Annotated in this window: 54 protein-coding genes, 1 tRNA gene and 1 pseudogene (2 of these 56 cut by a window edge); 27 read left to right on the plus strand and 29 right to left on the minus strand. The window is 63.1% G+C overall.

Going from position 1 to position 55,142, the window contains the following annotated elements; genetic code table 11:
- Nucleotides 1-295, minus strand: the 5' portion of a protein-coding gene (locus tag AFIDRAFT_RS19750; RefSeq protein ID WP_156786857.1) for a hypothetical protein. 113 nt of this gene lie to the left of the window's left edge; 295 of the gene's 408 nt are visible here — the first part of the coding sequence; its start codon is at nt 293-295; the stop codon falls past the left edge of the window.
- A 97-nt stretch (nt 296-392) separates the two neighbouring features.
- On the opposite strand from AFIDRAFT_RS19750, the gene AFIDRAFT_RS07850 reads away from it, so the two are divergent.
- From AFIDRAFT_RS07850 to AFIDRAFT_RS07860, 3 genes are all read left to right on the plus strand, one after another.
- Nucleotides 393-929: a hypothetical protein gene (locus tag AFIDRAFT_RS07850; protein WP_009338658.1), complete on the plus strand. Its 537-nt coding sequence runs from the start codon at nt 393-395 to the stop codon at nt 927-929.
- 335 nt (nt 930-1,264) lie between these two features.
- Complete coding sequence (locus AFIDRAFT_RS07855; RefSeq protein ID WP_009338659.1) at nt 1,265-1,564, plus strand: hypothetical protein; 300 nt, start codon at nt 1,265-1,267, stop codon at nt 1,562-1,564.
- A gap of 14 nt (nt 1,565-1,578) precedes the next feature.
- Nucleotides 1,579-2,007, plus strand: coding sequence for a hypothetical protein (locus tag AFIDRAFT_RS07860; RefSeq protein WP_009338660.1), 429 nt, complete (start codon nt 1,579-1,581; stop codon nt 2,005-2,007).
- Between the two features lie 83 nt (nt 2,008-2,090).
- On the opposite strand, the gene AFIDRAFT_RS19995 is transcribed toward AFIDRAFT_RS07860, so the two are convergent.
- The 6 genes and pseudogenes from AFIDRAFT_RS19995 to rsmI form a co-directional block, all read right to left on the minus strand.
- Nucleotides 2,091-2,582, minus strand: a complete 492-nt coding sequence (locus AFIDRAFT_RS19995; RefSeq protein WP_040297906.1) for a hypothetical protein — start codon at nt 2,580-2,582, stop codon at nt 2,091-2,093.
- Nucleotides 2,583-2,810: 228 nt separating this feature from the next.
- Nucleotides 2,811-3,455 (minus strand): annotated as a pseudogene (locus AFIDRAFT_RS07870) (magnesium chelatase domain-containing protein); the annotation flags it as partial.
- Nucleotides 3,456-3,558: 103 nt separating this feature from the next.
- Nucleotides 3,559-4,377 (minus strand): hypothetical protein, encoded by an 819-nt coding sequence (locus tag AFIDRAFT_RS07875; protein WP_009338662.1) that lies wholly within the window; start codon nt 4,375-4,377, stop codon nt 3,559-3,561.
- A 118-nt stretch (nt 4,378-4,495) separates the two neighbouring features.
- Complete coding sequence (gshB, locus tag AFIDRAFT_RS07880; protein WP_009338663.1) at nt 4,496-5,437, minus strand: glutathione synthase; 942 nt, start codon at nt 5,435-5,437, stop codon at nt 4,496-4,498.
- Between the two features lie 30 nt (nt 5,438-5,467).
- Entirely contained in the window at nt 5,468-5,857 is a 390-nt protein-coding gene (locus AFIDRAFT_RS07885) for a YraN family protein (RefSeq protein ID WP_009338664.1), read from the minus strand.
- A complete protein-coding gene (gene rsmI / locus AFIDRAFT_RS07890; RefSeq protein ID WP_040297908.1) occupies nt 5,854-6,786 on the minus strand; it encodes a 16S rRNA (cytidine(1402)-2'-O)-methyltransferase in 933 nt (310 codons plus the stop codon). The genes AFIDRAFT_RS07885 and rsmI overlap by 4 nt, the downstream gene beginning before the upstream one ends.
- A gap of 243 nt (nt 6,787-7,029) precedes the next feature.
- Here rsmI and AFIDRAFT_RS07895 point away from each other — a divergent pair, with 243 nt between their 5' ends.
- Nucleotides 7,030-8,241, plus strand: coding sequence for a penicillin-binding protein activator (locus AFIDRAFT_RS07895; RefSeq protein WP_009338666.1), 1,212 nt, complete (start codon nt 7,030-7,032; stop codon nt 8,239-8,241).
- 9 nt (nt 8,242-8,250) lie between these two features.
- On the opposite strand, the gene hemW is transcribed toward AFIDRAFT_RS07895, so the two are convergent.
- From hemW to rph, 3 genes are read right to left on the minus strand one after another with little or no spacing between them, the layout of a single operon-like run.
- Nucleotides 8,251-9,408, minus strand: coding sequence for a radical SAM family heme chaperone HemW (hemW, locus tag AFIDRAFT_RS07900; protein WP_009338667.1), 1,158 nt, complete (start codon nt 9,406-9,408; stop codon nt 8,251-8,253).
- Nucleotides 9,398-10,036, minus strand: a complete 639-nt coding sequence (gene rdgB / locus AFIDRAFT_RS07905; protein ID WP_009338668.1) for an RdgB/HAM1 family non-canonical purine NTP pyrophosphatase — start codon at nt 10,034-10,036, stop codon at nt 9,398-9,400. Before rdgB ends, hemW begins: the two co-directional genes overlap by 11 nt.
- Nucleotides 10,036-10,752, minus strand: coding sequence for a ribonuclease PH (rph, locus tag AFIDRAFT_RS07910; RefSeq protein WP_009338669.1), 717 nt, complete (start codon nt 10,750-10,752; stop codon nt 10,036-10,038). The genes rdgB and rph overlap by 1 nt, the downstream gene beginning before the upstream one ends.
- A gap of 202 nt (nt 10,753-10,954) precedes the next feature.
- On the opposite strand from rph, the gene hrcA reads away from it, so the two are divergent.
- Nucleotides 10,955-12,046, plus strand: a complete 1,092-nt coding sequence (gene hrcA, locus AFIDRAFT_RS07915; protein ID WP_009338670.1) for a heat-inducible transcriptional repressor HrcA — start codon at nt 10,955-10,957, stop codon at nt 12,044-12,046.
- Nucleotides 12,047-12,134: 88 nt separating this feature from the next.
- Nucleotides 12,135-12,734 (plus strand): nucleotide exchange factor GrpE, encoded by a 600-nt coding sequence (gene grpE, locus AFIDRAFT_RS07920; RefSeq protein ID WP_009338671.1) that lies wholly within the window; start codon nt 12,135-12,137, stop codon nt 12,732-12,734.
- A gap of 17 nt (nt 12,735-12,751) precedes the next feature.
- Here grpE and AFIDRAFT_RS07925 read toward each other — a convergent pair whose 3' ends face one another.
- Nucleotides 12,752-13,705 carry a hypothetical protein gene (locus tag AFIDRAFT_RS07925; RefSeq protein ID WP_009338672.1) on the minus strand — a complete coding sequence of 318 codons (954 nt, stop codon included), beginning with the start codon at nt 13,703-13,705 and terminating at the stop codon, nt 12,752-12,754.
- Nucleotides 13,706-14,004: 299 nt separating this feature from the next.
- Between AFIDRAFT_RS07925 and dnaK the strand changes: the two genes are divergently transcribed.
- From dnaK to AFIDRAFT_RS07960, 7 genes are all read left to right on the plus strand, one after another.
- On the plus strand, nt 14,005-15,918 hold the full coding sequence (gene dnaK / locus AFIDRAFT_RS07930; RefSeq protein WP_040297911.1) for a molecular chaperone DnaK: 1,914 nt from the start codon (nt 14,005-14,007) through the stop codon (nt 15,916-15,918).
- A 99-nt stretch (nt 15,919-16,017) separates the two neighbouring features.
- Nucleotides 16,018-17,148 carry a molecular chaperone DnaJ gene (gene dnaJ / locus AFIDRAFT_RS07935; protein ID WP_009338674.1) on the plus strand — a complete coding sequence of 377 codons (1,131 nt, stop codon included), beginning with the start codon at nt 16,018-16,020 and terminating at the stop codon, nt 17,146-17,148.
- A gap of 97 nt (nt 17,149-17,245) precedes the next feature.
- On the plus strand, nt 17,246-17,842 hold the full coding sequence (locus tag AFIDRAFT_RS07940) for a class I SAM-dependent methyltransferase (RefSeq protein ID WP_009338675.1): 597 nt from the start codon (nt 17,246-17,248) through the stop codon (nt 17,840-17,842).
- Nucleotides 17,843-17,902: 60 nt separating this feature from the next.
- A complete protein-coding gene (locus AFIDRAFT_RS07945; protein WP_009338676.1) occupies nt 17,903-18,475 on the plus strand; it encodes an NADPH-dependent FMN reductase in 573 nt (190 codons plus the stop codon).
- A 9-nt stretch (nt 18,476-18,484) separates the two neighbouring features.
- Complete coding sequence (gene pyrF, locus AFIDRAFT_RS07950) at nt 18,485-19,192, plus strand: orotidine-5'-phosphate decarboxylase (protein WP_009338677.1); 708 nt, start codon at nt 18,485-18,487, stop codon at nt 19,190-19,192.
- Between the two features lie 88 nt (nt 19,193-19,280).
- Nucleotides 19,281-20,093: a 4-hydroxy-tetrahydrodipicolinate reductase gene (gene dapB / locus AFIDRAFT_RS07955; RefSeq protein ID WP_009338678.1), complete on the plus strand. Its 813-nt coding sequence runs from the start codon at nt 19,281-19,283 to the stop codon at nt 20,091-20,093.
- Nucleotides 20,094-20,121: 28 nt separating this feature from the next.
- Nucleotides 20,122-20,745 (plus strand): 2,3-bisphosphoglycerate-dependent phosphoglycerate mutase, encoded by a 624-nt coding sequence (locus AFIDRAFT_RS07960; protein ID WP_009338679.1) that lies wholly within the window; start codon nt 20,122-20,124, stop codon nt 20,743-20,745.
- Here AFIDRAFT_RS07960 and AFIDRAFT_RS07965 read toward each other — a convergent pair.
- Together AFIDRAFT_RS07965 and AFIDRAFT_RS07970 are read right to left on the minus strand one after the other, a co-directional pair.
- Nucleotides 20,742-21,656: a methylated-DNA--[protein]-cysteine S-methyltransferase gene (locus AFIDRAFT_RS07965; RefSeq protein ID WP_009338680.1), complete on the minus strand. Its 915-nt coding sequence runs from the start codon at nt 21,654-21,656 to the stop codon at nt 20,742-20,744. The two genes, AFIDRAFT_RS07960 and AFIDRAFT_RS07965, sit on opposite strands and share 4 nt — an antisense overlap.
- A gap of 71 nt (nt 21,657-21,727) precedes the next feature.
- Nucleotides 21,728-22,246 (minus strand): DUF2244 domain-containing protein, encoded by a 519-nt coding sequence (locus tag AFIDRAFT_RS07970; RefSeq protein WP_009338681.1) that lies wholly within the window; start codon nt 22,244-22,246, stop codon nt 21,728-21,730.
- A 23-nt stretch (nt 22,247-22,269) separates the two neighbouring features.
- On the opposite strand from AFIDRAFT_RS07970, the gene nth reads away from it, so the two are divergent.
- Nucleotides 22,270-23,094, plus strand: coding sequence for an endonuclease III (gene nth, locus AFIDRAFT_RS07975; protein WP_009338682.1), 825 nt, complete (start codon nt 22,270-22,272; stop codon nt 23,092-23,094).
- A gap of 2 nt (nt 23,095-23,096) precedes the next feature.
- Here the strand turns inward: nth and AFIDRAFT_RS07980 are convergent, their stop codons facing one another.
- Together AFIDRAFT_RS07980 and AFIDRAFT_RS07985 are read right to left on the minus strand one after the other, a co-directional pair.
- Nucleotides 23,097-23,855 carry a sulfate transporter family protein gene (locus tag AFIDRAFT_RS07980; RefSeq protein ID WP_009338683.1) on the minus strand — a complete coding sequence of 253 codons (759 nt, stop codon included), beginning with the start codon at nt 23,853-23,855 and terminating at the stop codon, nt 23,097-23,099.
- Between the two features lie 129 nt (nt 23,856-23,984).
- Nucleotides 23,985-24,893, minus strand: a complete 909-nt coding sequence (locus AFIDRAFT_RS07985) for a C40 family peptidase (RefSeq protein ID WP_009338684.1) — start codon at nt 24,891-24,893, stop codon at nt 23,985-23,987.
- A 197-nt stretch (nt 24,894-25,090) separates the two neighbouring features.
- Here AFIDRAFT_RS07985 and AFIDRAFT_RS07990 point away from each other — a divergent pair, with 197 nt between their 5' ends.
- The gene (locus tag AFIDRAFT_RS07990) at nt 25,091-26,533 is read left to right on the plus strand and encodes a flavin monoamine oxidase family protein (RefSeq protein WP_009338685.1); all 1,443 of its coding nucleotides are present in this window, start codon (nt 25,091-25,093) and stop codon (nt 26,531-26,533) included.
- Here the strand turns inward: AFIDRAFT_RS07990 and AFIDRAFT_RS07995 are convergent.
- Genes AFIDRAFT_RS07995 through AFIDRAFT_RS08015 form a run of 5 tightly spaced genes read right to left on the minus strand, consistent with a single transcriptional unit; the run spans nt 26,530 to nt 32,706 of the window.
- Entirely contained in the window at nt 26,530-27,366 is an 837-nt protein-coding gene (locus AFIDRAFT_RS07995; RefSeq protein WP_009338686.1) for an alpha/beta fold hydrolase, read from the minus strand. The genes AFIDRAFT_RS07990 and AFIDRAFT_RS07995 overlap by 4 nt on opposite strands.
- A 14-nt stretch (nt 27,367-27,380) precedes the next feature.
- Entirely contained in the window at nt 27,381-29,255 is a 1,875-nt protein-coding gene (locus AFIDRAFT_RS08000) for a dipeptide ABC transporter ATP-binding protein (protein WP_009338687.1), read from the minus strand.
- 4 nt (nt 29,256-29,259) lie between these two features.
- Nucleotides 29,260-30,186: an ABC transporter permease gene (locus tag AFIDRAFT_RS08005; protein WP_009338688.1), complete on the minus strand. Its 927-nt coding sequence runs from the start codon at nt 30,184-30,186 to the stop codon at nt 29,260-29,262.
- Between the two features lie 7 nt (nt 30,187-30,193).
- Nucleotides 30,194-31,111, minus strand: coding sequence for an ABC transporter permease (locus AFIDRAFT_RS08010; protein WP_009338689.1), 918 nt, complete (start codon nt 31,109-31,111; stop codon nt 30,194-30,196).
- Between the two features lie 11 nt (nt 31,112-31,122).
- On the minus strand, nt 31,123-32,706 hold the full coding sequence (locus AFIDRAFT_RS08015) for an ABC transporter substrate-binding protein (RefSeq protein ID WP_009338690.1): 1,584 nt from the start codon (nt 32,704-32,706) through the stop codon (nt 31,123-31,125).
- 145 nt (nt 32,707-32,851) lie between these two features.
- On the opposite strand from AFIDRAFT_RS08015, the gene AFIDRAFT_RS08020 reads away from it, so the two are divergent.
- From AFIDRAFT_RS08020 to AFIDRAFT_RS08030, 3 genes are all read left to right on the plus strand, one after another.
- Nucleotides 32,852-33,787 carry a LysR family transcriptional regulator gene (locus AFIDRAFT_RS08020; RefSeq protein ID WP_009338691.1) on the plus strand — a complete coding sequence of 312 codons (936 nt, stop codon included), beginning with the start codon at nt 32,852-32,854 and terminating at the stop codon, nt 33,785-33,787.
- A 245-nt stretch (nt 33,788-34,032) separates the two neighbouring features.
- Nucleotides 34,033-36,468, plus strand: a complete 2,436-nt coding sequence (locus AFIDRAFT_RS08025) for a porin (RefSeq protein ID WP_009338692.1) — start codon at nt 34,033-34,035, stop codon at nt 36,466-36,468.
- A 45-nt stretch (nt 36,469-36,513) separates the two neighbouring features.
- On the plus strand, nt 36,514-37,452 hold the full coding sequence (locus AFIDRAFT_RS08030; protein WP_009338693.1) for a hypothetical protein: 939 nt from the start codon (nt 36,514-36,516) through the stop codon (nt 37,450-37,452).
- A gap of 20 nt (nt 37,453-37,472) precedes the next feature.
- On the opposite strand, the gene pheT is transcribed toward AFIDRAFT_RS08030, so the two are convergent.
- The 4 genes from pheT to rpmI all read right to left on the minus strand — a co-directional run bounded on the left by pheT (nt 37,473) and on the right by rpmI (nt 41,758).
- Nucleotides 37,473-39,893, minus strand: a complete 2,421-nt coding sequence (pheT, locus tag AFIDRAFT_RS08035; RefSeq protein ID WP_009338694.1) for a phenylalanine--tRNA ligase subunit beta — start codon at nt 39,891-39,893, stop codon at nt 37,473-37,475.
- Nucleotides 39,890-40,972 carry a phenylalanine--tRNA ligase subunit alpha gene (gene pheS, locus AFIDRAFT_RS08040; protein WP_009338695.1) on the minus strand — a complete coding sequence of 361 codons (1,083 nt, stop codon included), beginning with the start codon at nt 40,970-40,972 and terminating at the stop codon, nt 39,890-39,892. Before pheS ends, pheT begins: the two co-directional genes overlap by 4 nt.
- Before the next feature lie 159 nt (nt 40,973-41,131).
- Nucleotides 41,132-41,491 (minus strand): 50S ribosomal protein L20, encoded by a 360-nt coding sequence (rplT, locus tag AFIDRAFT_RS08045; RefSeq protein ID WP_009338696.1) that lies wholly within the window; start codon nt 41,489-41,491, stop codon nt 41,132-41,134.
- A 66-nt stretch (nt 41,492-41,557) separates the two neighbouring features.
- Nucleotides 41,558-41,758 carry a 50S ribosomal protein L35 gene (gene rpmI, locus AFIDRAFT_RS08050; RefSeq protein ID WP_002717744.1) on the minus strand — a complete coding sequence of 67 codons (201 nt, stop codon included), beginning with the start codon at nt 41,756-41,758 and terminating at the stop codon, nt 41,558-41,560.
- Nucleotides 41,759-42,164: 406 nt separating this feature from the next.
- Between rpmI and AFIDRAFT_RS20340 the strand changes: the two genes are divergently transcribed.
- The gene (locus tag AFIDRAFT_RS20340; RefSeq protein ID WP_283804987.1) at nt 42,165-42,290 is read left to right on the plus strand and encodes a hypothetical protein; all 126 of its coding nucleotides are present in this window, start codon (nt 42,165-42,167) and stop codon (nt 42,288-42,290) included.
- Nucleotides 42,291-42,371: 81 nt separating this feature from the next.
- Here AFIDRAFT_RS20340 and infC read toward each other — a convergent pair whose 3' ends face one another.
- The 3 genes from infC to AFIDRAFT_RS19760 form a co-directional block, all read right to left on the minus strand.
- Entirely contained in the window at nt 42,372-42,911 is a 540-nt protein-coding gene (gene infC, locus AFIDRAFT_RS08055) for a translation initiation factor IF-3 (protein ID WP_156186952.1), read from the minus strand.
- Between the two features lie 111 nt (nt 42,912-43,022).
- Nucleotides 43,023-44,225 carry a glycosyltransferase gene (locus AFIDRAFT_RS08060; RefSeq protein WP_050789582.1) on the minus strand — a complete coding sequence of 401 codons (1,203 nt, stop codon included), beginning with the start codon at nt 44,223-44,225 and terminating at the stop codon, nt 43,023-43,025.
- 88 nt (nt 44,226-44,313) lie between these two features.
- Nucleotides 44,314-44,463: a hypothetical protein gene (locus AFIDRAFT_RS19760; RefSeq protein WP_156786858.1), complete on the minus strand. Its 150-nt coding sequence runs from the start codon at nt 44,461-44,463 to the stop codon at nt 44,314-44,316.
- Between the two features lie 23 nt (nt 44,464-44,486).
- Here AFIDRAFT_RS19760 and AFIDRAFT_RS08065 point away from each other — a divergent pair, with 23 nt between their 5' ends.
- Nucleotides 44,487-45,278 (plus strand): alpha/beta hydrolase, encoded by a 792-nt coding sequence (locus tag AFIDRAFT_RS08065; protein ID WP_009338700.1) that lies wholly within the window; start codon nt 44,487-44,489, stop codon nt 45,276-45,278.
- 115 nt (nt 45,279-45,393) lie between these two features.
- On the opposite strand, the gene AFIDRAFT_RS08070 is transcribed toward AFIDRAFT_RS08065, so the two are convergent.
- On the minus strand, nt 45,394-46,086 hold the full coding sequence (locus AFIDRAFT_RS08070) for a glutathione S-transferase family protein (protein WP_009338701.1): 693 nt from the start codon (nt 46,084-46,086) through the stop codon (nt 45,394-45,396).
- Between the two features lie 203 nt (nt 46,087-46,289).
- Between AFIDRAFT_RS08070 and AFIDRAFT_RS08075 the strand changes: the two genes are divergently transcribed.
- Nucleotides 46,290-47,096: an undecaprenyl-diphosphate phosphatase gene (locus tag AFIDRAFT_RS08075; RefSeq protein ID WP_009338702.1), complete on the plus strand. Its 807-nt coding sequence runs from the start codon at nt 46,290-46,292 to the stop codon at nt 47,094-47,096.
- Nucleotides 47,097-47,100: 4 nt separating this feature from the next.
- Here the strand turns inward: AFIDRAFT_RS08075 and AFIDRAFT_RS08080 are convergent, their stop codons facing one another.
- Complete coding sequence (locus AFIDRAFT_RS08080; RefSeq protein WP_009338703.1) at nt 47,101-48,066, minus strand: complex I NDUFA9 subunit family protein; 966 nt, start codon at nt 48,064-48,066, stop codon at nt 47,101-47,103.
- 160 nt (nt 48,067-48,226) lie between these two features.
- Between AFIDRAFT_RS08080 and AFIDRAFT_RS08085 the strand changes: the two genes are divergently transcribed.
- The 6 genes from AFIDRAFT_RS08085 to AFIDRAFT_RS08110 all read left to right on the plus strand — a co-directional run.
- Nucleotides 48,227-48,311: transfer RNA gene (locus tag AFIDRAFT_RS08085), tRNA-Leu, on the plus strand.
- 358 nt (nt 48,312-48,669) lie between these two features.
- Nucleotides 48,670-51,669: a xanthine dehydrogenase family protein molybdopterin-binding subunit gene (locus AFIDRAFT_RS08090; RefSeq protein WP_009338704.1), complete on the plus strand. Its 3,000-nt coding sequence runs from the start codon at nt 48,670-48,672 to the stop codon at nt 51,667-51,669.
- The gene (locus AFIDRAFT_RS08095) at nt 51,666-52,493 is read left to right on the plus strand and encodes an FAD binding domain-containing protein (protein WP_009338705.1); all 828 of its coding nucleotides are present in this window, start codon (nt 51,666-51,668) and stop codon (nt 52,491-52,493) included. The genes AFIDRAFT_RS08090 and AFIDRAFT_RS08095 overlap by 4 nt, the downstream gene beginning before the upstream one ends.
- Nucleotides 52,481-53,032, plus strand: a complete 552-nt coding sequence (locus tag AFIDRAFT_RS08100) for a (2Fe-2S)-binding protein (protein WP_009338707.1) — start codon at nt 52,481-52,483, stop codon at nt 53,030-53,032. Before AFIDRAFT_RS08095 ends, AFIDRAFT_RS08100 begins: the two co-directional genes overlap by 13 nt.
- Nucleotides 53,025-54,551, plus strand: coding sequence for an AMP-binding protein (locus AFIDRAFT_RS08105; protein ID WP_009338709.1), 1,527 nt, complete (start codon nt 53,025-53,027; stop codon nt 54,549-54,551). The genes AFIDRAFT_RS08100 and AFIDRAFT_RS08105 overlap by 8 nt, the downstream gene beginning before the upstream one ends.
- 18 nt (nt 54,552-54,569) lie before the next feature.
- Nucleotides 54,570-55,142 carry the 5' portion of an enoyl-CoA hydratase/isomerase family protein gene (locus tag AFIDRAFT_RS08110; RefSeq protein WP_009338711.1) on the plus strand. 213 nt of this gene lie beyond the right edge of the window, so 573 of the gene's 786 nt are visible here — the first part of the coding sequence; the start codon lies at nt 54,570-54,572; its stop codon lies beyond the right edge, outside the window.

Below are 55,142 nucleotides of genomic sequence, written 5' to 3' on the forward strand. Positions count from 1 at the left end.
CGGCAATTTCCATTATGGAGTCATGGATACGCAAAGCTTGAGCGTTTAATTCTCTCACGCCTTGGGCAGTCAGTGTGGACCGGTTGCCTACGGTTTCGAGCGGATAGCCACCATAGCGCAGCTCAAAGAACAACCTGCCGCAGCGTCCCATCCATAACTGATTGGACGAGATCAACCGTCCAGGTCTTGGCACGCTTTTAGGAGAGATTGGCGTAATAACCAACCCGAACTCACGCTCCTTGGCCGTCAATCGTCGCCCTCGGAATGTCGGCCATTCATCGTGTATTTGGGACATTCTACCCTCCCCATGGGACGGCCATCCCCGAAATTAAATTCATGGACAACGACTAATCGGACACGATGATCCTAAATATGGGATGGTAAAAAAGCCGATGGCCAAGAAGCCCCCAAGACCTCCCGTTCCACCTCCGACTGCTCGGCAACTGGCAGATGCTTTCCTGACCTCATCGATCATGGATGTCTCGGGATGGCATTCGATCGTGGCCGTCTCGCTCAACTTCAAGCTTCAGCTCCGATCAGACCACGGATCGATGACGGTATTGACGGAAGACATCTGCCGCCAACAATTACTCGGCTTCGGCGTGGCTCTGGACCGACTCGTATACGGGAATGCCGCTCGGCGTTATGGGAAGCGGGTTCGCCGTGTCGTTGTTCTTGAGAACGGAGAAGACCGTGTCTGGCACGCGCATCTCGCGATGGAGAAACCGCCGACTATGGCGGATGTGAAATTCCGCAAATTGGTCATGGAGGCATGGGATAAATGCCCTTGGTCTGGACGACAGGAAGACATCCAGCTCGACGCTGATGAGGGCTGGATGGATTATTTAGGGAAAATCCGATCCAAACGCGAATTTATTTCTTGGTCTGACTGTGTGGTGGTCGAGGCCTGCTTCAACGACGCTAAATAAGCGACATAGACCCGTCGTTCATTCTGTTGAAGATTTTTCCGTATATGAATCCTGGTTGACCGATCCAATCGAAGCTCCATGAAAACATGTTCCGAGCTTTATCCTGAGTATTGTCAAAATTATAAAATCAAAGATCAAGCCACGTTTAAACCACTTCCAACGACATCAACACCATCCAATAAAATCTGATCACCACGTATCGATCACCAACGCAGAGTCATTTCTGCCTGTGTGATGGATACGATTCATGGCAGCGATATCATCAGACCGTTCCAGCCGCAGCTAAGTAATAGACCAGCATCAATGGCGGTGTTGGGGTTATGAAAGGTGATCGTATGAGCGAGTTGGATACTTTGGTTTTAAATGATGTGGTTGAAGAACGTATGAGTTCATTCAGTAGGTGGTTGGATGAACTCAAGCCGACTAGCAAGAAAGAGATCGATACGTTGATTGCTTTGCTTTTGGCGTGTCATAAAATCGATGGTTATAATCTTATTGGCGGTCGATATCAGATCGTGAGTATCAATGGCGATTGGATTGTCGGAGAATTTGGTCGAGCGAGTTTATATATTGAGGGTGATTCGTTTCGCTTGCGTGTGATCGAGATGCTGAAGTGCATACGGAAAGACTTGTAGGGGGAGACAAGTCGATGTCTGCATCAAAGCAACCCAAGGAAACGGTAATACGTCATCGGAATGTATTTACAGGTGAGATCGTCGAAGAGGTTATCGTCAAGAAGCCGAAGCCAAGACGGGTTCAACCACAACGATATTACTCACAGCGACAGCGATACGTTTATGGTGATAACGATATCGTTGAATGGTTTAAGTCGAATGCTCCGGAGACGCTAGCGGAAGTCGAAGATTTACGACGTGCTCTGAAAACACGGAAGAGAGCCGGAAAATACGACATCACGATCATCTTCACGCAGCACACGGGAAGACGGTTGATCAAAGTATGGGGTCCGAAGAGCCAAGTCGTGATCGTCAGCCAGAGTTCGCGAAAGCTATTCAATAAGAAACTACGCAACCGAGAGATTTATCTGGAAGAGCTTCGCGATCAGTTCGGTCAGTGGTAAAAAATACACAACGCCCGACCGAAGGTCCTCGCGAAGCGAGCAATCAAGAATAAAAAAGGGAGCTCGAAAGCTCCCTTTAGTTTTTAGAACCGAATCAGGCCGAGCCTGCCGAGCAAATGCCTAACCTCAGTGGGAGAGCAGGTTTCAAGGCAGCAAAGAGCTACGTTGTGTTCCGGCTGTAACGTCGAGATAGCCGCAAGAAGCCGATCATCAGTAACCCAATCGGGGATCCGCCAGATGATCGAAACGAACCAGCCGCCTTCTTCAGACCCCTCAATGACAGCCGCAAAATCTACAAGCCAACCTGGATTGCCTGCGCAGGTCGATACTGTCCTGCAGAGGTCCTCCAGATATTTCTCACAGTATTCTGCGGGTGCGGATACTCCGATTTCTACGGCACCACCGATAGAAAAGAGCCCACGCACCGAGTGATGGTCGTATGTAGGATCATCCTCATCTAAGCGAAGATAGAACTTCGTGCCGTTCTCCGCCTGACGTGCTTTTGGAAAGGTCGCAACAGGGCGGGGAGGTCGAGGAGTTCGGAAGGCCGTGAAGTCAATAATATTGGATTGCATTTAAATCCCTGTAGTGAAGGCGAGCAGGCAAGCGTGTTCGGTGACACGGGAGGTGCCTTTTCGCGGGTTGAACTTTCTTCACCACTTGGGGGAGTTGCAGCTCTCGGCTGCGCCCGGCTACCTGACAAACGTCGGGTCAAGGGAACATGAAGCATATATACTCTAGTCGAGCAAATCTGTCAATTAACGATGAGATAACAATACTTTACTTAATTTAATTGGACTTCATATAAGGAGATGATGCCCGCCCGCGGCGGCGATTTCGAGTGCACGCTTCGCGCTTTCCTGGCCCTTGATGTCGCGCAGGTCGAGCGTCTCGCTCGCCTGTTCGGCGATTCTGGGTTGGGGCCGCGACAGCACCTGCGTGCCCTTGAAGTGGTTGGCGATCTGGATCAGCGAGCCTGCGGCGATGATCTCAAGCTCGGGGCTCGCCCACGCGGCTTCCGCGCCGCAGGCCGCAGGGCAGATCAGGCCATGGTCGCGCGCATTGGCACCGATCGCGGCGGGCAGCACGCCCGCCACCGGCGCGATCGAGCCGTCGAGGCCGAGTTCGCCGAGCACGGTGAAATCCGCCAGCGCGTCGGGCGGGATCGCGCCAATGGCCGCCATCAGGCCGAGCGCGATGGGGAGGTCGTAATGGCTGCCTTCCTTCGGCAGGTCGGCGGGGGCGAGATTGACGGTGATGCGGCGCGCGGGCAGCGCAAGCCCCGAGGCGATCAGCGCCGCGCGGACCCGCTCGCGGGCTTCGGAGACGGCCTTGTCCGGCAGCCCGACGATGGAGAAAGCGGGCAGCCCCGGCGCGACCTGAACCTGCACATCGACGGCGCGCGCCTCGATGCCCTCAAACGCCATGGTGGAGACGTGCTGAACCATCAGGAGCCCACCTCGCCGGAAGTAGCTGGTGGAACTCTACCCTTTTGGCAGATCAGTGCAAGAACATTAAAAGAACAAATGTGGATTGTGTGACCTGAAAGGCTCAGGTCAGGGCAGGCGCCAGAGTCACATTCCCTGCCGCGAGGTTCGGCAGCTTGGGCCGCAGTTTCAGCCCAAAGACGTGCGGAAAGCGCATCAGCTCGATATCGAAATCGGCGGCGGGAATCGGGATCGCCTCACTGGCAGCTTTGGGGCCATAGAGCCGGCCCCAGACGTCGATCCTGGCGAATTGCGGCACCTGGGAGAGGCGCAGATTGCCGATGCTGCCGGTGAAGTTCAGCATCTCGCGAGCGCGATCATTCATCATGATGACCCAGCCATCCTTGGTGTGGCCGACATCGTTGGCAATCGGGCAGGCCACCACCATGGCGTCCGGCGCGGTCTTGAACAACTGGTCGTAGACTTCCCGGTGATGATCGATCAGTTCCGAATAGACCACGATGCAGACGGCGGCATCGCCGACCGGCACGGGTAGCACCAGGCGCTGCCAGATCTTACCGTTCTGCGAGGTCGGCAGCGTGTAGCGCAGGCAGGCGGGGATCAGGCTGTCGGCGACCTTGCGATAGACCTGTGCATATTCGCGGCTCATCGGATTGCCGCTGGCCGACAACAAGACCCCGGCGCGGTCGCGGCCGATCGCCTTTTGCACGGCTTCGCCGACATAGGTGTAGACGAAGTCGTCGCCCGCGGTCATCAGGTAAACGAGGTTCTCACGCAGCGGATAACTCGATTCCTCGGTGAGACGCTGCAATGTCAGGTCGCCGGTGGCTTGCAGGGTTTTCCATTTGGCCCACAGGAATTCCATCGCGGCCGTCGTGAGCTCGCGCGGAATCGATGTGCCGCTGAAAACCTCGAGGGACATAAATCAACAATCTGCAATTGAAGACGACGCCGCTTACCAGCAATAAACCCAAGGTAAAGGCGGGCAACAATCTGGCAGATGATTATCAGTAATTCCTTAAAGGGGGGATCGAAAAAACCTATCGTCGCCGGGCCTCGATGGCGTTCCAGATATGGGCGGCGACGTCCGGCCCGCCGAGATTGGCGATGGCGCGGATACCGGTGGGCGAGGTGACGTTGATCTCGGTGAGATGGCCGTCGATCACGTCAAGGCCCACAAACAGAAGGCCTTTTTCCTTCAGGCTGGGGCCAACCCGTTCGCAGATCTCCCGCTCGCGGGGGGTGAGATCCGTCGCCTTGGCGGCACCGCCGCGCACCATGTTCGAGCGTAGGTCATCCGGCGCGGGGACGCGGTTGACCGCGCCCGCGAATTCGCCGTCCACGAGGATGATGCGCTTGTCGCCCGCCTTCACGCCGGGCAGGAATTTCTGCACCACCCACGGCTCGCGGAAGGTCACCGAGAACAGGTCGTAGAGCGAACCGAAATTCATGTCCTGCGCGGCGATCCTGAACACGGCCGCACCGCCGTGGCCGTAGAGCGGCTTGAACACCACGTCGCCATGCTCCTTGCGGAACAGCTCGATCTCCTCCTTGTCGCGCGAAATCAGCGTCGGCGTCATCAGGTCGGAAAATTCCATCACGAAGATTTTTTCCGGCGCATCGCGCACGCTCGTGGGATCGTTCACCACCAACGTCTTGGGGTGGATGCGCTCGAGCAGATGCGTGGTGGTGACGTAGGCGAGATCGAACGGCGGATCCTGTCGCAACAGCACCACGTCGAAGGATTGCATGTTGGTGTGTTTGGCTTCGCCGAGCGTGAAATGATTGCCGGGTTCGTCGCGCACCTGAAGCGGTTGCACGAAGGCCACCACATCCTTGCCTGACAGCGAGAGACGCTCGGGCGTGTAATAGAATAATTCGTGCCCGCGCTTCTGCGCTTCCAGCAACATCGCGAAGGTCGAATCGCCGCGCACGTTGATGCGCGCGATCGGGTCCATCTGAACGGCAACTTTCAAGGTCATGGTCGGTCCGGCTGTGGGATGAATCGATAATCAGAAAGTGGAAGTCTCGAACGCTGCTTCCAGATGGCGCGGAAGCCGCCTCGGTGCAATCAATATCACGTCGAAACGGCAGTCCAGATTTGCATGGTCGGGATGCGCGGCGAGCCAGAGCGAGGCTGCGGCGGCGATGCGCTGCTGCTGGCGCGGCGTGACGCTATAGGCGGCATCGTCGAGCGTGTTGCGCGCCTTCACCTCGACGAACGCCAGCGTTGCGCGCCGCTTTGCCACCACGTCGATCTCGCCATGCGGCGTGCGGTAGCGCCGCGCCAGGACGCGGTAGCCTTTTGCACTGAGATAGAGACAAGCGCGCCGCTCGGCGGACAGGCCGGTCTGAAATGCGGTGACGCGCTCGGCTGTAGGATTGTCGGGCGGCGCGCTCATTCGGGCTCATCCTTGTGAGCCAGGGCCAGCGCGCGCGCATAAACCTCGCGGCGCGGATGGCCCGACAGTTCGACCGCGGCGGCAACCGCATCCTTGACGCTGCCATGTGCAAGCTGCTCGCGCAAAAGCGCGTCGAGCTGATCCTCGCTCATGCGTCCGGTGTCTTCCGAGGGCGGGCCGATCACCAGCACGAATTCGCCGCGCGTTTCCAGTTGGGCAGCCTGCGCGTCGACATCTGCAAGCGAGAAGCGACGGATATCCTCGTGCAGCTTGGTCATCTCGCGGCAGATCGCGATATCGCGGGCCCCAAGAATGTCGGCGAGATCGCGCAAAGAGTCCTGCACCCGCGCGCCGGATTCGAACAGCACCAGCGTGACGCCGATCCGCGCCAACTCGGTGATGCGGTTGCGGCGCGCGCCTTCCTTGGCGGGCAGGAAGCCCTCGAAGAAGAAACGGTCGGTCGGCAATGCCGCGACCGACAGCGCTGCGAGAATCGAGGAAGGGCCCGGCAGCGCGCGAACCGCGAAGCCCACGGCGCAGGCCTCACGCACCAGCTTGAAGCCGGGATCGGAAATCAGCGGCGTGCCAGCATCCGACACCAGCGTGACCGACCCCCCTTGCGCGAGGCGCGCGAGAATCTTCGGCCGCATCGCAGCCGCGTTGTGTTCGTGATAGGGCGACAGCGGCACGGTGATGCCGTAGCGGTCCAGGAGCTTGCGGGTGACGCGGGTATCCTCGCAGCAGATCACGTCGCTGCCCGCCAGTGTCTCCAGCGCGCGCAGCGTGATGTCGCCGAGATTGCCGATCGGCGTGGCGGCGAGATACAGTCCCGGTGGCGCTTTCGGAACGATGATGGCGTGCCCCGCCACCAGAATCTGTCGCGAAACTGCGGTGGTGTCGGTATCCGGGCGGGGGGACGGGCGAGACATGAGGTCAGTGTAGCCTGTCCGCGCGGAATCGTCTTGCTGCACGCGCAAGGAATGAACGATCCAGACTTCAGAATTTCAAAAGCTTCAGAATCCAAAGCTTAGAATTCCAAAGGCTTGGAAATTCGCAGGGGTCACAAATTCTTCGTTTTCCCGTATGGTGGTCGCCAAGAAGTCTGAATTTGGCTCCAGATCGGTCCGTCATGGTGTCCGGGCCGATCAAGGAGCCGGTCTGAAAGAGAATTGATGACGGTCCCGACCCATCCTTCAAAATCCAGCCTCCTGACCACCCGCCGCAGCGCTGTCGGGCTGATCCTCGGTGCGCCGCTGCTCGCCGGATGCGCGGGCATGTCCGGGCTGACAGGCACCGATCAGCCGCCGCCGGGCCCTTCGGGCCCGCAGCAGGAAGCGATTGCCGTCGGCAAGGGGCAGGTCAAGGTCGGGCTGATTCTGCCTTTGTCGGGCGCGGGCAATGCCGGCATCGCCGGCAATTCGATGAAGAATGCCGCCGAGATGGCACTGGCGGAATTCCAGAATCCCGACATCCAGCTTCTCATCAAGGACGATGCCGGTACCCCGCAAGGCGCGCAAACCGCCGCGCAACAGGCGCTGGGCGAAGGCGCGGAGATCATTCTCGGGCCGCTGTTCGGGCTTTCGGTCGCGGGCGTGGCGCAGCAGGCGCGGTCGCGCAACATTCCGGTGATCGCGTTTTCCACCGACGCCAGCGTTGCCGGGCAGGGCGTCTATCTGTTGAGCTTCCTGCCGGAATCCGACGTCAACCGCATCACCGATTATTCCACCAGCACCGGCAAGCGCTCCTTCGCGGCGCTGTTGCCGGAGAATGCCTACGGCAACGTCGTCGAGGCCGCGTTCAAGCAGGCGGTGGCGCGCAAGGGCGCGCGCATGATCGCTTTTGAAAAGTACACGAGCGATCCGAACCAGGTGCAGACCGCCGTACGCAACGTCGCGCAGGCGCTGGGCGGCGCCGACGCGCTGCTGCTCGCCGATGACGGCGACGTGCTGGTGCAACTGTCATCGCAACTTGCCGGTGCGGGTGCGGATCTCAAGCGCGTGCAACTGCTCGGCACCGGGCTGTGGGACAACCCGAAAGTATTCGCCGATCAGCATCTGCAGGGCGGCTATTACGCGGCTCCCGATCCGTCCGGCTATCGCGCCTTCGCCAAGCGCTATCGCGGCAAATACGGGCAGGACCCGGTGCGCACCGCGACGCTGGCCTATGATGCGGTGGCGCTGGTGGCGGCGCTGTCGCGCGTGAATTCCGGCGGCGGGCCGCGCTTCTCGGCCGAAGTGCTCACGAATGTGTCGGGATTCACCGGCATCGACGGGCTGTTTCGCTTTCGTCCCAATGGCACCAACGAGCGCGGTCTCGCCGTGCTGCGCGTGGCGGCGAGCGGTGGACAGATTGCGTCGGCCTCGCCGAAGAGTTTCGGGGCGTAATTTTTCGGATTACGCCGCGAGGTCGGCGACCACGGCATCGAGCAGAGGAAAGCCGTCCTGCGTCACGCGCAGTCGCCCGCTCTCGTCCATCACGATGGCGCCGTCTTCCTTGAGCGCGGCGATGCGGTGTGGATCGAGCGGGCGTCCGGCGAGTGCCGCATAGCGCTTCGGATCGATGCCTTCCGCAAGGCGCAGGCCCATCAGCAGAAATTCATCGGCGCGCTGTTCGCTGTCGAGCAAATCTTCGGTCGCGATGCCGTGGCCGTCTTCCTCCACGCGCGTGAGCCATGCTTCCGGCCGCTTGTCGGTTGCGGTCGCGTGACGGATGCCGCCGATATCGAGCCGCCCATGCGCGCCGGGGCCGATACCGGCATATTCCTGGCCCCGCCAGTAGACGAGGTTGTGGCGGCACTCCGCGCCGGGCCGCGCGTGATTGGAAATCTCGTAAGAAGGCAGGCCATGCGCGGCGCAGACCTCCTGCGTCACGTCGTAGAGTTGGCGCGCGAGGTCCTCGTCAGGTGTTTTCAATTTGCCCGCGCGGTGCAGGCCGAAGAACGGCGTGCCTTCCTCGATGGTCAATTGATACAGCGACAGATGTTCGGCGGCTTCCGAGATCGCCACTTTAAGTTCGCGCGTCCATGCGTCCGCGCTCTGGTCCGGGCGCGCGTAGATCAGGTCGAACGAATAGCGGTCGAACGAACGGCGCGCGATGGCGACCGCATCGAGCGCCTCGCGGGCACTGTGCATGCGGCCCAGCGCTTTCAGCGAAGCGTCGTCGAGCGCCTGCACGCCAAGCGAAACGCGGTTGACGCCCGCTGCGCGATAACCCGCAAAGCGCGTCGCCTCGACGCTGGTGGGGTTGGCTTCAAGCGTGACCTCGACGCCCTTATCGACATTCCAGTGCTGTCCGATGGCATCGAGCACCGCGCCGACCGTCTGCGGCTTCATCAGCGACGGCGTACCGCCGCCGAGGAAAATCGACGTTACCGTGCGGCCGGGCGTGCGCGCCGCCGTGGTCGCGATCTCGCGCGCAAAAGCGCGCGCAAAACGCTCCTCATCGATCGCGGTGTGGCGGACGTGGCTGTTGAAATCGCAATACGGACATTTCGACAGGCAGAACGGCCAGTGCACATAAACGCCAAAGGCATTTTGCGCGTCAGCGGGCAAGGCAGATCTCCGCAAGCTTCACGAAGGCCTTCGCGCGATGCGACAGGCCCAAGCCGAGCGGCGGCAGGCCGTGCTTCTCGATGCTCGTCATCTCGCCGAACGTACGCCCATGGCCGTCCGGGAGGAAGGCTGGATCGTAGCCGAAACCGGCGTCGCCGCGCGGCGGCCAGACCATCGCGCCGTTGACGCGCTCCTCGACTTCTTCGAGATGCCCGTCAGGCCACGCCACGCACAGCGCGGAGACGAAATGCGCCTTGCGCTGCGCCGGTGCAGTCGCGCCGCGCTCCTGCAACAGCCGCTCGATCTGCGCCATCGCTGCCATGAAATCCTTCGACGGTCCCGCCCAGCGCGCCGAATAGATTCCCGGCTGGCTGTCGAGCGCATCGACGCACAGGCCGGAATCGTCGGCAAAGGCTGGCAGGCCGGTTGCGTTCGCCGCAGCTTCCGCCTTGATGCGCGCATTGGCGGCAAACGTGGTGCCGGTTTCTTCCGGCTCCGGCAGATTCAATTCGCCTGCCGATACGGCCTCGATGCCGTAAGGCGCGAGCAGTTCGCGCATCTCGGCGAGCTTGCCGGAATTGTGGGTGGCGATGACGAGGCGGCCGGTGATGTGGCGGTGACTGGGCATTACGCCATCGCGATCTTCTGCAATTCCACGAGACGGCCGACGCCGCTTTGCGCCAGCGCCATCAGTTTGAGGAATTCATCCTGCGAGAACGGCGTGCGCTCCGCAGTGCCCTGTACCTCGACGAGGCGGCCGTCACCGGTCATGACGAAATTCGCGTCCGTCTCGGCTTCCGAATCCTCGGCATAGTCAAGGTCGAGCACCGGGGTGCCGTTGTGGATGCCGCACGAGATCGCGGCGACATTGTCGCGCAGCACGTTGTCGTTCTTGAGCATGTTGCGCGCCTTCATCCATTGCAGGCAGTCGGCGAGCGCGACCCATGCGCCGGTGATGGACGCGGTGCGGGTGCCGCCATCGGCCTGGATCACGTCGCAGTCGACGGTGATCTGGCGTTCGCCAAGGGCGACGAGATCGACGGTGGTCCGCAGCGAGCGGCCGATCAGGCGCTGGATTTCCACGGTGCGCCCGCTCTGCTTGCCGGCCGAAGCCTCGCGGCGGACCCGGTCATGGGTGGCGCGCGGCAGCATGCCGTATTCGGCGGTGACCCAGCCTCGGCCCTGGCCCTTGAGCCATGGCGGCAGCCGCTCCTCCAGCGTCGCGGTGACGAGCACATGGGTGTCGCCGAATTTCACCATGCAGGAACCTTCGGCGTATTTTACCACGCCGCGCTCGAGTGAGACGGGGCGCAGTTCGTCGGGCGCGCGGCCGCTGGGACGCATGTTTTTCTCCAAAAGCAGGAAATGATCTTGTGAATGATCTTAAGAACGATCTTGGGCTGCTTTTAGGGGCGCCCGCCGCGCGCGGCAAGGCCGAACAGGCGGTGCAAGGGGGGTGCAAGGTGCTTGTCAGCCGCGCGCGGCGGGAACACATTAAGCCTTGAACTGATAAGTTCTTGGATTGATGTCTCCACAGGAGCAAAGGTTGTCTCACCACGACCCGAAAGACTCGCTGATTACCCCGAGCGCGGCGCTGTCCCAGCTCAACGAGCGTTCCCGCGATATTTTTCGGCAAATTGTCGAGAATTATCTCGCCACCGGCGAGCCGGTCGGTTCGCGCAACATCTCGCGAATGATCTCGGTCCCGCTGTCGCCTGCTTCCGTGCGCAACGTGATGGCGGACCTCGAACATCTCGGCCTGATTTACGCGCCGCATACGTCCGCAGGACGGCTGCCGACCGAGCTTGGGTTACGCTTTTTCGTCGATGCGCTGATGCAGGTCGGAGACCTCACGGAGGACGAGCGGCAATCGATCCAGGCGCAGTTGGCCGCCATCGGCAAGCAGCAATCGATCGAAGCCACGCTGAGCGATGCGATGACGCGCCTGTCGGGCCTCACGCGCGCCGCCGCCGTGGTGCTGACGGGCAAATCGAACACGCGGCTCAAACATATCGAGTTCGTGCGGCTGGAGCCCGAGCAGGCGCTCGTCGTGCTGGTCGCCGAAGACGGCCAGATCGAAAACCGTATTCTCGCGTTGCCGCCGGGCGTGCCGTCCTCGGCGCTGGTGGAAGCCTCGAACTTCCTCAACGCCCGCATCCGTGGCCGCACATTGAGCGAGGCGCGCGCCGATCTGGAAGCGGCATTGGCACAGAGCCGCAACGAGCTAGATCAGCTCACGCAGAAGATCATTTCCGCCGGCGTCGCATCATGGTCGGGCGGCTCAAACGACGAGCGCCGTTTGATCGTTCGCGGCCATGCCAATCTGCTCGAAGACCTTCACGCCATGGAGGATCTGGAGCGGGTACGGCTGTTGTTCGACGACCTGGAGACCAAGAAGGGCGTCGCCGACCTGCTCGGCCTTGCGGAACGCGGCGACGGCGTGCGGATTTTCATCGGCTCGGAAAACAAGCTGTTTTCGCTGTCGGGCTCCTCGACCATCACCGCGCCCTATCGCGACAGTTCCGGCCGCATCGTCGGCGTGCTCGGCGTGATCGGCCCGACGCGGCTGAACTACGCGCGCGTCATCCCGATGGTGGATTATGCGGCGCGCATCGTCAGCCAGATGCTCGGCAAATAGGTATTTTGGGCGGGCGTCCGCGCTTGATTTTTGGCGGCCAAACGACGATATGCCAGCCGTACACCCTTAATCAGACAGTGGAAGCGTGATGACCGATAACGACGGCCGGAAGGAATTTTCTGAAGCGGCGGAGAACGCGGGCAGCAAGCCCGGCGAACCGCGCGTCTCCAAGCCGTACATCATGCCCGACGACCCGGAGGAGACGCCCTCCGAGGCGCTCGTCAAGGAAGCCGCTGAAGCCAAGGACAAGATGCTCCGCACGCTGGCGGAGATGGAGAATCTGCGCAAGCGCACCCAGCGCGAGGTCGCGGACGCGCGCGCATACGGCATCGCCGGTTTCGCGCGCGATATTCTGGAAATCGCCGACAATCTGCAGCGCGCGCTCGACGCGGTGCCTGCGGAAGCGCGTGCCACGGCGGATGCAGGCCTTACAGCGCTGATCGAAGGCGTCGAGTTGACCGAGCGCTCGCTGCATCGTTCGCTCGAGAAGAACGGCGTCAAGAAGTTCGATCCGATGGGCGAGAAGTTCGATCCGAACGTGCATCAGGCGATGTACGAGGTTCCGGATAATTCGGTTGCGCCCGGCACCGTCGTGCAGGTGATCCAGACCGGCTACATGATCGGCGACCGGATGCTTCGTCCGGCACTGGTCGGGGTCTCGAAGGCCGAGCCCAAACCCGCCAACTGATCGAAGCGTTCCGACTCTTACTTTGCGCTGATGCCGTCGCGGACGGTGCGGAAGCGCGTGAACGCCTCCGACCACTCGGACTGCGGGGCGCTGGCGACAATGCGCAGAGTCGCGGAGCCTGAGCCGAAGCGCAGCCACTGCACCACCCGCACCGGCGTGTTATCCTTGCCGGTGACGCCTTCGATGCGAGTCTCGAAGCCGGGGCTGCCGTCGATCCGCAGCGGCTCGTTGTTGGTCATCTTGACGTCGCGCAGGCCCGCGATGTTGGCGGCGAGATCGCGCGCAAAGCGGCCGCGATCTTCCACCTGAGTGGGTCCACCCTGCATGATGCCGACCATAATGTAGGCGGAGCTGTCGAGCTTGGCATCGTCGCCGCCATCGCTGAGCAGCACCGCCGAGCGCGGTGCGATGGTGCGCACATGCTTGAAGCCCGCGAGATCGCCGAGCTTGAAGTTGAGCTGGGACAGTTGCTCCTCGACCGGAATTTCGGCGCGCGTCACCGTGCTCGCGAGCATCTTGCGGATATTGGCCTCGGAATAGGCGTCGCCTGCGTCGCCGCGCACCTGCACGATGACGTAGCCGGTGAATTTGTTGCCCGGCAGCAGCAGCGTGTAGTTCGACACCTCGGTGTCGCCGTCCTTGCCGGTTTCGGTCAGCAGATAACCCTGCCGCGCGGTGGTGGAGAAGGCTTGCGGCTTTGGTGAGCCCGCCGGCGTGGAGTTGTTCTTCAGCGCGGTCTCGACGGCCGTGAACGCGGCCTCCGGGATTTCCGACAGGCCGACCCGCACCTTCTGGTCGGAGCTGATGAAGCCGGAAAACTGGGTCGAGGCCGCAAGTCCCTCCAGCGGCACGAGGCCGACGCGGACTCCCGCCGGGAAAACGGCTTCGGCGGCGCGCGCGGGGAGGGCCAGAACGAGGAGAGCGGGGAGCGCCAGCACCGCCCGGCGGAGGGTCATGGAAAGGGTCATCATCGCTAAGCTCCCTGACGCGCGATTGAGGCGGATCGATGGATGGGGGGTTCGATAGCAGCTTCCAGGATGCGCCGACAGGCCCGGCGCGCCGTTCCCGGAATGGCCTCTCCGGGATGTTAACCGGTGAAAACAAATGCCGCCGAATAACGGCTTTCACCCCCTTCGGTCCTTGCGGCCCCTACCGCCCCTCCTATATGAGGCGGAGCGTCGCAGAGCGGCGCGCTTGGATTCTCAGGGGGTTGGGTGCGGTGCGCCGTCAGGGCCCGGCCAATCCGCCGCAAAAGAAGGATAGAGGGACAATGGGAAAGGTCATTGGGATCGATCTCGGCACCACCAATTCGTGCGTTGCCGTCATGGATGGCAAATCGCCGAAAGTTATCGAGAACGCGGAAGGCATGCGGACGACCCCGTCCATCGTCGCCTTCACCAATGACGGCGAGCGCCTCGTCGGTCAGCCGGCCAAGCGCCAGGCCGTCACCAATCCGGAAAATACGATTTTCGCCGTGAAGCGCCTGATCGGCCGCCGCTACGACGATCCGACCGTCGAGAAGGACAAGAAGCTCGTCCCCTACAAGATCATGAAGGCATCGAACGGCGACGCCTGGGTCGAGGCTTCGGGCCAGACCTACTCGCCTTCGCAGGTTTCCGCTTTCATCCTTCAGAAGATGAAAGAGACCGCTGAAGCCCATCTCGGCCAAAAGGTCGATCAGGCGGTCATCACTGTTCCCGCATATTTCAACGACGCCCAGCGTCAGGCCACCAAGGACGCCGGCAAGATCGCCGGCCTCGAAGTGCTGCGCATCATCAACGAGCCGACCGCTGCAGCGCTCGCCTACGGCCTCGACAAGTCGAAGCAGGGCACCATCGCGGTGTACGACCTCGGCGGCGGCACGTTCGACGTGTCGATCCTTGAGATCGGCGACGGCGTGTTCGAGGTGAAGTCGACCAACGGCGACACCTTCCTCGGCGGCGAAGATTTCGACATGCGCCTCGTCGGCTATCTCGCCGACGAATTCCAGAAGGAGCAGGGCATCAACCTGCGCAACGACAAGCTCGCTCTGCAGCGCCTGAAGGAAGCTGCGGAAAAAGCCAAGATTGAGCTGTCCTCGACGACGCAGACCGAAGTTAACCTGCCGTTCATCACGGCGGATGCGACCGGCCCGAAGCATCTGACCATGAAGCTCACCCGCGCCAAGTTCGAGGCGCTGGTCGACGATCTCGTGCAGAAGACGATCGAGCCCTGTCGCAAGGCGCTGAAGGATGCCGGTCTTTCGGCTGGCGAAGTCGGCGAGGTGGTTCTGGTCGGCGGCATGACCCGCATGCCGAAGATCCAGGAGATCGTGAAGCAGTTCTTCGGCAAGGAGCCGCACAAGGGCGTCAACCCGGATGAAGTCGTCGCCATCGGCGCGGCCATTCAGGCAGGCGTGCTGCAGGGCGACGTCAAGGACGTGCTGCTGCTCGACGTGACCCCGCTCTCGCTCGGCATCGAAACGCTGGGCGGCGTGTTCACGCGCATCATCGAGCGCAACACCACGATCCCGACCAAGAAGAGCCAGGTGTTCTCGACAGCCGAGGACAATCAGGGCGCCGTGACGATCCGCGTCTTCCAGGGCGAGCGCGAAATGGCGGCCGACAACAAGGCGCTCGGCCAGTTCGACCTGATGGGTATTCCGCCGGCGCCCCGCGGCATGCCGCAGATCGAGGTCACCTTCGACATCGACGCCAACGGCATCGTCAACGTCTCGGCCAAGGACAAGGCGACCGGCAAGGAACAGCAGATTCGCATCCAGGCGTCGGGCGGGTTGTCGGAATCCGAGATCGAGAAGATGGTCAAGGATGCCGAGGCGAACGCCGCCGAGGACAAGAAGCGCCGCGAGGCGGTCGACGCCAAGAACCATGCCGACGCGCTGGTGCATTCCACCGAGAAGGCGCTGGCCGAGCACGGCGGCAAGGTGTCCGAAGGCGACCGCAAGGCGATCGAGGATGCGCTGGCCGATCTGAAGGAAGCCCTGAAGGGCGACGATTCGGAAGCCATCAAGGCGAAGTCCAACACGCTGGCGCAGGCTTCGATGAAGCTCGGCGAGGCGATGTATCAGCAGCAGGCCGAAGCCGATGCCAAGGCCGACGCGGCGAAGGACGCTGCCCACGATGATGTTGTCGATGCGGAGTTCACCGAAGTCGACGACGACAAGACCAACAAGAAGTCAGCGTAAGCGCTTCACGGAAAACCTCCCCCTTGCGGGGAGGTTTTTGCAGGGAGAGTTCCTGTTCTCAGGTTTCTCAGACTCAGATACCCATGCATTTGATCGCTCATGGCTAAGACTTGCTACTACGAGACCCTGGAAGTCGATCGCACGGTCGATGAGGCTGGTCTCAAGACCGCATTCCGCAAGCTCGCGATGAAATGGCACCCGGACAAGAATCCGGGCGATCCTGCGTGTGAGCACAAGTTCAAGGAAATCTCCGAAGCCTACGAGATTCTCAAGGACGGCCAGAAGCGCGCCGCCTACGACCGCTACGGCCATGCCGCGTTCGAGCAGGGCATGGGCGGCGGTGGCCACGGCTTCGGCGCGGGCTTTGCCTCATCCTTCTCCGATATTTTTGAAGACCTGTTCGGCATGGCCGGGCGCGGCAGGGGTGGTGGCCGCGAGCGCGGCGCCGACCTGCGCTACAATATGGAAATCACGCTCGAGGAGGCCTTCCTCGGCAAGACCGCGCAGATCAACATTCCGGTCGCGGTGGCCTGCGAGGCCTGTTCGGGTTCGGGCGCCAAGCCCGGCACCAAGCCGAAAGTCTGCGCGACCTGCGGCGGTGCCGGCCGCGTGCGGCAGGCGCAGGGCTTCTTCACGCTGGAGCGGACCTGCCCAAGTTGCCATGGCCGAGGCCAGAGCATCGACACGCCGTGCCCGTCCTGTTCGGGTCAGGGCCGCGTCCAGAAAGACCGCTCGCTGTCGGTAAATATTCCCGCCGGCGTCGAGGACGGCACCCGCATCCGCCTCTCCGGCGAGGGCGAGGCGGGTGTGCAGGGCGGCCCGGCGGGCGACCTCTATATTTTCCTGTCCGTCGGCTCGCATCAGCTTTTCCAGCGGGACGGCGCCGATCTGCATTGCCGGGTGCCGATTTCGATGGTGACCGCGGCCATCGGCGGCGAGTTCGAGGTTCCTGCGATCGACAGCACCAAGGCCCGGGTCAAGGTTCCCTCCGGCACCCAGTCCGGCCGCCGGTTCCGCATCGCTGGCAAGGGGATGCCGGTGCTTCGCTCGCGCCAGACGGGCGACATGTACGTCCAGGTTGTGGTCGAAACGCCACAGAATCTGACCAAAAAGCAGAAGGAATTGCTGGCGGAGTTCGAAAAACTGTCGTCCGGTGAAACCCAACCCGAGGCTGCGGGTTTCTTCAAAATGGTCAAGGACTTCTTCGGCAACAGGGCGGGTACGGCCTGAGCCGGAACTTGACCGTTCTGGCCTGTCTCCTGTACGTCTTTATGAAGAAAATTTGAAAAAGCCCGGGCTCGTCGGGCTCCCCGCTGGTACCCCCGCCATGGCTGCAGAGTCCGCGCGCGTTCTCAAAAAACCTCTCCGTCTCGACGATGAGGTTCGTTTCCTTCGCTCCTGGATTGAAAAGCCGCTGCACATGGGCGCGGTGATGCCATCGGGCAGGATGCTCGCGCGCACGATGGCGAGCTATGTCGACAAACATTCCGAGGCGCCTGTCATCGAACTTGGTCCGGGCACCGGCGCGATCACCGACGCGCTGGTGGCGCACGGGGTCGAGCAGAAACGTCTCGTCCTCGTCGAGTTCAATCCTGGTTTCTGCGCGCTGTTGCGCGAACGCTATCCGCAGGCGACCGTGGTGCAGGGCGATGCCTATCAGCTCGACAAGACGCTCGCGGCGATCGCGCAACCGGCGAGCGCGGTGGTGTCGGGCCTGCCGCTCGTCACCAAGCCGATGCTGACGCGACTGCGGCTGATGCGCGAAGCCTTCATGAAGCTGATCCCCGGCGCGCCCTTCGTGCAGTTTACTTATTCCGTCGCGCCGCCGATTCCGAAATCGTTGCCGGGCGTGCTGACGCAGGCCTCCGAGCGGATCTGGATGAATGTGCCGCCGGCCCGCGTCTGGGTCTATCGCAAGGCATGAGGCCGCGCCCGCGCTCCGCTCGGCTTTTCCTCTCTGTCAAAACACTTTAGGGCTGCGCATATGGCAGCCGTCAAAATTCTCGTCATTCCGGGCTCGGTTCGCGAAAGCGCGGCTGATGTGCGTCTCGCCGCCGCCATCGTCAAGGAGATCGCGCTCAGCGATCACGAGGCGACGCGAATCTCGCTCGCGGACTTTATGCTGCCGCTGCATCAGGATTTGGGCAATGGCGAAACGCCGCCCGCCGCGCTTGATCTCAAGCGCATGATCGGTGCGCATCATGCGGTGATGCTGGTGACGCCGGAACGACATGCATTGCCGCCGCCGTTGTTGCTCAACGCGATGAGCTGGCTTGCCTCGGTGCGGGAGCGCAATGAATCGCCGTTGCAGGCGTTTCGCGGCAAGCCGTTCGCCATCGCCTCCGTCTCGGACCGCAATGATGGCATCTACGCCGCGCTGACGCTACGCCAGATGCTGACGGCGGGCTTCAATGCGGATGTGATCGCGCCGCAATTGATCGTGGCGCGCGGCGTTGAGGCCTTCGACCGGATGGACCGCTTGCAGGACGACAACGAATTTGCCGCGATGCAGAACCTGGTGCGGGCGTTGATCGACGCCGCGCAACGCATGATGTGAGGAGATGACGTGACCAAGACACCGACCGATCCGCGCGACCGGATGATCGTGGCGCTCGATGTGCCGGGCGTGGCGGAGGCGGAGAAACTCGTCGCCACCCTGGGCGACACCGTGAGCTTCTACAAGATCGGCTATCAGCTCGCTTATGCGGGCGGGCTGCCGATGGCGCACGATCTCGTTCGCGCCGGCAAGAAGGTGTTCATCGACCTCAAGCTGCACGACATCGGCAACACGGTGGCGAACGGCGTCGCGGGCATCGCAAAACTCGGCGCGACATTCCTCACGGTGCACGCCTATCCGCAGACCATGAAGGCGGCGGTCGAGGCGAGCCGGGGCTCCGGTCTTCAGATCCTCGCGGTCACGGTGCTGACCTCCTACAACAACGATGACCTCAAGGAAGCGGGCTACACGCTGGGCGTGGCCGAGATGGTGGCGCAGCGTGCGCGGCAGGCGCAGGCGATCGGCGTCGACGGCATCGTCTGCTCGGCCGAAGAGTCGGCCAATCTTCGCGCCATCCTGGGGCGCGACATCGCGCTGGTGACGCCCGGTATCCGCCCTGCAGGAAGTGCCGCCGGCGACCAGAAGCGGGTGATGACGCCCGCCCGTGCCATCGCCGCCGGGTCCGATTACCTCGTGGTCGGCCGTCCGGTTGTTGCGGCCGCCGACCCGAAAGCGGCAGCGCAGGCCATCGTCGCGGAGATCGCTGCGGCGTCCTGAGCCGATTTCCCGAAATACCTGCGCCGGATAGCGGATTGCCGACGCCATCCGCCCCCGCTATACCCCGAAAGCAATGTGAGGCCGAGATATGTCGGATATGCGTTTGATCGTTGCAGGTGCGGGCGGCCGGATGGGCCGGACGCTGCTTCGCGCGCTCCACGAAACCGAGGGCGCGACGGTGGTCGGTGCGCTGGAAGCGCCGGATTCCGAACTGCTCGGCGAGGATTCCGGCGTGCTGGCCGGGCTTGCGCCGAATGGCATTCCATTGTCGGCCGACCTGTGGACCCTGTCGAAAGATGCCGACGGCATTCTCGATTTTACCGTCCCCGCGGCGACCATCGCCAATGTCGCGATCGCGGCCGAGCGCGGCCTTGTGCATGTCATCGGGACCACCGGCCTGTCGGCCTCCGACAACGCGGTGATCAAGAGCGTCACCTCGCGCGCCATCGTGGTGCAGTCCGGCAATATGAGCCTCGGCGTCAATCTGCTCGCAGCATTGGTGAAGCAGGTCGCGAAATCGCTCGACGACGATTTCGACATCGAAATTCTGGAAATGCACCATCGCGCCAAGATCGACGCGCCGTCCGGCACAGCCTATCTGCTCGGCCAGGCGGCGGCGGAGGGGCGCGGCATTGCGCTCGAAGGCAAGTCGGTGCGCTCGCGCGACGGCTACACCGGCGCGCGCAACCGTGGCGACATCGGTTTCGCGACGTTGCGCGGCGGCACCGTCACCGGCGAGCACACCGTCATCTTCTCGGGCCCCTATGAGCGCATCGAACTGACTCATCGCGCCGAGGACCGCATGATCTTCGCGCGCGGTGCGATCAAGGCCGCGTGCTGGGCGCGCGGCCGCAAGCCCGGTCACTATTCGATGGCCGACGTGCTCGGCATCGGCGGCTGATGAAATCCCGGAATGAGAGTCAAAAGGTATGAGTGATCGTCTTCTCGTGCTCGTCCGCCACGGTCAGAGCGAGTGGAATCTGAAGAACCTCTTCACCGGCTGGAAGGACCCCGACATTACCGCGCAGGGCGTCGAGGAAGCCAAGCGCGCGGGCAAGCTTCTCAAGGAGAAAGGCTTCGCCTTCGATGTCGCCTTCACCTCGGAACTGACGCGCGCCCAGCGCACGCTGTCGCTGATGCTTGATGAGCTTGGGCAGACCGACATTCCCGTGACGAAGAACATCGCGCTGAACGAACGCGACTATGGCGATCTCTCCGGTCTCAACAAGGACGAGGCGCGCAAGAAATGGGGCGACGAGCAGGTGCATATCTGGCGCCGCTCCTACGATGTCGCGCCGCCCGGCGGCGAAAGCCTGAAGGACACGCTGGCGCGGACGCTGCCTTACTACGTGCAGGAGATTCTCCCCTGCGTTCTGCGCGGCGAGCGGACGCTGGTGACTGCGCATGGCAATTCGTTGCGTGCGCTGATCATGGTGCTGGAGAAGCTGTCGCCGGAGGCAATCCTCAAGCGCGAGGTCGGCACCGGCGTGCCGATCATCTATCGGCTCAGGGCCGATGCGACGGTGGAATCGAAGACCGATCTCGCTGGCTAATCGCAGCTATTGGTGCGCGCGGTTTCCCACCCCAACATCGCGCGCTTGCGCGTCAGGCCCCAGTGATAACCGGTGATGGCGCCGCTCTTGCCGAGCACGCGATGGCACGGCACCACGAACGAGATCGGATTCTTGCCGACCGCCGCGCCGACCGCGCGCGAGGCCTTCGGCGCACTGATGGTGCGTGCGATATCAGAGTAAGTGGTGGCCTTGCCCATCGGAATGCGCAGCAGCGTTTCCCACACCCGGATCTCGAAATCGGTGCCGATCAGCACCACGCGCAACGGCCGCTCCGCCTGCCATTGTGATGATTCGAAGATGCGTCTCGCCAGCGCGGCGGTGCCTGCGTGATCCTCGATATAGGTCGCGAGCCTCCAGCGTTCCTGCATGTCCTCCAGCGCAGCGATCTCCTCGCCGGGATCGGCGAAGGCCAGTCCCGCAAGCCCGCGCTCCGTGGCGATGATGACGGCGGTGCCGAATGGCGAGGGGTGGAAGCCGTAACGCAGCGTCAGGCCCGCCGCGCCTTTCTTCCACTCGCCCGGCGACATCGCTTCGTGCGTCACGAACAGATCGTGCAAGCGGCTCGGGCCCGACAGCCCGGAATCGTAGGCGACATCGAGAATGTTGCCGGACTCGCGCAACAGCCGTTTGGCGTTGTCGAGCGTCACCGCCTGCATGAACGCCTTCGGCGTCAGCCCGGCCCAGCGGCGGAACAGATGATGCAACTCGTCCGGCGTGACGCTGACGGCTTCCGCCATCTCCTCGATGGTCGGTTGGCCGCGCCAATGCTCCGAGATGAAGGCGATGGCGCGGTGCACGGTCTCGTAATCGCGCAAGCTCTCGCTGGCAGCGGGTGCCTGCGCGATTTGCGCGCGCAGCGATTTTGCGGAGGCCGGCTCGAATGCAGTCATGGGGTTTTGTATCATCATCGGGGAAAGCTAGGCGCGCCGCAGCCTGCTATCCACCCGATTCCTGAAAACACTCAAGTCAATGGATTGTAGGTCGGGCCACGTCTGGCGTCCTGCAGGGCAAGACGCAAGGCCTTGGCAAAGCTTGCCTTTTCATCGGGGCTCAAAAAGCTGCCGACGGCGACGCTGCGGCCGTGCGACCGCAGATACAGCCGTTCGATGCCGAATTCCTCGTGCTCCTCCTGGTCGAGCCGCACCCAGTGCGGATTGAAGGTCCACTCCATGACATGGCCGCGATGGCTGACGCGGCGCAGCCGCAATTCATGCGGCGTCAGCACCAGATGCTCGGAGGCGCGGGCGCGGGCATAGTTCACGCGGAACGCCCAGTAGATCATCAGCACGTCGAGGCCGAAGAAACCGAACACCGGCCATGCGCCCATGCGCAGGAAGACGACGCCGGCAATAAAGCTGACGATGCTCAGAAACAGCATCAGCGCGAGAAAGCCGCTACGCCCGAGCGAGCGATGCGGCGTCAACTCGGCCGTGAAAATCGGCTTCTCGAAGGCGTCGTGAAAATCGTTGCCGTCTCTCATGGCTGTTCAGTATATCCATCTTCATGGCAAAAAAAGCGGCGCACGCCTCACACCTTCGTAAACCCGGCACAACGGCGAAGGCCGCTGCCAAGAAGGCCAAATCGAAGCCCACGGCAAAGAAGCCCAAGGCTTTGAAAAAACCGGCTGTGAAGACTTCGTCTGCGAAGACATCCGCTCCAAAACTCAAACGCTGGAGTGAGGCGGAGGTTCACACCGCCTTCGCACGGTTCCGTGCGGCCAACCCCGATCCGAAAGGCGAACTCGAACACCTCAATCACTTCACGCTGCTGGTCGCGGTGGTGCTGTCCGCGCAGGCGACCGATGCGGGCGTCAACAAGGCGACGCGCAATCTGTTTCCGATCGCCGACACGCCGGAAAAAATGCTGGAGCTCGGCGAAGCCGGCCTGCGCGAGCATATCAAGACCATCGGGCTTTACCGCGCGAAGGCGAAGAACGTCATCGCGCTGTCAGAGCAGTTGATCGCGCAGCATGGCGGGAAGGTGCCGCGAACGCGCGAGGAACTGGAGACGCTGCCTGGCGTCGGCCGCAAGACCGCGAATGTGGTGCTCAACATCGCCTTTGGTGAAAAGACTATCGCGGTGGACACGCATCTGTTTCGTGTCGGCAACCGTACTTATCTCGCGCCGGGCGCGACGCCGCTGGAGGTCGAACTGGAATTATTGCGCGTGGTGCCGGACGAGTTCATGCGCCACGCCCATCACTGGCTGATTCTACACGGGCGCTACACCTGCATCGCGCGCAAGCCGCGCTGCGAAGTGTGCATCATCAACGATCTGTGCCGCTGGCCGGAAAAGACCACGTTCATGGAAGCGGCAGAAAACGCCTAAGCCTATTCGGTGAAGGTTTGCAGCCGCGCCTTGCGTTCCGGCTCCAGCAGCTCAGGCCGCGGCCCGGACAGCCGCTTGTGGATGTGCACCATGAAGGCCATGCCGAACAAAGGTGTCGCGAGGTTCACGATCGGGATCGACACGAACGCGGCGATGAACAGCCCGGCGATGAACACCTGTGTGCCGTGATGCTTGCGCATCGCCTTGGCCTCGGCTGGTGAGCGGAAGCGCATCGCGGCCAACTCGAAATATTCACGGCCGAGCAGCCATGCGGTGGCGAGGAAGAACACCACGAGGCCGACGCCCGCAAAGAACAAGAACGGCAGCGCCACCAGATAGACCAGCACCGTGAGCCCTGCGGTCTTGCCGCCCTCGATCAGCGCGCGCACGATCGGCAGGGCTTTGCCCGGCATCTCTGCGGGATAGTCCTTGCGCTCGACATGGTCGGCGACGTCATCGACGAACACGCTGGCGACCAGCGATGTCACCGCCGGCATCAGGAAGACCGCGCCGAACACGACGCCGAGACCGGCGGCGATCGACACGATCCACGACAATGCTTCCAGCGTGCCGTGAAAACTTCCGCCCGCCATCTGCTCGGCCCAGGCCTCGCCCGCGCCCGCGAGCCAGTTCAGCACGCGCTGCAGGGCAATGGCGCCGACCACGATCAGGATCAGCGCAAGTCCGATGGACTTCCACAGGATCGCGCGCATCGGCTTCGAGAAAATCTCCGCGAGCGCGCGGATGGCGGCATCGAGCATGGCTGTCTCCCTCTCCTCGTGGGGAAAGATGGCGACGCGCACGTGCGAGAGCAAGTGTCGAGGCAAACCCTGAGGCTAGCCGCGCGATATTCAAAATGATTGGCTTTGTGAAAAGGCCGCAGCCGCGCGTTATTCGGCTGCTTCCGGGACGGTCGCTGCCGCGTTTTCGTTCGCCGGCACCAGCGTCGCCAGTTCGCCGTCTACGGCAAGCCGTAGGGCCGGTGCACCTTGGGGGCCTTCGAAGACTCCCTCTGGAAAGGGATCGTCTTCAGCCGCCACCTCCCGGGGCGGTTTGGGCGTGTCCGCCCAGTGCAGCTTGGTGTAGTCGAAGCCGTATTCGATGGTGGGCTTGACGATCTCGAAATAGGGCGAGATGTCGAAGTCGCGCGGCGTATAGAGCGAGGAATCCCGGATGTAGAGGATCTCGAGCCGCGCCTGACGGCTGCCCGCACGGGTGATGCGCGGCAGGATCGGATAGCGTACCGCGCCGAAAGCCTGCGCGATCAGCGCCGAGCAGATGATCTTGGTCGGATCGCCTGAGCCGAGCGCCAGCATCCGCCGCCGCCAGCGCTGCGGCACCGGCAACGGAAACAGATAGCGCAGCAGATCGATGATGTTCTTGGTGTCGTAACCAAAGCCGATGCGGTTGATAGCATAGCGGCACACCGTGTTGCGGTCCTCGAAGGACAGCCCGACCGGGCGACAGACCCGGGTGTGGTATGTGTCGTATTTCGACAGCGGCGCGGTGATGACGCCCTCGCCGACATAGGCCTCGATCAGCACATGCGGCTCGCCGTTCGGCTCCATCGCGCCCTCGATCGGCCCGACATACAGCGCCGAGTGCGACCATGTCGATTGTGTCAGGTATTTGATGATGCCGGCGATGCGGTTGCTGCCCTCGATCAGCAGCACGTCGCCTTCCTGCAGGAGATTGCGCAGCCGCTCCGGATCGCTCGACGTAAATGGCTCGGCGCCCGGCGCTTCCTTTTGCAGGTAGCGCGCAAGCAGCTTGCCAACAGTATCGAGCACGAAGCCCATTCTGGTCTCCCCCGGGCATGATGCGCTCATGCCAGCCAGTTTCGGTCGTAAGTGTTGCGGAAAGCGATTGCAACTTCGTTGATGACACAGGGTCCGAGGTTCACGCACAATTCACCATGACCGTTGCGAAAGCCGTGTCATTGCGGCAAGTTGCGGTCAGACCTCCCCGCGCGATTGAAGTTTCGGAAACCATGACAATGAAATTGACGCGCCGCGAGCTGATGGCGGCGGCGGCCTTGCTGGCAGTGACAACGCCGCGCCGTGCATTCGCCGCCGGCTTGCCGCGCGAGGTCGATGTCGCGATCATCGGTGCCGGGGCCGCCGGAATCGCCGCCGCGCGAAAGGTCGCGGCCGCGGGCCGTTCGGTTCTGATGCTGGAAGCATCGTCCCGGCTCGGCGGGCGCTGCGTCACCGATGCAACGACCTTCGGCGTGCCGTTCGACCGTGGTGCGCGATGGCTCTATAGCAGCTTCAATCCGCTCGTCGGGCTTGCACGCCTCGAACGAATGGAGGTCACGCAGGCCGCGCGCGGGCAACGCATCCGCGTCGGCCGGCGCAATGCGCGTGCGGGCGAGACGGAAGATTTTCTGGCGCTGATGGTGCGCGTCAATCGCGCGATGGGCGAAGCCGTGCGCGGCAAGGGGGATCTCGCGGTTGCTCAGGCGTTGCCGCAGGATCTGCGCGAATGGCGCGGCACTGTGGAGTTCCAGTTCGGCCCGCTGACAAATGGCGGCCAGCTCGACCGCATATCGACCGCGGATACATTGAGTTTCGCGCCGCGCGATCCGGCGATGGTCTGCCGTCAGGGGCTCGGTACGTTCATGACACACCTCGCGGGACAATTGCCGGTCGCGCTGGAGACGCCGGTGACGAGCGTGCGCTGGAACGGCCGCGACGCGGAGCTCGAAACGCGATCCGGGACCTTGAGCGCGCGCGCGGTGATCGTCACCGCGTCGGTGAATGTGCTCAACGCAGGCAAGATCAAGTTCACGCCCGAGCTGCCAAAGCGGCAGGCGGAGGCGTTGTCGCATCTCACGCTCGGCAGCTACGACCACATCGCGCTCGATCTGCCCGGCAATCCGCTCGGACTTGGCCGCGACGAAGTGTTTATTGAGCAGAGCAGCGGGCCGCGCACCGGCCTTCTGCTTGCCAACACCGGCGGCTCGTCATTGTGTCAGGTCGATGTCGGCGGCGCGTTCGGCCGCGAATTGTCGGCGCAGGGCGAGGCCGCGATGGTGGACTTCGCGCAAACATGGCTGCGCGATCTGTTCGGCGGGGATGTCCAGAAAGCGGTGACGCGTTCCAGCGTGACGCGCTGGAACGCCGAGCCTTATGTGATGGGCGCGATGTCGGTGGCGTCGCCCGGCGGACAACCGGCACGGCGGATTCTCGCTGAGCCTCTGGGGCCGCTGTTCTTCGCGGGCGAGGCGTTGCACGAGCAGCTTGGCGGCACAGTCGGCGGCGCGTGGATCTCGGGCGAGCGGGCGGCGGATGCCGCGCTCCGCAAGGTCACGAGCGGCAAGGCGGAGCGGCCCGCGGCTGCGAAGGGCGGAAAACGCGCGCCCCGCCAGAAGCATCATCAAGCGCCCGCGCATCCCGCCCCGTCTGGCGGCATGCGCTGGCCGGGCTTTGGCCGCTAAGCCTGTTCAATTGATGTGAAGAACTCGCGGACCGCCCGGTTGAACACATCCGGCGCTTCCAGATAGGCGGCATGGCCGACGCCCGGCAGGCTCACAGCGCGCGCGGACGGCAGATAGTCCATCATCGCTTCGGAACGCTGCGGCTTCACCACGGGATCGCGGTCGCCGGTAATGATCAGCACGGGCAGCTTGAGCGCGGGAAGAAACGGGCGGTTGTCGGTCTTCTCGACCATCTGCCCGCCGTTGAGCAATCCTTCGCGGCGCATTTCCGAGGCGACATGGGCGACCTGATCGAACACATCGGGCTGCGGCGAGGACGGCAGCATCTTTTCGGCGCGGACCTTGCCGTATTCTTCCGCCGGCATGTCCTCGAGCTCCTGCAGCCGCCGTGCGTACTTCGCGGCAAGCGGCGCGCCTTCGGGTGCGGCGTTACCCCAATGCGTGCCGGACAGCACGAGCGATGTCGCGCGATTCAAATGACGGGCGCAGAACCGTTCGGAGATTACGCCACCCATCGAATGGCCGACGACATGGGCACGTTCGATGTTGAGTCGATCGAGAAGATGAGCGGCCTGCGCGGCATAGGCATCGGCATCGGGCGCGACCGGATCGGACAAGCCGTAGCCGGGCGCGTCCCATGCAATGATGCGATAGGAATCCGACAGCGCCTTGAGCTGTTGCGCCCAGCTTCGCGAATTGCCATTCATGCCGTGCAGCAGAAATAGCGCGGGCCCACGACCGGCCTCGCGATAGCTGATGATGCCGCCCGGCGTCTGAACCGTCTTCCGCTCCGGAAGCGGCTGTTCAAGAACGCCCATCGTGACTTGATTCATGTCATCCCTCGAAATTAACGCAATAAACCGTCGTGATCCTGCAAGCCCGCCGCGTGACCGGCGCGCGCCTTCAGGGCAGGCATATCGATTTTCAGAACGGAGCCGAGCAGCGTCCGCGTATAGGGATCGCGCGGCGCCGAAAGGACATCGTCCTTGCTTCCCAATTCGACGATCCGGCCGCGATGCATCACCGCGATCCGCGTCGCCACGCAGTCCACGACCGCGAGATCGTGCGTAATGAGCAGATACGACAGCCCCAGTTCGTCGCGCAGGTCGAGCAGCAGATTGAGAATCTGCGCCTGCACGGAGACGTCGAGCGCCGAGGTCGGCTCGTCGCAGATCAGGAGTTTGGGTTTCAGGATGATCGCGCGCGCGATGGCGACGCGCTGGCGCTGGCCGCCGGAGAGTTGCGACGGATAATTGTTGAACAGCCGCCTTGGCAGGCCGACCAGCTCCATGGTCCGCTCGACGATTTTTCTGCGTTCGGCGGTCGAATCCTGCCCGTGCAATTCGAGCGGACGGCCGATGCTCTGGCCGATGGTCTTGCGCGGGTTGAGCGAGGAATAAGGGTCCTGGAAGACCGGCTGCACCAGCTTGGCGCGCTCGAACGGCGGCACGGATTGCACCGGCCTGCCCGCGATCAGCACTTCGCCTTTATCGGGCGCTTGCAGGCCGAGCAGAATTCGCGCCAGCGTGCTCTTGCCGCTGCCCGATTCACCGACCAGCGCCACGATCTCGCCTTCGGTGATGTCGAGCGAGACGTCATCGACGGCGGTGAGCGCACGACTCTTGGCAAGAAGTCCTGTCCGGATCGCAAAGGTGCAGCCGACATGGCGCGCGGAGAGCAACGTGTCGGATGCCGCCTTCGATGCGATGGCGTGCGCGGATGGTGGAGTTGAGAGAGAGAGGCGGTGCGAATCCGGCATCATGATGCAGCGATAAAGATGAGCCTTGCCCGACGATTGTTCCGGCGGCCGCGAGGTGTGGCACCCGGCTTGCACATGGATGCAGCGCGGCGCGAACACGCAGCCCTTCGGCTCGGCAAACAATGCGGGGACGGTGCCGGGAATGCTCGGCAGCCGCGCGCTGCCCTCGCGCGCGGCGGGGATCGAAGCGAGCAGGCCCTGTGTGTACGGGTGCTGCGGCGAGCCGAGCACGTCGGCGACTGGCCCCGTCTCGACCAGTTCGCCCGCATACATCACCGCGATCTTGTCCATGCTCCGCGACACGACGCCGAGGTCGTGGCTCACCAGAATGAGCGCCATGCCGAGCTCCTTGCGCAGCTCCATCAGGAGCTTGAGGATGCTCGCCTGCACGGTGACGTCGAGCGCGGTGGTCGGCTCGTCCGCGATCAGCAGATCCGGCTCGTTCATCAGCATCATCGCGATCATCACGCGCTGGCGCAGGCCGCCGGACAATTCATGGGGATATTGCTTGAGGCGGCCCACCGCATCGGGAATGCCGATCCGCTCAAGCAGATAGACGGCACGGTCGTGAATGTCCTTCGCGCTTTTCGCAGGTCCGGGTGCCGTCATTTCCATGATCTGCTGGCCGATGGTGTAGACCGGGTTCAGCGAGGTCATCGGCTCCTGGAAGATCATCGCCATGCGCTTGCCGGCGAGCGAGCGGGAGAACCCCTGGCTATTCATGGCGAGCAGGTCGTGCCCGCCGAGCCGCAGCGTGTCCGCCTCGCGGATCGCATTGCGCGGCAACAGGTTCATCAACGCCAGCGAGGTCATCGACTTGCCTGAGCCGGATTCGCCGACGACGCCAAGCGCCTCGCCGCGCTCCAGCGTGAAGCTGACATCGCGCACGGCATAGAGCTTGCGCTCGCCCACAGGTAGCGTGACGCAGAGGTTGCGGACTTCGAGAAGCGGACGATCGGCCATTGCTCTACCTTCTGCTCTCGTTGCTCATGAGATCGCGCAATCCGTCACCGACGAGATTGGCGGCGAGCACAAGCAGGAAAATGAACATGCCCGGCAGGATCACGAGCCAGGGCCGCAGAAACACCGACACCTTGCCCTCCGCGATCATCAGGCCCCACGAGGAGGTCGGCGGCTGGATGCCGACGCCGAGGAACGACAGCGCCGCTTCCGCCAGCACCGCGACACCAACTTCCAGCGAGAAGATCACGATGATCTCGCTAAACAGATTCGGCAGGATTTCCGTGACCATGATCTGCAGCCGGCTGGAGCCGATGGCGCGGGCAGCGGTGATGTATTCGAGATCGCGGATCTTCTGCGTCGCCGCGCGCGTCACCACCAGATAATAGCTCCAGTGCAGGAAGCCGATCACGCAGATCACCACGCCGACCGACGGGCCGATCAAAAACACCAGCGCCATCGCCAGCAACAGGCCCGGCAGCGCGAGCTGGCAGGTCAGGATGAAGGAGACGATGCGGTCGATGATGCCGCCGAAGAAGCCCGCGCACATGCCGAGCGTCACGCCGATGACGCAGCCGATGCTGGCCGCGCCGAAGCCGATCAGCAGCGAGACGCGCGCGCCATAGATCAGGCGGCTGAGATAATCGCGGCCGAGGTGATCGGTGCCGAGCAGGTGCGCGGCGTTGCCGCCATGTACCCAGACCGGCGGCAGCAGCCGCTGCGGCAGTTGCTGGTCGTAGGGGTTGTAGGGCGAAATCCACGGCGCGAAGGCGGCGAGGATCACGAGGCTAGCAAGGATGACAAGCCCGAGCATGAGGCCGGGGTGGTGCAGGATATTGCGCCAGATCTTCGGCTGCGCGGGTGCGGCGTCGAGCAATTCGCCGCCTGTTTCGGAAGCGGCAGCGGCCTTGAAGGAGAGGTCCATCTCGGTCATCGCGGCCTCATGCCAGCCGGATGCGCGGATCGAGCCACGCATTGAGGAGGTCCGCGAGCAGCGTCAGCCCGATGAAGGTCATCGCGAACAGCACGACCAGCATCTGCACGGTAGGGATGTCGCCGCCGACGATGGATTGCAGCGCGAAGCGGCCGAGCCCGTTCATCGCGAATACGGTTTCGGTGACGACCGAGCCGCCGAGCTTGTAGCCGAGCTGCACGGAGAGCACGCTGACGACCGGCAAGAGCGCGTTGCGCATCACCTGCCGCGACAACAGCCGGTAGCCGTAGAAACCTTTGGCGCGCGCGGTGCGGATGTAGTCGGACGCCATCACATCCATCACACCCACACGCGTCAGCCGCATCACCGCGGGCACGGAATGCGCGCCGAGCACGATGGCGGGCAGCACATAATTCCAGGCATGGGCATCGCCGGAAATCGGAAAAATCGGGATCATCACGCCGAACAGGATGATGAGCACCAGCGCCAGCCAGAACGACGGCATCGCCTGCGCCGATACGGCGATACCGAGCGAGAGGCGGTCGATCAGCGAATTCGGATAGAGCGCCGCGATGGTGCCGAGCGGGATCGCGACGATCAGCGTGACGAAGATTGCAGAAAGCGCCAGCGTCAGCGTCACCGGCAGATGATGCAGGATCAGCATGCCCACCGGCTGGTGCCAGTAATAGCTGGTGCCGAAATCGCCGTGGAAGACATGCAGCAGCCAGCTTCCATACTGCACGAGCAGCGGACGGTTGAGCCCTAACTGCTCGCGGATGTGCTCGATCACCTCGGGCTCCGCGCCTTCGCCCGCGATGGCGGAGGCTGGATCGGTTGCGACGCTCAACAGCAGGAACGCCGCGAACGACACCGCGAGCGCCACGAGGATGGCCAGGACAACGCGCTTGGATGCGTAGCGAAGCATCGAATGGTCCCTTACGAGGCTTTGGCTGGTGAAGTTTTGGCTGGGCGCCAATGCGCGCGGAACAGCCGTGGCAGTCCGTCCTTCGGCACCGGATAGGCGAGGTCCTTCGAGACGAGATAATTCTGCGAATAGGTGTAGAGCGGAATCCAGTAGGCCTGGTCGGCGATCCGGCGCAGCGCTTCGCTGTAGAGGTGCTTGCGCTCATTGGGATCGATGGTCCTGGCGGCGGCTTCCATGTTGCGCGCCACGGCGGCATCGTTCGAGAAATTGCGATCCGACTTCAACGACCAGTGCGTCTCGGCAATGGTCGCGGTATCGGCGGTGCTGCCGGATTCCCAGCTTGCGAAGAAGGCGGGCACGCGGTGCTTCTTGCGTGCCTGGTTGAGCGTGGTCAGCGTTACGAACCGCAGCTTTGCACGAATGCCCACTTTCGCGAGATCGGCGGCGATGGCTTCCGCTACCTGACGCTCGCGATAGGCCCACAATTCGAACTCAAAGCCGTCGGGGTAACCCGCCTTGGCGAGCAGGCGGCGGGCTTCGGCGGGATCGTAAGGATATTTACGCACGTCTTGCTCGCAGCCGAACTGCAATGGGTGACAGGCGGAATCGATCACTTCGGCGTCGCCCTGCACCAGATATTTGACGATGTCCTGCCGGTTGATGGCGTGGATCATGGCGCGGCGCACGTCGAGCTTGGTCAGTGGATTGTCGGCGCCGGTGAGGCCCGCGGCATCGAGCGGAATGAAATTCACCCGCAGCGTCGGGCCGGTGAGGTGAACCGCGTAGCCGGTCGCACCGATATTGGCCGCGACATCGGCGGGCACGTTGTACATCCAGTCCACCGTGCCGCTGACAAGCTCCGCCTGCTGCGTCGAGAGGTCCGGAATGGTGCGGAAGATCACGGTCTCGATCGCCGGGCGGCCCTTCGGGCTGGCGGCGTAATAGTCCTCGAACCGCTGCAGCGTCACGCTCTTGCCGGGCTGGAAATCGACCACCTTGTAGGGGCCGACACCGTTGAGCTTCAAGGCTTCCGCGTTCGGATCGGGCTTGCCGTCGGCGCCCTGATAAGCGCCCGCCTTGCGCAACTGGACGCTGAAGGCCATGTCGCGGATCGCCAGCGGATAGGGATGCTTTAGATGAAAGCGCACGGTCATCGGGCTGGTGCGTTCCACGCTGCCGAGCCAGTTCGCGATCAGGCGGCCGCGGTTGGTGTTGGTCGCAGGGTCGATCACCCAATTGTAGGTGTAGACGACATCGTCTGCGGTCAGCGGCGAGCCGTCGTGAAAGCGCACGCCGGGCCGGATCGTGACGTCGATGGTCTTGTCGTCGACCTGCACGTACGACTCCGCAACGAGCGGCACATAGGCCAGCGTGTCGGGATCGACATAGAACAGCCCGTCATCCGTCAGTTCGGAGACGACGATGGTGTCGCGCGCGGTGGTGTAGAGATGATCGAGGGTCGGGATCTCGCCTTCGATGGCGACGACAAGCGTATCGTCCGCGCGGCCCGCATAAGCGGCCTGCACGCCGATGATCGTCAGGCACGCAGCGACAATCGCCGCGCGCACGCGCTCCCTGGTTTCGCCTCTCCGCATGGTGTCCGCTCTTGTTGTCGGGCTTCCTCCATGTTAGCGGGCCGGATAAGAAACAAAATGTGAAATAACGAATGAACGGTTTCGTGTTTATGATGATTCGAAGGCTTATCAAGTAATATCAATATCTTGATGGGATCGAGGCGGCATGAATATCAAGGCGCTGAAGGCATTCCGGCTGATCGTCATCAACGGCTCGCTCGCGACCGCCGCTCAATCATTGCACCTCAGCCAGCCCGCGGTCAGCCGCCTGATCTCGCTTTTGGAGCATGAAGCCAAGCTGCAACTGTTTTATCGCACGCGGCGTCGGCTGACACTGACGCCGGAAGGCGAGGCTTTCTACCGGCAGGCCGAACATCTGCTCGCGGGGTTCGACGAAATCCCGCGCATCATCGAAGACATCAAGGCCAAGACTGGCGGCAATTTCCGTCTCGTCACCGCGCCGCGCATCGGGCAGGGACTAGTGTCGCCCGCGCTCGCCCTGATGCAGAAGGAAGCGCCCGGCGTTCGCTGCATCGTCGATATCCAGTCGCGCTTCGATCTCGAAAACCGCATCGGCACGCGGCGCTACGATCTCGGCATCGTCTCGCTTCCCGTTTCGCATTCGCTGATCGAAATCGACAACAAGCCTTTGATGCGCGTTCGCGCCGAAGCGCTGCTGCCGGAGGACCATCCGCTCGCTGAAAAAGAACAGCTCACGGCATCCGATCTTGCGCCCTATCCGATGCTCGGGCTATGGCCGAACCAGATCTGGCGTCAGCAGGTCGATGATTTCTTCCGCTCCGGTGGCGCGGTGCCGAGTTACACGGTGGAGACACGCTCCTCGCTGATGGCGTGCCAGATGGTGCGCGACGGCGCGGGCATCGCGGTGCTGGATCGTGTCTGCGCGCAGGCGATCGATCTGAAAGGCCTCACGCTGCGGCCGATCGAGCCCGCGCGCTGGATTTCCTTCGGCTGCATCTATCAGCGTGGCGCGACGCTCTCGCCGCATGCGCTGCATTTTCTCGATTGCCTGAAGCGGATCGTTGCCCAATTGCGCGCGCGAGGCCCGGACTACGCCAATTCCATCGAGGCGCTCGATTGAGGCTCAGGCGGATGCCGGCTTGTGACTGCCCGGCATCGCCATTTACCCTTTGGCAATATTTATCATAATCACCAAATAATTGATATTATTATATATTTAGGCAACCATTCCGCTTTTCGTAGCAAGTATTGCCTTATTTCAAATTTTCTTTTGAAAACCCCTCACGGACAATGACCCCAACAAAAGAACGCTTCGGGGGGAAGCGGGTGCTGTTTTAACAGGCATCCAAGGCGGGGATGAGGGGCATGCGTACCAAGGCAAAATTCGCCAGAACTCGCGCGAATTATCGGTGTGGCGTTGCGGCCGGCAGTCTGGTGGCCGCGCTCGGCCTGCTGAACACGACGAGCCTCGCGAAAGCGCAGGACGGCGCGATCCTGCCGCCGTCCTGGTTCACGCTTCCGACCCTGAATTTCAGCACGACTCCTCAGCCCGGGGTTGAAGCGGGCATCTATAAAGCGCCAAAGCTCTGGACCGACGATCCTGCGACCCGGTTGCGCATCGAATACCTGATGCTTCAGCGCAAGGGACCGGGAGGGACTGCGCTGACGGTGGCAAACGGCCCCTCGCGCTTCGTGCCGGTGTCGTCGTCCATCGTCGACAGCGGAAACAAGACGACGCCCGGATTTAGAGCGACCATCGACGCCGAGCTTTTCGATACGCCGGTCGAGTTTTCCGCGTTCTATTCGGCGCCATTCCGGAATGAGCTGACGCTGAGCGGACTCAGCACTGGCAGCGGCACGTCTTCGATCCGCACCAACACGACTTACGCCGATCCCAGCCTCAATCCCGGTGGCGCGCCGTTCAACTACACCAACTCGCAAACGATCGATAAGCTTTATCTCAACCACAGCAGCCAGTTGTTCGGCGCCGAGGCGAACGCGAAGTCCGTGTTCGGTATTCCCGGCCTGATGCTCGGCGTGAGGTCCATCTATCTCGGTGATGACCTCAACTCGGTCACCACGAAGTTCAATTCTACAACGGCGATCGATGCCGTCACGGTGCAGACCCGCAACTTCCTGCTCGGCCCGCAGATCGGGTTCGAGGGCATGTTCGACATTGGCGGCGGCATCAAGATCGGCGGCAGCGCCAAGGTCGGGCTTTTCGCCAACATGGTCGAGCGCGAGCGCTCGTACATTTCGCGCAACCAGACCCAGTCGCGCGCCCTGCAGAACTTCACCAACGATACCGCGTTCGCGCAAGGCTACGAGCTCAATCCGCGCATCGAAGTCCCTCTGATGCAAGGCGTGAAGCTCACCGCGGGCGGCACGTTTCTCTGGCTGAACAATGTCAGCACCGCGTTTCCGCAATATGCGACCGTGACGGATCTGAGCGACCGTAATGTGCGGGCGAAGGACCGCATTTTCTATTACGGCCTGCAGGCCGGTGTGAGCGTCGATCTCGATACGCTCGCGAAGTTCTCGCCGCCGCCGATGCGCAAGCGCTATCTGGAAACGAAGATGCTGGAGAGTCAGGGCGCGACGCCGCTGCCCTTCATGGTCTACGGTGAAATCAACCGCATGGCCTTGTCGTGGGACGACGGTGTTCAGAGCAAGACCCGCGTCGTCGATAACTATTCGGCGCCTTCCATCTTCGGCGCTCGCGGCGCTGCCGAGATCGCGCGCGGCTGGACCACAGGTTTCCACGCCGAGATGGGCTTCCTTCAGGCCCGCTCCATTTCGGTCAGTCAGGATCTGCCCGGCGGCGAAACAAGCTGGGCACCTGATCTGCGCTATCTCGACTGGTTCATCCGCAGCAATCGCTATGGCAAGATCACTGTCGGTCATACCTCAACAGCAACCGACGGCGTCGTCCTGAACGACCTCAGCGAAACCAACGGCGCGGCGTCGGCGAATATCGCGATGATCGGCGGCAACCTCATGCTGCGCGCGGCCGATGCGCTCGATACCGGTACGGGTAGTCTCATCACCCGCACCTCGATCGGCGATTTCGTCGGCGGCGCGACGATCGATACCCTGCGCCGCAGCGCCGTGCATTACGAGACGCCGGAGTACAAAGGCTTCAGCTTCGGCGTGGCGGGCTGGGAGCGGTTCTGGGACGTGGCATTGAATTATCACGTCGAGCTTCCCACCTGGCGTTTCCGCGCAGGCGTTGGCTATCTGCGCGACACCGATGCAGGCTCGCGTGCGGTGCTCGGCTTCACGCAGGACCGGCGTGAGGTGAAAGGCAGCGCCAGCCTCCTTCACAATCCGACGGGCCTGTTCGTGACCACGGCTTTCGTCAAGCGCCAGTACGGCGGCTTCGATACGTCGAACCAGGCGGTGTTCGGCGAGAACATGGTCGACGTTCTCGGCAACGTCATTCCCGGAACCGTTCGTCCGGACCTGAACTATGGATATCTGAAGACCGGCCTGCGCAGGGAATTCACCTCGCTCGGCGACACCAAGTTCTATGCGGAAACGGCGCTCGCCAAGGATGGTCTGACCGGCCTGCGCGAAGGCGGCCCGAAGGTCGTCACCTCGAGCGAGCTGAACATGGTCGGCGCAGGCGTGATGCAGGATATCGACGCCTACAACACGCAGGTCTATCTCGGCTATCGCCACTATTCCTTCAACATCCAGGGCCTGCGCGACAGCAGCAGCGCGCCGGGCGGAGCCATCGCATCGCCGGCGCCGATCAAGGACATCAACCTTGTGTTCTCGGGCATACGGATCAAATTCTAACCGGACAATCTCCAGCAGCGGCACCGTTTGAGTCAGGGCAGGGATATGAGCAAGACAAAGAAGTTGGTTTCCGCCGCCTGCGTCGCTGTGCTGGCGTCATGCATCGGCGGGATGGTGCAGGTGCGCAGCGCCGCCGCGCAGACAAACGACGCCTTCGCGCAGGAGAACAAGACCATTCCGGTCGGCGAGGGCGAGTTCAGGCTCGTCGTCAAGCGCGGACCGGTGAACGTCTTCACCTACCGCCCAAAATCCTTTACGCCGAACAGCCCGATCTGGGTTGTGATCCACGGCCAGAAGCGCGATGTCGCCGAGCACAGCGCGTTCGACTATTACGATACCTGGGCGCCGCTGGCCGAAAAGGCAGGCGCGCTGCTGCTGGTGCCGGAATTCGTCGAGCAGTCGTGGCCGACCTCGTGGCAATTCCAGTTCGGCAACGTCATGACGAAATCGCTGAAGCCGGTGCCGTGGGAGGATTCAGGTTTCGCCGTGGTCGAGATGGCGTTTAAGCGCGCGGTCGCCATGACCGGCAGCCATCGCCAGCGCTTTTCCATTTTCGGGCATGGCGGCGGCGCGCAATGGGTGCAGCGTTACGTGCTCCACAGCGGCGGCCGTTACATCGCGCGCGCGGTTGCGGCGAATCCCGGCTGGTACATGCTGCCGGATGACGAATTCAAATATCCTTACGGCATTCAGGGCACGTCGATTACCCCGGCGACGCTGCGCGGCGCATTCGCGACCGATTTCGTGCTGCTGCTCGGACAGGCCGACGTGCAGACCGGCGGCATCATCCGCAACAACAGGGAAACCAGTGCGCAGGGCACGACCCGTTTTGCGCGCGGCCATTTCTACTTCAACCGCGCGGCTGCGGACGCCAAGCGCATCGGCGCGAAGTTCGCCTGGCATTTGCGCGAAGTGCCCGGCGCGGGACACGACGACGCGGACATGGCTCCGGCGGCCGCCGCGGCCATGATGGAGCGACGCTGAACGCGCATCGGCTGCGGGATTTACTCCCGCAGCGTGCTGCCGGTTTTCTTCGTCACTTCCGCGACGATCTTCGTGGCGACCGCCTCGATGTCCTGATCGGTGAGCGTCTTCTCGCGCGGCTGCAGCGTCACCGCGATCGCGACCGACTTCTTGCCTTCGGGAATGCCCTTGCCGTCATAGACGTCGAACAGCGTCACATCGGTGATGAGCTTCTTGTCCACGCCCTGCGCGGCGCGGATGATGTCGGCAGCCTTGACGTTGTGGTCGGTGAGGAACGCGAAGTCGCGCGACACCGGCTGGAATGCTGCGAGTTCAAGCTGCGGCTTGGCGCGCGTGGCGCGCGCCTTCGGCTCCGGCAGGCGGTCGAGCAGCACTTCAAACGCGACCAGCGGCCCATCGGCCTTGAGCGCATCCAGCACGCGCGGGTGCAGTTCGCCGAAATGGCCGAGCACGTTCTGCGGTCCGATCTGGATCGTGGCTGAGCGGCCCGGATGCAGCCATTGCGGCGCGTTCTTTGCTTCGCGGCAAGGCACGATCTGCAACGCTTGCATCGGCGCGCCACAGGCGGCGAGCACGGCGAGCGCATCGGCCTTGGCATCGAACGCGTCAACGGTCCACGAACCGGACCACGCGCGGCCAAAGCCCTTGGATGACGCCATCGCGCGGCGCACGCCGGTCGCGGCGGTGAACTGCTGCTCAGGCTGGTCGCCGAGAAACACCTGTCCGACCTCGAACAAAGCGACATCGCCAAAGCCGCGATCCGCGTTGGCCTGTGCCGCCGCGATCAGGCCCGGCACCAGGGAGGGCCGCATATCGGACAGATCGGACGCAATCGGGTTGGCGAGCGCGAGTTCTGGCTTGCCGCCGCCGAATAACTCGGCCTGTGTTTTGGAGAGGAACGACCACGTCACGGCCTCGACCATGCCGCGCGCCGCCAGCGCGCGCTTGGCGCGGCGGGTGCGGAGTTGCAATGCGGTCAGAACGGGCTTGCGCGGCGCGTCGCCACGCGGAAACGGCGTCAGCGGCACGCGATCTACGCCGATGATGCGGACGATCTCCTCCACGATGTCGGCCTTGCCGGTGACATCGGCGCGCCACGACGGCACCGCGATCTTCACCACGGGCCCCTGACCCGCGACCATGAAGCCGAGATGGGTGAGGTGACGCTTGATGTCGGTGAGCGGCACGTCGATCCCGGAGAGGCGCTTCACCTCGTCGATCGGGAATTCGATCATGCGGTCGTCGCCGTAAGGCTTGCCCGTGAGCGCGATCTCGGACGGCTCGCCGCCACAGATGTCGAGCACGAGCTTGGTGGCCAACTCCAGCCCCGGCACCATGAAGGCCGGATCGACGCCGCGCTCGAAACGGTAGCGCGCATCGGAATTGATGCCGAGCTTGCGGCCGGTCTGGGCGATGTTGATCTCGTTCCACAGCGCCGATTCGATCAGCACGTCGGTCGTATTCTCATCGCAGCCGGTGGCCTCACCGCCCATGATGCCCGCGAGCGACTCCACACCGGTGTCGTCGGCGATCACGCACATGGTGTTGTCGAGTGCGTAGGTCTTGCCGTCGAGCGCAACAAGACTCTCGCCCGCCTTGGCGCGGCGCACGACGAGGCTGCCCTTCACCTTGGCGGCGTCGAACACATGCAATGGGCGGCCACGGTCGAAGGTCATGAAGTTGGTGATGTCGACCAGCGCGTTGATCGGGCGCAGTCCGATGGACGTCAGGCGACGCTGCAGCCATTCCGGCGACGGCCCGTTCTTCACGCCACGCACAAGGCGCAATGCGAAGCCGGGGCACAGCGTGGCGTCTTCAACCGTCACCGCCGCGGGTGCTGCGAACGTACCCTTGATCGGCTTCGGCGCATCGTTGTGAAACTTGCCCATGTCGGCCGCGCCGAGGTCGCGCGCGATGCCGTGCACGCCGGTCGCGTCCGCGCGGTTCGGCGTCAGGTTAATTTCGATCACCGGATCGCCGAGGCCGGCCCATTCCGCGTAAGGCTTGCCGACGGGCGCGTCGCCAGGCAGTTCGATGATGCCGTCGTGATCTTCGGAGAGTTCAAGTTCGGCGGCCGAGCACAGCATGCCGCGGCTCTCGACGCCGCGAATATTGCCGATGCCGAGCGTGATGTCCTTGCCGGGAATGTAGGTGCCCGGCGGCGCGAACACGCTGACCAATCCCGCGCGCGCGTTCGGCGCGCCGCAGACCACCTGAATCGGCGCACCTTCTCCGGTATCGACCATGCACACGCGCAGACGGTCGGCGTTGGGATGCTGTTCGGCGGTGATGACCTTGGCGATGACGTAAGGCGCCAGCGCCTTCGCCTTATCCTCGAGGTGTTCGACCTCTAGGCCGATCATGGTCAGCGTCTCGGCGAGCTTCTCGACCGGCTCGGTGGTGTCGAGATGTTCTTTCAGCCAGGAGAGGGTGAATTTCATGACGACAGCCCTCCGGCCAGCGTGGGCACATCGAGCGGCTTGAATCCGTAATGGTTGAGCCAGCGCACGTCGCCCTCGAACATCTGCCGCAGATCGCTGATGCCGTATTTCAGCATCGCGATGCGATCGATGCCCATGCCCCAGGCGAAGCCCTGATACTCATCCGGATCGATGCCGCAGTTGCGCAGCACGTTCGGATGCACCATGCCGCAGCCGAGAATCTCCAGCCAGTCCTCGCCTTCGCCGAAACGGATGTCGTTCTTGCCGCGACGGCACTGGATGTCGACTTCCATCGACGGCTCGGTGAAGGGGAAGAAGGAGGGGCGGAAACGCATGTTGACGTTATCGACCTCGAAGAACGCCTTGCAGAACTCCGCGAGAATCCATTTCAGGTGACCAAGGTGCGAACCCTTGTCGATGACAAGGCCTTCGACCTGATGAAACATCGGCGTGTGGGTCTGGTCGCTATCGCAGCGATAGGTGCGGCCGGGGCAGATCACGCGGATCGGCGGCTTTTGTGACAGCATGGTGCGCACCTGCACCGGCGAGGTGTGGGTGCGCAACAGCGGGCGCGAGCCGTCCTCCTTGCGGTTGAAGAAGAAGGTGTCGTGCATCTCCCGCGCCGGATGGCCTTCGGGGAAGTTCAGCTTGGTGAAATTGTAATCGTCGGTCTCGATGTCCGGCCCTTCGGCGATCGAGAAGCCCATGTCGGCGAAGATCGCGGTGAGTTCGTCCATCACCTGGCTAATCGGATGGATGCGTCCTTGCTCGGCGGGCGTCTCGCGGGTCGGCAGCGTGACGTCGATGGTTTCCGACGCAAGCCGCGCATCGAGGGCCGCGTTTTTCAGAACGTCGCGCCGCGCAGTGAGCGCCGCCGTTACCTTGTCCTTGGCGGCGTTGATCGCAGCACCTTCGGTCTTGCGCTCGTCCGGCGACATCTTGCCAAGCGTGGACAAGAGCGCGGAGATCGATCCCTTCTTGCCGAGCGCGGCGACGCGCACGGCTTCGAGAGCAGCTTCATCGGAAGCGGCTGCGATCTGGTTCAGGATTTCGGATTCGAGTGCGGCGAGATTGGACATGCAGAGCCCCAGCAGAACGGTTCATTTGAAACCGCCCGGCGGGGTGCAATCGGCCCAGCCGAACGGAGCGGGACGCCTCAGGGCGTCCCGGTCATCCCGGCCTCGTGCAAGAGGGGCAAGCCTTCAGGCTGACCTTGGCCGCGCACGGCCGAGGCCACCTTACGCCGCGAGAGCGGCTTTGGCCTTTTCGGCAATCGCCTGGAACGCCGCCGGCTCGTGGATGGCGAGATCCGACAGCACCTTGCGATCGACAACGACGCCCGACTTGGCGAGGCCGTTGATAAATCGGCTGTAGGTCAGGCCGAACGGACGAACCGCCGCGTTGATGCGCTGGATCCAGAGTGCGCGGAAATTGCGCTTCTTCAGCTTGCGGCCGACGAAGGCGTACTGGCCGGCCTTGTCGACGGCGGCCTTTGCGGCGCGGATGGTGTTCTTGCGACGACCGCGAAAACCTTCGGCGGCCTTGTAGACTTTCTTGTGCTTGGCGTGAGCCGTCACACCGCGTTTGACGCGTGCCATGACTGATCTCCTAAATCTGAAAATGTGAGTGGTGACAGACCGCCGCGCGGACGCGGCGTAAGTGGATCAGGCGTTTGGCAGGAAGTACTGCTTGATGTTGTCGCCGTCGGTCTTGAACAGGACGCGCGTGCCGCGCAACTGGCGGATCTGCTTCTTGGTCCGCTTGATCATGCCGTGGCGCTTGCCCGCATGGGCCGACACCACCTTGCCTGTTCCGGTCACTTTGAAGCGCTTTTTGGCGCCCGACTTGGTCTTCAGCTTGGGCATTTGGCTCTCCTTAGATACCGCCATCCGCGCGCCGAAACGGCTCGCCGGGGCGACTAAATGCTCGTTAGAGCGTTGAATTGCTTGGGATATTTGCCCGTACGGCAAAGCCAGCAAAAACATCGCCACGGCAGCCCTTGATCAGCCGGGCGATGAGATGGGGCTTATGGCAGAGGAAGGCCCGGTTTGCAACGCTGGAGTCTGCCGCCGTTTCATGGAAACGGCGGCAGACTCTACGCTTTTGGGGGTGACGCGTTTTCTTCACGCGAACCGGGTTCCACCTCGCTTGAAAACGCTACGAACCGGCGTCTGCCGCCATCCTGCCATGAGGCCTGCGCATGTTATGCCGCATTGGAGAATCGCCCCGAAACCCCATATTTTCGGTGTCACCGAGACGGAAGGATTTGAAATGCCGAAGACAAGGAGCCGCTCCAGGGCCAAGGTTGCCGCGATTCAAGCCGATACCGCCCGTCTGGCCGCATGGCTCGGCGCGGGCGCGCTGGTGATCGGAGCGCTGATCGCGCGGGGCTTCTGAGCGGATCGTTTTGAGTTCCCCACACTGAAAAAGGCGCCCCGTTGGGCGCCTTTTCTTGTCTCGGCGGCTGAAGTCCGATGCTCAGCGCGGCGCAAGCACCATCACGACCTGACGGCCTTCGAACCTCGCGTCCTGCTCCACCTTGGCGATATCGGCGACGGCGGCCTTCACCTTGTCGAGCAGCTTGGTGCCGATCTCCTGGTGAGCCATTTCACGGCCGCGATAACGCAGCGTGATCTTGACCTTGTCGCCTTCCTCGAAGAAGCGAAGCATCGCGCGCATCTTCACGTCGTAGTCGTGGTCGTCGATCATCGGGCGGAGCTTGATCTCCTTGATCTCGACGATCTTCTGCTTCTTGCGCGCTTCGGCGGCCTTTTTCTGGGCCTGAAACTTGTACTTCCCGTAGTCCATGATCTTGCAGACTGGCGGGTTGTTGTTCGGCGAAATCTCCACGAGATCCATGCCGGCATCCATCGCCATCTTCACGGCGACCGATGTCTCGGTGACGCCGACGTTGACGCCGTGCTGGTCGATCAGTTGGACTTCGAGATTGCGGATCTCATCATTGGTGCGGGGCCCGTCTTTGGCGACTGTGGGCGGGGCTCTGTTGGGACGGCGAATGGGAAGGTCTCCACGATTGTTGAAAGAAGCGGTGATTTTGAAGGAATTCTTCGGCGCGAGCAAGGCGACGGAGGACGGCTCACGCGAAAAACCCGGAGAGCCGCATTCCAGTCACGGTGCGCGTGCCTGTGTCAGTTCCATGTAGAGGCGAAGGGTCTGTTCGGCAACTGCCGCGGGCTCCTGCAGGTCGGAAACCCACGCCTGGCCGCGCGCGCCCATGGCCTGCCGCTCCGGCTCCGACAGGTTCAGAAGGCGCGTTAACGCTGTTGCCATGGCCTCGATGTCGCCGGAGGGGAAACGCAGGCCTGTCATGCGATCCTCGCTGACGGCCGGCGGCGACAGCATCAGGCTGGAACCGGCGGCGAGGTCGGAAGCGGCGACCGGGACGCCCATCGCCTGCGCCGCGAGAATGGTGCGCAACGCGCCTTCCGGCTGGGTCGAGGCGAACACCGCCGCCGCGGAGACCGCAAGCGCCGCCGGGAGATCGTCGCTGAGCCCCGCGAAGCGCACCACGTCGGTGGTCCCTGTCGAGAGCACGAGATCCCACAATTGTCCGGTGAAATGGGTGCGGCCCTGATCCTCGCCGGTGAAGGCGATCAGGAAATCCTTCACCCCGGCGGCCTTCATCCATGCGGCGGCCTGTACGATGTGGTGGTGGCCCTTGCGGCGGACCATGCGGCCCGGCGCGAGGATGATGCGGGTGTCGGGCCCCGCGCCGAAGGCGTGGCGGATGTGCGCGATGCGCTCCGCGGTGACGCTGTCGGGATCGAAGGTGGTTGCATCGAAGCCGAGCGGCAGCGTGGTGATCCTCGTGCGTACGGCTGGATAACGGTCGCGGATGAGGTCGGCGAGATCGTCGCTCGCGGCGATGATGCGGTCGCCGCGCACCATGACGCTGTTGTAGAATCGCTTGAGCCGGTTCTGCTCGCGGAAACCTTTGAACCATGTGGTGACGAACGGACGCCGCTGCGCGCGCGCGGCGAGATAGCCGCTCCATCCCGGCGCGCGGCCGAGCGCGTGGACGATGTCGCAGCGACGGCTCGCGATCAGCCGCGACAATTGCCGCACGCAATGCAGCATCCGGTAAGGATTGCGGCTCGTGACATCCATCTCGATGAATTCGCCACCCGCCGCCAGCAGTTCAGGCACGAGGCGGCCGCCTTGTGACACCACGATCGGGTGATGGCCGTGGCTGGCGAGATATTGCGTGAGCGCCAGCGCATTGAGATCGGACGCGCCGGATTCCAGCGTCGGCACGGCGATCAGAACGGTGAGTGCGCGGGTTTGAGGGTTTTGTCCGGAAGGCCGGGCCATTTCGTCCCGATCTGCGGTCCCGTCGGGCGCACTGGACAAAAAGTGCTGTCTGGCCGTGGAAGGGTCCGGCATCGGAGGCATATCTCGTTCAGACCACTGCAATCGGCGCGCGGCGGGCGCGCAGCGCGGCCGGCGGCGGATTGAAGCAATGCGAAGGAAGAGTGACCGGAGCGTTGACGAACATGATCGCACCATCAATAACACGGCCAATCATGATGGCACGATAGAACCGAACCACAAAATTTTCATGATGGCTGTCCGATGACCCCTTCCGCCGATCTTCCGCCTGACTTTATCGATGTCAGAACGTCGCATGGCGAGCGCCGGATCGCGGTGCGCCGCCGCGAAGGCCGCGGCCCGGGCCTCGTCTGGCTCGGCGGATTCAAGTCGGACATGCTGGGCACCAAGGCGCGCGAACTCGACGCCTATGCGGCAAGCCACGGCCGCGCCTGTATCCGGTTCGATTATTCCGGCCATGGCGAATCCAGCGGCGACTTCAAGGACGGCACCATCGGCGCCTGGCTGGAGGAAAGCCTCGCCGTGATCGAGGCCTGCTGCGATGGCCCGCAGGTTCTGATCGGCTCCTCGATGGGCGGCTGGATGGCGCTGCTGGCCGCGCGCGCAATGACGGCGCAAAAAGCCAAATCACGCGCGAAGCTGAAGGGCCTCGTGCTGATCGCGCCCGCGCCGGACTTTACCGAAGATCTGATGTGGGCACGCTTCACGCCGCAGATGCGCGAGGAGATCGCGCGCAACGGCGTGTGGTATCGCCCGTCCGACTACGGCGATCCCTATCCGATTACGAAACGACTGATCGAGGAGGGACGCAACCATCTCCTGCTCGACGGCATGCTCGATTTTGGTTGTCCCATCCGCATCCTGCAAGGCGTGCAGGACGAGGATGTGCCCTGGCAGCACGCCTTCAAGCTCACGCACTGTTTGCCGAGCGACGACGTGGTGCTGACGCTGGTGCAGGACGGCGATCACCGCCTGTCGCGGCCGCAGGACATCGCGCGCATCCTCGCGGCAGTGACGGAATTGGCGGAAGGGTGAGGTTGGTTTAAGCGTCATTCCGGGGCGCGAGCAAAGCGAGCGAACCCGGAATCTTTTTTCTCATGTCTGGATTCCGGATCGGCTCGCGTTCGCTCGCCGTCCGGAATGACGATTGTCAAAAATCCAGATCGATGTAATGCGCGGGCGCGGGCAGGCCGGGGAGCCATTCGTTCAGCAGCGGGCGGAACGAGGGGCGCGACTTGATGCGCACATACCAGGCTTTCGCGGCGTCATCCTCGGTCCACGGCACGTCGCCGAGATAATCGATCGCCGACAGATGCGCCGCGGCGGCGAGGTCGGCATAGGTCGGCCGGTCGCCGGCGAGAAAATTCCGCGTCCGCGCGAGCCAGCCGATATAGGCCAGATGATAGCGCAGGTTGGAGCGTGCCGCGCGCATCACCTCGGTCGAAGGCGCGCCGCCACCCTGTTCGGCGGTCATGAAGCGCTTGTAGACGCGCTCGGTGACGAGCGGTCCGCTGACCTCGTCATAGAATTTGTCGTTGAACCACGACATCAGCCGCCGGACTTCGATGCGGCCGGCTGAGGTGGCGGGCATCAGGCGGCGCTCGCCAAGCCGCTGGCCATGCGTCTCGTCGAGATATTCGGCGATGATCGCGGCGCCCGGAATGGGCGGCTGGCCGTCGAGCATCATCACCGGCGTGGTGCCTGCCGGGTTCATCGCCAGAAACGCCTCGTCGCGCTCCCATATCCGCTCTTCGACGAGTTCGGATTCCAGTCCGTATTCGCCGAGCGCGAGACGGATGAAACGTGAATGGGGGCAGAAGGCGTGATGGAAAAGGGTAATCATAGGCACCGTGTTAGCCGGAAGATTCTTAAAGAGAGCCTTAAAAAAGGCTTTCTGCTCTCGCTTGGTGGCGGCCCGCGAGCAAGGTGTCGAACCTAACCGAGCGCGAGCCGGGGGCAAGGTATCTTTGCGTGTTTTCCGCATTGCGGGGGGTCATCGAATAAGTCACAAACGCGCGGGCCCTCCCGGCACGATGGATTTTCCCAATGTTGGCTGATCTTCTGAAGGCGCTGTTCCTCGGCATCGTGGAGGGCGTCACCGAGTTCCTGCCGGTCTCATCCACCGGCCATTTGCTGCTGGCAGAGCGTATCTTCAATCTCGACCAGGAAAATTTCTGGAAGACGTTCGCGGTGCTGATTCAGCTCGGCGCGATTCTGGCCATTCTGGTGATCTACTTCCAGCGGCTGTGGCATGTCGCGACCCACATGTTCACCGATCCCGCCGCACGGCGGTTCGTGATCGGCGTGCTGGTCGCATTTTTACCTGCCGTGGTGCTCGGCCTGATCTTCGGCCATTTCATCAAGGCGGTGCTGTTCAATCCGTGGGTGGTGTGCTTCTCGCTGATCGCGGGCGGCGCGGTGTTGTTGTGGGTCGATCAGCAGGACGTCAATCCGCGCCATCACAACGCCATGACGTTTCCGCTGCCGATGTATCTCGGCATCGGCATCGCGCAATGCGCGGCGATGGTTCCGGGCGTGTCGCGTTCCGGCGCCTCGATCGTGGCGGCGATGCTGTTCGGCGCCGACAAGCGCTCGGCGGCGGAGTTCTCGTTCTTCCTTGCGATCCCGACCATGATCGGCGCGTTCGCCTACGATGTCTACAAGGATCGCGCCGACATGACGATGGATCACGCGCTGATCATCGTGGTCGGCTTTGTGGTGTCGTTCATCACCGCGATCATCGTGGTGAAGACGTTCCTCGATTTCGTCACGCGCAACGGCTTTACGTTCTTCGCCTGGTGGCGTGTGATCGTCGGCACGCTCGGTCTGGTCGCGCTGGCGCTGGGGGCGTGAGGCTTTAAGTGTTCTTGTGGGCGAACTGGCCGGTCTTGCGGAAGCGCCACAGATAGGATGGCAGCACGGCTGACATCGATTCCGGCGCGATGCCGAGGCCTTCCAGCGTCAGGCCCGCGCTCCTGGCCGCATCCGACACCAAATTATCGGACTTGAGCAGTTCGACCTGATCGGGCGTCAGCTTGAGATCGCCCGGCGCGAATTGCAGGAACGCCGCTTTGAGTTTCGCGAGCCCGAACGGCAGCGGCATCAGCGTCGGATCGCGCTCGGCAATCCGCAGGATCAGTTGAACCGCCTCGCGCATCGTGACCACTTCCGGCCCGCCAAGCTCGTAAGCCGCACCCGGCTTGGTCTTGCCATCGACGGCATCGGCGATCGCGGTGGCGACGTCGCCGACATAGACCGGCTGCAGTTTGGTATCCGCGCCGATCAGCGGCAGCACCGGGAGCAACCGCGCCAGCGCGGCGAAGCGGTTGGCGAAATGATCCTCGGGCCCGAACACGATGGAGGGGCGGATGATGGTCGCACCGGGTACGGCGTCCAGCACCGCCTGTTCGCCGAACGCCTTCGAGACAGCGTAGCGCGAGGTGGAATTGACGTCGGCGCCGATTGCCGACACATGCACCATGCGGGCGCCGATTTTCGCGGCGGCTTCCGCGATGGCGTGCGCGCCGTGCGCGTGCACCCGGTTGAAGCGCTGGGCGCCGCCTTCCGAGAGAATGCCAACCAGATTGACCACGACATGCGCGCCGCGCACCGCCGCCTCGATCGAGGCCGGGTAGCGGATATTGGCCTGGACCGGGTTGATCTGGCCGACCTTGCCGAGCGGCTGGAGGTGACCGGCGAGTTCAGGCCGGCGTACGCCGACGCGCAGCCGGTAATCCCGCTGCGCCAGCGCCCGGACCACATGACGGCCGAGGAAACCCGATCCGCCGAATACGGTGACGAGGGTGTCGATGGGGGCTGTCATGGTCGAATTCCTGCCTCGATAAAGGTAAGCCGCGCGGGCATTTGCGGATTTTGCGATACGCCATCGGTCATTGGCTGTACAGGGGCCATGGTGCCACCCGCCGGGGGAAATTTCCTCGGAATTTGACAAGCGTGCGGCCGATCCTTACTAACCGCCCCACGCCCAGGTGGTGGAATTGGTAGACACGCAGGTTTCAGGTACCTGTGCTGCAAGGCGTGAAGGTTCGAGTCCTTTCCTGGGCACCATTTCCAAGCATTGTCGCTGATCGTGCAGGTCCTCTCCTGCGCAAGATTCTGACCTCTCGGCAGACACATTAGAGGCGGCGCGCACGCCTCTGCCGAATGTTTTTGCCGATCCTCCGCGGCGGTTGATCGCTCATTATCTTCTGAAGCATTCGGCTTGCCACACGGTGCCGCGACATTTTTCGCGCACCGCGATCCTCCGCGCGTGAAATCCCTTGATCGCAGCGCCTGGCGGAGGAACATTTCATCAAAATTGCTGATTGGGTGAATAAGCAGCGATTATTTGCTCTGATAGACAGCGAGGGGCATCTTCGCCGCGTGTCATCAGAACTCCGGGGGTGGCGCGGGAAAGAGGATATTCGTGACGGACGATTCCACCGCTGCTGACGTGAAAGCTGGCCGCCCGCCCGTCACGCGCTGGACGGGTCAATCCTTGCCGCGCGACGAGGACCGGCAACTGCTGACCGGGCGGGGCCGTTATATCGACGATCTCGGCGTCAGCACCCGCACCGCCGAGGCAGCGATCCTTCGCTCTCCGCACGCCCACGCCCGCCTGCTCGGCATCGATGTCAGCAAGGCGCTGGCACTTCCCGGTGTCCATGCCGTCGTGACCGGCAAGGATGTGCAGCAATTTGGTTCGCCGCTTGTCGCCGGATTGAAAATTCCGGTTGCGTGCTGGCCGCTCGCGGTCGACAAGGTGCGCTATTACGGTGAAGCGGTAGCGATGGTCGTCGCCGACAATCGCTATCTTGCCGAAGACGCGATCGACCTGATCGATGTCGAGTATGACGTGCTCCCGGCGGTGATCGATCCGCTCAAAGCACTTGAATCCAACGCTCCGGTGCTGCACGAAAAGCTCGGCTCGAACCTCGCCAACGAACGCTCGTTCGTTTTTGGCGATCCCGATGCCGCTTTCGCCAAGGCGGCGCATCGCATCGGCATCGACATTGCGTATCCGCGCAATGCCTGCACGCCGATCGAGACCTACGGCGTGATCGCCGAATATGAGCCCGGCACCGACAGCTATGATGTCACTGCGAATTTTCAGGGCCCGTTCTCGCTCCATGCGGTGATGGCGCGCGCGCTCAACGTGCCGGGCAACCGCTTGCGGCTGCGCACGCCCGGTGACAGCGGCGGCAGCTTCGGCGTCAAGCAGGCGGTGTTTCCCTATGTGGTACTGACGGCGATCGCCGCGCGCGTCGCGGGGCGTCCGGTCAAATGGATCGAGGACCGGCTCGAACATCTGATGGCGTCGGCGGTCGCGACCAATCGCGTGTCGACGCTGACGGCTGCAGTCGCGCAGGACGGCCGTATCCTCGCGCTCGACTGGGACCAGCTGGAAGATACCGGTGCGCATCTGCGCGCGCCCGAACCGGCGACGCTCTATCGGATGCACGGCAACATGACCGGCGCCTACGCGATCGAACATCTGCGCATCCGCAATCGTATTGTGCTGACCAACAAGATGCCGACCGGCCTCAATCGCGGCTTCGGCGGCCCGCAGGTTTACTTCGCGCTTGAGCGGCTGGTGCAGAAGATCGCTGTGGCGCTGAAGCTCGATCCGCTCGATGTCATTGGCCGCAATCTGATTCCTGCCCACGCCTTTCCTTATCGCGCAGCATCCGGCGCGCTCTATGACAGCGGCGACTACCAGACGGCCATCGCGTCAGCGGTCAAGGACGGCGGTCTCGCTGAGCTCAAGGCGCGCCGTGAGGCTGCGCGCCGCGAGGGAAAGCTCTACGGCATCGGCTATGCTGCGGTGGTCGAGCCCAGCGTGTCGAACATGGGCTACATCACCGCCGTGCTGACGCCGGAGCAGCGCGCCAAGGCGGGGCCAAAGAATGGCGCGCAGGCGACCTCCACCATCGGCATCGACGCCGTCGGCTCGATCGCGGTCCATGTTGCGTCCACGCCGCAGGGGCAGGGCCATCGCACCGTTCTCTCGCAAGTCGTCGCCGATGCGTTCGGACTCGCGCCGCACGACATCCGCGTCATCACCGAAATCGACACCGCGCGGGATTCCTGGTCGATCGCGTCCGGCAATTATTCCAGTCGCTTCGCCGCCGCGGTCGCTGGTGCCACTCAGATCGCCGCGACACGGTTGCGCGGCAAGCTCGCCGCCGTCGCCGCAAAGCTTCTCGATGCCGATCTTGATTCAATCGTGTTCGAGAACGGCCGCATCCATGCCGGCGATCCGGCGAAGTCGCTGCCGTTTGCGCGCGTGGCCTCGTCCAGCCACTGGTCGCCCGGCGAACTGCCGCAGGGTATCGACCAGACCATCAAGGAGACGGTGTTTTGGAGCCCGCCCGAACTCACCGCGCCGACCGAGGACGACCGCGTCAATTCCTCGCTGTGTCACGGCTTCATCTTCGACATCTGCGCGGTGGAGATCGATCGCGCGACCTGCGAGGTGAAGATCGACCGTTACGTCACGATGCACGATTGCGGCCGCATCCTGCATCCCGGCATGGTGGCGGGCCAGGTGTCAGGCAGCTTCACCCACGCGCTCGGCGCAGCGCTCTATGAAGAGTCGAGCTACGCCCCCGATGGAAGCCTGTCGTCGGGCACGCTGGCGGATTACCTGATCCCGACCATGATGGAAGTGCCCGAATTGCGCATTCTTCATCACGAGAGTCCGTCGCCGTTCACGCCGCTCGGTGCCAAGGGCGTCGGCGAGGGGAATTGCATGTCGACGCCGGTATGCATCGCCAACGCCGTGGCCGATGCGCTCGGGATCGAAGACGTCACGCTGCCGATCACGCCAGCCAAACTCGCGGCACATATCCATGGTGCCGAACCCGCGCCGAAGACGCCGCCGGTCGCGCAGAAGGCAAGCACCGCGAAGGCCGGCGAGCGCGCGTTGACCGGATCGGGCAAGGCCGTGGTCGATGCGCCGCGGCAGCAGATCTGGAACATGCTGCTCGATTCCGCCACGCTGATGTCGGTGATTCCGGGCGCACACAATGTCGAGAAAGTAGGCGACAGCAAATTCCACGCCGATGTCACGCTCGGCATCGGTCCGGTGAAGGGCCGCTACAAGGCGAAGATCAAATTGTCGGACATGAAGGAGCCGGACTCGATAACGCTGTCGGGCGGCACCGAAGGCGCGCTCGGCTCGGGTCATGGCACGGGTTTCATCACCTTGACCGAAGCCGACGGCAAGACCACCGTTGCATACACCTACGAGGCGGCCGTCGGCGGCAAGATCGCGTCGATCGGCGGACGGTTGCTCGACGGCGCAGCCAAGGTCGTCATTGGACAATTTTTCGAGGCGCTCGCCAGCAAGGCGAGCGGCAGGCGGGCCTCGCCGCTGATGAGCCTCATCCGGCGGCTGCTGGCGCTGTTGGGAGTATCGCGATGAAGCCCGCACCGTTCGATTATCTGCGGGTCGAGACCGTTGATGAGGCGGTGGAGGCGTTGCGCCAGGAGGGCGGTGACGCGCGGATCATCGCCGGTGGCCAGTCGCTGATGCCGATGCTGGCGATGCGGCTCGCGCGCCCGAAGCTGCTGGTCGACATCATGCATGTCGATGCGCTGCGCCGTATCGACGACGACGGCAAGACATTGCGCATCGGCGCCGCCGTCCGGCAGGAGAAGCTGGAGCGGCATGCTGAGTTGGCGCGGCGTCAGCCGTTGCTCGCCGGCGCGCTCGCATGGGTCGGACATGCGCAGACCCGCGCGCGCGGCACGATCTGCGGATCGATCGCGCATGCCGACCCTTCGGCGGAATTGCCGCTGTCGCTGATGACGCTGGGCGGCAGCGTTCACCTGCGCGCGGGCCGCAAGCACCGGACGCTCACAGCAGGCGAATTCTTCACCGGCATGATGGCGACGGCGAAGGCCGACGACGAGATGATCGAGGCCGTGTCGTTCCCTACGGCGTTGCCGGGAACGGGTTATGCCTTCACCGAGGTCGGACGCCGCCACGGCGACTTCGCCATCGTCGCCTGCGCGGCGAGGATCGATGGCGAGAAGGCAACGCTCGGCATCGGCGGCGTGGCTGACGTGCCGGCGGTGCGCGCGCTGCCATTGCCCGATGCGCCCGATTTCGCCGATGCGCTCAATCAATATGCGTGGGATCTCGATGCGCGTGACGATCTTCACGCCACGGCGCGTTACCGGCGCGATCTGATCCGTCAGTTGGGCCGTCGTACGATCGAGGAGGCTGCCCGATGCCGCGCCTGAGCGCCGACCAGAAACATCGGGTGTCGTTCACGCTGAATGGTAAGCCGGTGTCCGGCATGGCCGAGCCGCGCATGACGCTGAGCGATTTTCTGCGCCACGAGATCGGCGCGACCGGCACGCATGTCGGCTGCGAACATGGTGTCTGCGGTGCCTGCACGGTGCAGATCGACGGCGGGCTGGCGCGCTCCTGCCTCGCGCTCGCGGTGCAGACCGATGGCTGCGACGTGCGCACGGTCGAAGGCCTGTCGCCCGACGGCGGCACGACGCTCTCGATTCTGCAGGACGAATTCCGCAACAATCATGGTTTGCAATGCGGCTTCTGCACGCCGGGCTTTCTGATGACGCTCGATGCGCTGTTCCGCGAACGCCCGGATGCGAACGTCGAGATGATTTGCGAAACGTTGTCGGGCCATCTGTGCCGGTGCACAGGCTATGCGCCGATCATGAAGGCCGCGCTCGCCGCCCAGCGGCGGCTGCGCGGCGAGGCAATTCAAGAAAATTCAAAGCAAGAACATCCAAAGGGAGAATCGCATGCTTGATCTCGGCACCACGTTTCTTGCGGCGGTCGAACGCGAGCCGGGTCGCGAAGCGATTGTCGATGGCGATGTGCGGCTGACCTATGCCGACTATTACAAGCGAATTTCGGGGCTTGTTGCATCGTTCGATCGTCTGGGATTGAAGCCGGGCGATCATCTGGTCAGCGTGTTGCGCAACCGCTGGCAGGCCGCCGTGCTGCATTGGGCCTGTCAATTCACCGGCGTGATCCTGACCCCGGTCAACTGGCGCTCCAAGGCGGATGACGTGAATTATACGGTGCAGGATTCCGAGGCCCGCGCGATTGTTTTCGAGGACGTCTCGGCGGAAGGCGTGCGCGGCGCGGAGTTGGCCGCGAACCTGCTGCGGATCACGCTTGATGAATGCCGCGCCGGTGAGATCAGCTTCGCCGATCTTATCAGGGGCGGTGCGCCTGGCGCGAAGGCGCGCGCTCGCGCCGATGCATGGTCGATCATGCTGTACACGTCAGGCACCACGTCGCGGCCGAAAGGCGTGCCGCGCCGCCAGCACGCCGAGCGCGCCGCCGCGATCGCGCATGTCGCGCAGAACCTTTACGGTTATGGCGAGCGGACCCTCGGCGTGATGCCGCTGTATCACACGATGGGCGTGCGCTCGATGCTGGCCTCGGTGCTGACCAACGGCACCTTCGTGTGCATGTCGAAGTTCGACGCGGGCGAGGCGATTGCCGTCATCGAACGCGAAAAGATCGACAATTTGTATCTGGTGCCGACGCTCTATCACGACATCGTCTATCATCCCGACTTCTCGCCGGAGCGCGTAAAGACGGCCCGCAAGCTCGGCTTCGCCGGTGCGCCGATGACGGATCATCTGCTGCAGCAGCTCGACAAGCTGTTTCAACCCGATCTGCTCGTCAATCATTACGGCTCGTCCGAGGTCTACACCTGCACCATCGATCAGAACGCTCGCCGCAAGCCCGGCAGCGCCGGCAAGTCGGGCATCAACCAGATGATCCGCGTCGTCACCCTCAATGCCAAGGGGCCGGGCGACATCGCCCCGCGCGGCGAGGAAGGGCAGATCATCGCGCTGCTTGCGGGCGATGAAGCGTTCGAGGGTTACTGGCGCCGTCCCGAAGCAGATGCGAAGTCGCTACGCGACGGCTGGTTTTTCGGCTCGGACACTGGTTACTTCGACAAGGACGGCGATCTGTTCGTCACCGGCCGTCTCGACGACATGATCATTTCCGGCGGCGAGAACGTCTCGCCGGTGGAAATCGAGAGCATGCTGTCGCTGCATCCGGCGGTGTCGGAAGTCGCGGTCGTCGGCCTGCCGGATGAGCGCTGGGGCAAGGTCGTGACCGCCTTCATCGCGGCGAAAACGCCGGTGACCGCCGAAGATCTCGACACCTATTGCGCGACATCGACTCTCGCCAATTTCAAGCGGCCGAGGAAATTCGTCTTCGTTCGCGAAATTCCGAAATCGCCCGTCGGCAAGCTGCTGCGTCGCAAGCTTGTGGCCGGCGAATATGAAACCGTCACCCCTTAAGTTCAAAGGTATCAAAGCATGACCGACCCCTATTCCAATCTCGACGGCTTCACCGTCAAAATCGATGTCGAGCAGAAGCGTGGTGACATCATCCTTGAGCGCGGCGAGTACAACACCATCAGCATGGCACAGCGCGACCAGCTCAAGGCGGTGTTCGAGGCGCTTGACGCCGACGACCGCGTGCGCGTGATCGTGGTGCGTTCGATCGGCAAGCACTTCTCCTCCGGCGGCTACATCATGGGCTTCCTGGAAGCCTCGCCTGAGCACGTCTCCAAGCTTGCCTGGAATATCGCCGCGCCCGCACGTTGTTCGAAGCCGGTGATCGCGGCTAATCGCGGTTATTGCTTCGGCGTCGGGTTCGAGCTGTCGCTCGCCTGCGATTTCCGCATCGTCACCGAGACCACGCAATATGCTCTGCCCGAACAGAAGCTCGGCCAGATTCCGGGTTCGGGCGGCTCGGCGCGGCTGCAGAAGATCGTCGGCATCACGCGCACCAAGGACATCGTGATGCGCTCGCGCCGCATCAAGGGTCAGCAGGCCTATGACTGGGGCATCGCGACCGAGGTCGTCGCCGACGGCGAACTCGAAGCC

Source organism: Afipia sp. 1NLS2, from assembly GCF_000178995.1.
Classification (GTDB): domain Bacteria; phylum Pseudomonadota; class Alphaproteobacteria; order Rhizobiales; family Xanthobacteraceae; genus Afipia.

What these genes read in the sequence shown, in the direction of transcription:
- AFIDRAFT_RS07850 (WP_009338658.1), top strand. Translation starts at nt 393, where the DNA reads ATGGCCAAGAAGCCCCCAAGACCTCCCGTTCCACCTCCGACTGCTCGG.
- AFIDRAFT_RS07855 (WP_009338659.1), top strand. Translation starts at nt 1,265, where the DNA reads ATGAGCGAGTTGGATACTTTGGTTTTAAATGATGTGGTTGAAGAACGT.
- AFIDRAFT_RS07860 (WP_009338660.1), top strand. Translation starts at nt 1,579, where the DNA reads ATGTCTGCATCAAAGCAACCCAAGGAAACGGTAATACGTCATCGGAAT.
- AFIDRAFT_RS19995 (WP_040297906.1), bottom strand. Translation starts at nt 2,582, where the DNA reads ATGCAATCCAATATTATTGACTTCACGGCCTTCCGAACTCCTCGACCT.
- AFIDRAFT_RS07875 (WP_009338662.1), bottom strand. Translation starts at nt 4,377, where the DNA reads ATGTCCCTCGAGGTTTTCAGCGGCACATCGATTCCGCGCGAGCTCACG.
- gshB (WP_009338663.1), bottom strand. Translation starts at nt 5,437, where the DNA reads ATGACCTTGAAAGTTGCCGTTCAGATGGACCCGATCGCGCGCATCAAC.
- AFIDRAFT_RS07885 (WP_009338664.1), bottom strand. Translation starts at nt 5,857, where the DNA reads ATGAGCGCGCCGCCCGACAATCCTACAGCCGAGCGCGTCACCGCATTT.
- rsmI (WP_040297908.1), bottom strand. Translation starts at nt 6,786, where the DNA reads ATGTCTCGCCCGTCCCCCCGCCCGGATACCGACACCACCGCAGTTTCG.
- AFIDRAFT_RS07895 (WP_009338666.1), top strand. Translation starts at nt 7,030, where the DNA reads ATGACGGTCCCGACCCATCCTTCAAAATCCAGCCTCCTGACCACCCGC.
- rdgB (WP_009338668.1), bottom strand. Translation starts at nt 10,036, where the DNA reads ATGCCCAGTCACCGCCACATCACCGGCCGCCTCGTCATCGCCACCCAC.
- rph (WP_009338669.1), bottom strand. Translation starts at nt 10,752, where the DNA reads ATGCGTCCCAGCGGCCGCGCGCCCGACGAACTGCGCCCCGTCTCACTC.
- grpE (WP_009338671.1), top strand. Translation starts at nt 12,135, where the DNA reads ATGACCGATAACGACGGCCGGAAGGAATTTTCTGAAGCGGCGGAGAAC.
- AFIDRAFT_RS07925 (WP_009338672.1), bottom strand. Translation starts at nt 13,705, where the DNA reads ATGATGACCCTTTCCATGACCCTCCGCCGGGCGGTGCTGGCGCTCCCC.
- dnaK (WP_040297911.1), top strand. Translation starts at nt 14,005, where the DNA reads ATGGGAAAGGTCATTGGGATCGATCTCGGCACCACCAATTCGTGCGTT.
- dnaJ (WP_009338674.1), top strand. Translation starts at nt 16,018, where the DNA reads ATGGCTAAGACTTGCTACTACGAGACCCTGGAAGTCGATCGCACGGTC.
- AFIDRAFT_RS07940 (WP_009338675.1), top strand. Translation starts at nt 17,246, where the DNA reads ATGGCTGCAGAGTCCGCGCGCGTTCTCAAAAAACCTCTCCGTCTCGAC.
- AFIDRAFT_RS07945 (WP_009338676.1), top strand. Translation starts at nt 17,903, where the DNA reads ATGGCAGCCGTCAAAATTCTCGTCATTCCGGGCTCGGTTCGCGAAAGC.
- dapB (WP_009338678.1), top strand. Translation starts at nt 19,281, where the DNA reads ATGTCGGATATGCGTTTGATCGTTGCAGGTGCGGGCGGCCGGATGGGC.
- AFIDRAFT_RS07960 (WP_009338679.1), top strand. Translation starts at nt 20,122, where the DNA reads ATGAGTGATCGTCTTCTCGTGCTCGTCCGCCACGGTCAGAGCGAGTGG.
- AFIDRAFT_RS07965 (WP_009338680.1), bottom strand. Translation starts at nt 21,656, where the DNA reads ATGACTGCATTCGAGCCGGCCTCCGCAAAATCGCTGCGCGCGCAAATC.
- AFIDRAFT_RS07970 (WP_009338681.1), bottom strand. Translation starts at nt 22,246, where the DNA reads ATGAGAGACGGCAACGATTTTCACGACGCCTTCGAGAAGCCGATTTTC.
- nth (WP_009338682.1), top strand. Translation starts at nt 22,270, where the DNA reads ATGGCAAAAAAAGCGGCGCACGCCTCACACCTTCGTAAACCCGGCACA.
- AFIDRAFT_RS07980 (WP_009338683.1), bottom strand. Translation starts at nt 23,855, where the DNA reads ATGCTCGATGCCGCCATCCGCGCGCTCGCGGAGATTTTCTCGAAGCCG.
- AFIDRAFT_RS07985 (WP_009338684.1), bottom strand. Translation starts at nt 24,893, where the DNA reads ATGGGCTTCGTGCTCGATACTGTTGGCAAGCTGCTTGCGCGCTACCTG.
- AFIDRAFT_RS07990 (WP_009338685.1), top strand. Translation starts at nt 25,091, where the DNA reads ATGAAATTGACGCGCCGCGAGCTGATGGCGGCGGCGGCCTTGCTGGCA.
- AFIDRAFT_RS07995 (WP_009338686.1), bottom strand. Translation starts at nt 27,366, where the DNA reads ATGAATCAAGTCACGATGGGCGTTCTTGAACAGCCGCTTCCGGAGCGG.
- AFIDRAFT_RS08000 (WP_009338687.1), bottom strand. Translation starts at nt 29,255, where the DNA reads ATGGCCGATCGTCCGCTTCTCGAAGTCCGCAACCTCTGCGTCACGCTA.
- AFIDRAFT_RS08005 (WP_009338688.1), bottom strand. Translation starts at nt 30,186, where the DNA reads ATGACCGAGATGGACCTCTCCTTCAAGGCCGCTGCCGCTTCCGAAACA.
- AFIDRAFT_RS08010 (WP_009338689.1), bottom strand. Translation starts at nt 31,111, where the DNA reads ATGCTTCGCTACGCATCCAAGCGCGTTGTCCTGGCCATCCTCGTGGCG.
- AFIDRAFT_RS08015 (WP_009338690.1), bottom strand. Translation starts at nt 32,706, where the DNA reads ATGCGGAGAGGCGAAACCAGGGAGCGCGTGCGCGCGGCGATTGTCGCT.
- AFIDRAFT_RS08020 (WP_009338691.1), top strand. Translation starts at nt 32,852, where the DNA reads ATGAATATCAAGGCGCTGAAGGCATTCCGGCTGATCGTCATCAACGGC.
- AFIDRAFT_RS08025 (WP_009338692.1), top strand. Translation starts at nt 34,033, where the DNA reads ATGCGTACCAAGGCAAAATTCGCCAGAACTCGCGCGAATTATCGGTGT.
- AFIDRAFT_RS08030 (WP_009338693.1), top strand. Translation starts at nt 36,514, where the DNA reads ATGAGCAAGACAAAGAAGTTGGTTTCCGCCGCCTGCGTCGCTGTGCTG.
- pheT (WP_009338694.1), bottom strand. Translation starts at nt 39,893, where the DNA reads ATGAAATTCACCCTCTCCTGGCTGAAAGAACATCTCGACACCACCGAG.
- pheS (WP_009338695.1), bottom strand. Translation starts at nt 40,972, where the DNA reads ATGTCCAATCTCGCCGCACTCGAATCCGAAATCCTGAACCAGATCGCA.
- rplT (WP_009338696.1), bottom strand. Translation starts at nt 41,491, where the DNA reads ATGGCACGCGTCAAACGCGGTGTGACGGCTCACGCCAAGCACAAGAAA.
- rpmI (WP_002717744.1), bottom strand. Translation starts at nt 41,758, where the DNA reads ATGCCCAAGCTGAAGACCAAGTCGGGCGCCAAAAAGCGCTTCAAAGTG.
- AFIDRAFT_RS20340 (WP_283804987.1), top strand. Translation starts at nt 42,165, where the DNA reads ATGCCGAAGACAAGGAGCCGCTCCAGGGCCAAGGTTGCCGCGATTCAA.
- AFIDRAFT_RS08060 (WP_050789582.1), bottom strand. Translation starts at nt 44,225, where the DNA reads ATGGCCCGGCCTTCCGGACAAAACCCTCAAACCCGCGCACTCACCGTT.
- AFIDRAFT_RS08065 (WP_009338700.1), top strand. Translation starts at nt 44,487, where the DNA reads ATGACCCCTTCCGCCGATCTTCCGCCTGACTTTATCGATGTCAGAACG.
- AFIDRAFT_RS08070 (WP_009338701.1), bottom strand. Translation starts at nt 46,086, where the DNA reads ATGATTACCCTTTTCCATCACGCCTTCTGCCCCCATTCACGTTTCATC.
- AFIDRAFT_RS08075 (WP_009338702.1), top strand. Translation starts at nt 46,290, where the DNA reads ATGTTGGCTGATCTTCTGAAGGCGCTGTTCCTCGGCATCGTGGAGGGC.
- AFIDRAFT_RS08080 (WP_009338703.1), bottom strand. Translation starts at nt 48,066, where the DNA reads ATGACAGCCCCCATCGACACCCTCGTCACCGTATTCGGCGGATCGGGT.
- AFIDRAFT_RS08095 (WP_009338705.1), top strand. Translation starts at nt 51,666, where the DNA reads ATGAAGCCCGCACCGTTCGATTATCTGCGGGTCGAGACCGTTGATGAG.
- AFIDRAFT_RS08100 (WP_009338707.1), top strand. Translation starts at nt 52,481, where the DNA reads ATGCCGCGCCTGAGCGCCGACCAGAAACATCGGGTGTCGTTCACGCTG.
- AFIDRAFT_RS08105 (WP_009338709.1), top strand. Translation starts at nt 53,025, where the DNA reads ATGCTTGATCTCGGCACCACGTTTCTTGCGGCGGTCGAACGCGAGCCG.